Source organism: Streptomyces sp. NPDC093221, assembly GCF_044753885.1.
GTDB lineage: Bacteria > Actinomycetota > Actinomycetes > Streptomycetales > Streptomycetaceae > Actinacidiphila.
Window position 1 is genome coordinate 307,714 of sequence record NZ_JBIVOA010000007.1, and the last position, 57,671, is coordinate 365,384.

Genomic DNA, 57,671 nt, shown 5'->3' on the forward strand with positions numbered 1-57,671 from the left:
CCCGGGCCCCGTGCCCCCCCCCCCCCGCCGCCGCGGGGGGGGGGGGGCGCGCGCGGCCCCCCCCCCCCCCCCCCCCCCCCGCGGGGGAGGGGCGGCGGCCCCCGCGAATCTGCACGAAGGCGTGCCGTTCGCGGGCGGCCGGTACGCGCGTGCGGCGCGGCCCCTCCGGGGGCGGAAAGCCCAGCTCACGTCGCGTGTCGGCATCGCTCGACAGCGGTCCCTCGCTCGCCTCTCACCCCCTTTTCCGCCCGTGTCGGAGATTCGGACATCGCGGCAGGTCTTGACAGAAGCCAGTAGGGATTACAGCCTATGGCAACGTTGTCATCCGAGTTGAGAGCCGGGCCGATCGTTCCGTCGGCTCACGTGGGATTGGACTTTTTGGACATGTCGGATCAGCCGCACCTTTCCCGGCGAAGGATCGTCGCCACCGGCTCCACCCTCCTGGCGGGCTTCGGCCTGGGCACCGCCTTTCCCACGGCTGCCTCCGCTTCCACCCCGGCCCCCGCCGCCGGGCCCGCGGCGCCGTCGGGGGCCGCCGCCGCGCGGGCCGAACTCGCCGCCTACCGCCCGATCACCGTGTCGTCCACGGACTACGCGCCCACGCCCGGCGAATTCGCGGTCGACGGAATCGGCACCGTCGGCGTACGCGGCACCGGCTGGCGGGCCGCGGCGGGCGACCCACAGTGGATCTGTGTCGACCTCCAGGCGGACTGCGAGGTCGACTCCGTGAAACTGACCTTCGAGGCCACGGTCAACGACCCGGTCTTCACCCCCTCCGACAGCGGCAATCCGCGCGACAGCACCACAGGGCAGGAGATCCTGTCGAGCTGCGCGGTGGACTTCGTCGTCGAGACCTCGCGCGACCAGCACGCCTGGACCACCGTGTACCGGACCACCTCGGGCACCGGCGGCGTCGTGGACATCGCGCTGGACCGCAAGGTCACCGCGCGCTGGGTGCGGCTGACCGTGCGCAAGCGCTCCAACGCCAACCCGCTGGGCCTCAACGGCTTCGCGGTGTACGGCACTTCGCGCGCCCACCGCCCCGCCGCCACCGGCTGGACCGACTGGGGCACCCATCACCACCACGCCCCCGCGCTGAAGACCGCCGCCGACGGCACCGTGCCGCTGGAGTCCGGCTGGACGCTGACCATGGACGACTGGGCGGGCGGCGAGGGCGCCGACCTGTCCCGCCCGTCGGTGGACACCAGCCGCTGGCTGCCCGCGACCGTGCCCGGCACGGTCCTGGCCTCACTGGTCGAACAGGGCCATCTGCCCGACCCCGTGTCCGGCCTGAACAACCTGCACATCCCCGAGGCGCTGTCCCGCCACTCGTGGTGGTACCGGCGCGGCTTCGAGCTGCCCCGTAACCTGACGACCGGCTCGGGCCGCCACATCTGGCTGGAGTTCGACGGCGTCAACCACACCGCGGACATCTGGCTGAACGGCAAGCGGGTCGGCGGCCTGACCTACCCCTTCGCCCGCTCCGCCCACGACGTGACGGCGCTGCTCACCGCCCGCGGCGAACAGGCCCTCGCCGTGAAGATCACCCCGATGCCGTTCCCCGGCAGCCCCGGCGACAAGGGGGCGGCCGGACTGGCCTTCGTGGACGCGGGCGCCACCATGATGAACCGCAACTCGCCCACCTACCTGGCCTCTTCCGGCTGGGACTGGATGCCCGCCGTACGCGACCGCGTCTCCGGGATCTGGAACCACGTACGGCTGCGCTCCACCGGCCACGCCGTCATCGGCGACCCCCGCGTCGACACCGTTCTGCCCGACCTGCCCGACACCCGCAGCGCGGAGGTGACGATCGTCGTCCCCGTGCGCAACGCCGACACCACCGAGCGGCGCGTCACCGTCACGGCCGCCTTCGACGACGTCAAGGTGACCCAGACGGTCACCGTGCCCGCGGGCGGCGGCAAGGACGTCACCTTCACCCCGTCCGTGTACGGCAAACTGCGGCTGCGCAACCCCAAGCTGTGGTGGCCCAACGGTTACGGCGAGGCCGCCCTGCACGACCTGACGCTGACCGCGACCGTCGACGGCCGCACCAGCGACCGGCGCACCACCCGGTTCGGCATCCGGCAGTTCGGCTACGAATTCGCCGTGCCGCTGCCCTTCACCGCCGGCGGCGACGCGTACACCCAGTCCGTCGACCTCGGGGCGCGGACCGCGCGGTACGTACGGGTGCGCTGCCTGACCCGCGCCACCGCCTGGGGCTCGTCGCTGTGGAGCCTGTCGGTGGTCAACAGCGCCGCGCCCGGCACCGACCTCGCGCTGCGCAAGACGGCCACCGCCTCGTCGGTCGACGAGGACGACCACCAGCCGGGCAATGTCACCGACGGCGACCAGGGCACCCGCTGGTCCTCGTCCTTCGAGGACGACCAGTGGGTCCAGGTCGACCTCGGCGCCCAAGTCGCCTTCGACCGCGTCGACCTGACGTGGGAACAGGCGTACGCGCGCACGTACGTCGTCCAGGTCTCGGCCGACGGCTCGGCCTGGACCGACGCGAAGTCCGTCGACAACTCGGCGGTCCCGCTGCCCTTCAACGGCGGCGACGCCAGCCTCCAGACCGAGGACTTCAGCGCGGTGACCGCCCGCTACGTTCGGATCAACGGCGGTGCCCGCGCGACCAGTTGGGGCAACTCGCTGTGGACGCTCTCCGTGGTCGACAGCGCCAGGCCCGGCACCGACCTCGCGCTCCACAAGACCGCGAGCGCCTCCTCCGAGGACTCCGGCAGCCCGGCGTCCCACGCCACCGACGGCGACCCGAACTCCCGCTGGTCGTCGGAGTATCTGGACAACCAGTGGATCCAGGTCGACCTCGGCTCGGCCCAGAGCTTCGACCGCGTCGTCATCGTGTGGGAAGCGGCATACCCGAAGACGTACACGATCCAGGTGTCCGCCGACGCGAAGACCTGGACGGACGTGAAGTCCGTCGACAACACGCCCGAACCGCTGAAGATCAGCGTCAACGGCGTCCGGGTCTTCTGCCGCGGCGGCAACTGGGGCTGGGACGAACTGCTGCGCCGGATGCCCGCCGCGCGGATGGACGCCGCCGTGCGGATGCACCGCGACATGAACTTCACGATGATCCGCAACTGGGTGGCCAGCAGCAACCGCGAGGAGTTCTTCGCCAGTTGCGACGAGCACGGCCTGCTGGTGTGGAACGACTTCCCCAACGCGTGGGGCATGGACCCGCCGGACCACCAGGCGTACAACGACCTGGCGCGCGACACCGTACGGCGCTACCGCGTCCACCCCAGCGTCGTCGTGTGGTGCGGGGCCAACGAGGGCAATCCGCCCGCCGCGATCGACACCGGCATGCGCGACGCCGTCACCTCCGAGGCGCCCGGCGTGATGTACCAGAACAACTCCGCGGGCGGCATCATCACCGGCGGCGGCCCCTACGGATGGGTGGAGCCCGCCCGTTACTACGCGCCGTCCACGTACGGCAGCGGCAGCTTCGGCTTCCACACCGAGATCGGCATGCCGGTGGTGTCCACGGCCGCCAGCATGCGCAATCTCGTCGGCGACGAGCCGGAGTGGCCGGTCGGCGCGGCCTGGTACTACCACGACTGGAGCACACGCGGGAATCAGGCGCCGCAGAACTACCAGGCCGCCATCGAGGCCCGCCTCGACACCGCCACCGGCCTCGACGACTTCGCGCGCAAGGCGCAGTTCGTCAACTACGAGAACACCCGCGCCATGTTCGAGGCGTGGAACGCCAACCTGTGGAAGGACGCCAGCGGCCTGATGCTGTGGATGTCCCACCCGGCGTGGCACAGCACGGTGTGGCAGACCTACGACTACGACTTCGACGTCAACGGCACCTATTACGGGGCCCGCAAGGCGTGCGAGGCGCTGCACGTCCAGGCCGACCCCGACAAGTGGCAGGTCATCGCCGTCAACCACACCCCGCACACGGTCACCGGCGCCCGGGTGACGGCCAACTACTACGACCTCGACGGCCGCCGGCTCGTCCCGGAACAGCGCAAGTTGGTCAACATCGCCCCGTCGTCGTCGGTCACCGCCTTCACCGCCGACCGGATGGACACCCTGCCGTCCTTCCACCTGCTCCGGCTCCGCCTGGAGGACCCGCTCGGCCGCGTGCTGTCCGAGAACACGTACTGGCGCTACCGCGACACCAAGGACATGCGGGCCCTGAACAAGGCCAAGCAGACCCGCCTGTCCACCGACCTCGGCCGCCTCACCCACTCCGGCGCCCGCCGCAACCTCACCGCCACCGTCCGCAACCGCGGCTCCGCCGTCGCCGCCATGGTCCGGCTGTCGCTCCTCGACGACCACACCGGCGAGCGTGTCCTGCCCACCCTCTACAGCGACAACTACCTCTGGCTGCTGCCCGGCGAGTCCCGCACCCTCACCCTGACCTTCCCCGCCGCCGCCCTCCCCTCCTCCCGCCCCGCCCTGCGCGCCGAGTCCTACACCACCCCCACCACCCTCACCCGCCCCTGACCTCGGGACGTGAGGCGGGCGGCGGCGGGGGAATCCGCAGGTCAGTCCTACCCCCGCCGTCGGCGGACGGCGGGGGACACGGAGAATGGGGGCATGGATTCGGTGGACATACGTTTTTCGCGTGACGAGCTGATCGACCATCTGCGCCGGACCCGCATCGCCGGGGACGTCGCCACCCCGCGGCAGGGGAATCTGCGCCACTACAGCGAGCTGGTGAAGGGGAACCGGCGCTTCTGGCTGGGACTGGAGCTGGGGGAGCGGTGGACCGAGGAGACGGTGCTGGCCGTGATGGCCGAGCGCGTCGGCGTGGTGGCCGACCCCGGGCACCTCCAAGGTCAGGACACCATCGACGCGCGGCTCACCGTGGAAGGGCTCGACCGGATGGCGGCCGTCCTGCGGGAGGCGGCCCGGCAGCGGTGGCGGGTGCTGGTCGCCACCGGGCACCCGGGCGGGCTGCTCGATGTGCACCAGGCCATCGCGCGGGCGCTGCGCGCGGCCGGGGCCACCGTCGTCGCCATTCCCAAGGGCCTGTCCACCACCGAGGGCGACGACGACTCCTACGGCGACGTCCGTCAGTTCGGCAGCGTCGCCGTGCTGGAGGACGGTGCCACCCTGTGGCACACCCACGCGCCGCAGCCGATGTCGGCCATTCTCGACGCGCTGACCGCCGCGGGCGAGCCGCTGCCCGACCTGGTGGTGGCCGACCACGGCTGGGCGGGCCGCGCGGGCCAGCGCGGGATCAGGACCGTCGCCTTCGCCGACTGCAACGATCCGGCGCTCTTCCTCGGCGAGGCGGAGGGCACCATCGCGGTGACCGTCCCGCTCGACGACCACGTGGTGGACCCGCAGGCGTACGAGCCGATGACCGCCTATCTGCTGTCGGAGGCCGGGCTCACCGCCTGAGACCCGCGCGAGCCCGTACGACGCGCCGGTACGACCGCGCCCCGTCCCGTACGACCCCGCGGGACGCAGCCGCGTCGCCCCGGCGGGACCCACCGGCCGCCCACGGCCAGTAGGCTTCCCGTGGGTGCCCGAAGCACCGCAGAGACCGCCGCGGACGCCCCGGAACACGGGGCGTCCGCCGTGTGTTACCGCCATGGAACACGAGGAGGACTGAGATGACCGCTCAGACACAGAAGGCCGTCCTCGCCGGCGGATGCTTCTGGGGCATGCAGGACCTGATCCGACGCCTGCCCGGCGTGACGGACACCCGGGTCGGATACGCGGGCGGCGACGTGCCGAACCCCACGTACCGCAACCACGGCACCCACGCCGAGTCGATCGAGATCACCTACGACCCGGAGCGGACCGACTACCGGGCGCTGCTGGAGTTCTTCTTCCAGATCCACGACCCGAGCACGAAGAACCGCCAGGGCAACGACATGGGCCTCAGCTACCGGTCGGCCATCTTCTACGAGGACGACGAGCAAAAGCGCGTCGCCGAGGACACGATCGCCGACGTCGACGCCTCCGGCCTGTGGCCCGGCAAGGTCGTCACCGAGGTGTCGCCCGCCGGTACCTTCTGGGAGGCCGAGCCCGAGCACCAGGACTACCTGGAGCGCTACCCCGACGGCTACACCTGCCACTACGTACGCCCCGGCTGGCGCCTGCCCGCCCGTACCAAGGACTGACGCCCGGCACGCCCAGCAAACTCAGCACGCCCGGCACGCCCGGCACCGCTGGTTACGGCATCCGGCCTTTCCCCGCCGGCCGTCCGACGCCCCATTGATAGCGTCGGACCGTGGCGCATACAGTGCGCGCGGCGACTGATATCCGGGGAGGCCAGATGTCGGGTTCACCGTCGGGCGGGACGCCGAGGCGCGCCGTGGGGCGAAGGGCTCTGCTGCTCGCGGGCGCCGCCTCCGCGGCGGCGGCCGGCGCCGGATCCCTGGCCTCCGCGGAGCCCGCACACGCGCGCCCCGGTGGCCCGGAGGCCGAGTGGGTCGGCAGTTGGGCCGGGTCCCCGAACGCCGCGCCGACGGCCGCCGTCGTCCACCTGGAGAACCAGACGGTCCGCCATGTGCTGCGTCTGAGCCTCGGCGGCTCCGCGCTCCGGTTACGGCTGACGAACGAATTCGGTGAGAGCGCCGCGTCCATCGGCGAGGTACGGGTCGCCCGCCGCGCGGGAACGCAGGGCACGGCGATCGTCCCGGCCACCGACCGCCGGGTGACGTTCGGCGGCAGCGGTTCCGTCCTGATCCCGGCCGGGGCCCCGGCCGTCAGCGATCCCGTCGACCTGGCCCTGCCCGGCGGCGCCGACCTGGTCGTGAGCCTCTACCTGCCGGAGCGTACGGCCGCCACCAGCCTGCACGCGTACGCCCTCCAGAAGAACGCCGTGGCCGCAGGCAACGTCACCGGCGCGACGGCGGTCACGCCGACCGCCGAGCCGCAGGCGGTGTATCTCGTCTCCGGTGTCAGCGTCCGGGCCGGACGGCAGACGTCCGCGATCGTCGCGCTCGGGGACTCGATCACCGACGGCGGCAAGAGCACCGTCGGCGCCGATCTGCGCTGGCCTGACCAGCTCGCCGCGCGGCTGCGGTCGTCCCGCCCGGCCGCCGACCGCGCGGTGGTGAACGCGGGCATCTCCGGCAACCGCCTGCTGCACGACCCCAATCCGCCCGCGGGCGACCCGGCCGAGGCGTACGCGCTCAACTTCGGACCGAGCGCCCTGCGCCGCTTCGACCGCGACGTGCTCGCCCAGCCCGCGGCGGCGTACGTCATCACCCTGATCGGCGTGAACGACCTCGGCCACCCGGGCACCGTGGCGCCGCTGTCCGAGACGGTGGCGGCCGAGCAACTGATCGCCGGGCACGGGCAGTTGGCGGCGCGCGCGCACGCCGCGGGCCTGATCGCCATCGGCGGCACGATCATGCCCTTCAAGGACGACACCTTCGGCTTCTGGAGCCAGGCCAACGGCGAGAAGCGGAACGCCGTCAACGACTGGATCCGCACCAGCGGTGTGTACGACGCCGTGATCGACTTCGCCCGCGTCACCGCCGACCCGGCCGACCCGGACAAGCTGGCCGCCGCGTACAGCAGCGGCGACGGCCTGCACCCGAACGACGCGGGCCACACCGCGATGGCCGCCGCCGTTCCGCTCGACCTGTTCCGCTGAGCCGTCCCCGTACGGCTCGGCGGCCACGGCGCGCGGCGGCAGGACGTCCCCGGCCTCGGCCCTGAGCGACCCGTGCCCGGCACTCCGGCACGGCCGCCCCGGGCACGCCACCAAGCCCTCCTGGACGGGTCGCTGACCGGCCGTCGGACGCGCGGCGGTCGGCGTGGAGCCCCGTACTAATACGTATTATCCCTTGACTTCCAGGAATCCGGAAGCCACGATCCCTCACGGCGCCGAGCGTCTCCCGATCGGCCGCGCCGCTCCCGTGGCCGATGTCCTCCCCCCCAACCGTGAGGGTGCTCCATGTCCGTTGACCACTCGTCCCGCGGCCTCACCCGTCGCTCCGCCCTGCTGGCCGGCGCCGCGCTGGCCCCCGCGTGGTTCCTCGGCACCGCAGGCGCCGCGCCCAGCCGCGCCGCCGCGGCGACGGCCTCGGACTTCGCGACGGTCCGCACCCAGTGGGGCACCACGCTGATCGGCAGCTACGACGCCTCCGACCAGGTGATCTCCGCCTACGCGCAGGCGATGGCCGACACGGCGAACGGCCTGTGGTCGACGCTGAACACCGCCAACTCCCGCACCTACCTGTGGGCGGACCTGAACAGCTCCACCGTCTCGGCCGTCCAGCGCGACGTGATCGGACGGCTGCGCCAACTCGCCCTCGCCTACGCCTCGCCGGGCTCGTCGCTGGCGGGCAACGCGACGCTCCTGGCGGACCTCACCTCCGCGCTCGACTGGTTCCTCGCCCACAAGTACGGCGTCACCGCGCGGTACGACAACTGGTGGGACTTCGAGATCGGCATACCGCTGGCCCTCAACGACACCTGCGTCGCCCTGTACGACCACCTCTCGGCGAGCCAGATCTCCACCGCGATGGCCGCGATCACCCGCTACGCGCCCGACCCGACCAAGGTCAACGGCGGGACGGCCACCGGCGCCAACCTCAACTGGAACTGCGCCATCGCGACCGTGCGCGGCGCGCTGAGCCAGGACGCGGCCGTCATCGACAGCGCCATGGCGGCGATCGCGCACCTCTTCCCGTACAGCACCAGCGGCGACGGCTTCTACCCCGACGGCGGCTTCATCCAGCACGCGGTCTACGCCTACAACGGCTCCTACGGGGTGTCGCTGCTCCAGTACCTGACCTACCTGCTGGTCACCGTGCAGGGCACCCCGTGGGCGGCGACAACGGACCAGGTGCAGCGCGTCTACACCTGGACGCAGGCGAACTACCGGCCGTGGATCTACCGCGGGGCGTTCATGGACATGGTGCGCGGACGCGCGCTCTCCCGCTTCTACGAGACCGACCACCGTATCGGCCGCCTCACCACCGCCACCCTGCTCCAACTCGCCCGCGTCTTCCCGGCCGACCAGGCGCTCACCGTCCGGTCGCAGGCCAAGGGCTGGATCGGCGCGGACACCTACCAGGACTTCTTCGCCTTCGACGCGGCGCCCCTCGAACAGGTGCGGATCTCGTCCATCGCGCTCGGCCGCGCCGTCGTCGCCGACAGCGCCATCCCGGCGGCGGCGGAGTCCACCACCTCCGTCGTGTCGACCTCGATGGCGCGGATCGTGCACCGGCGGCCCACGTTCGCCTTCGGCATCGCGATGGACAGCACGCGGATCAAGCCGTACGAGTCCGCGAACAACGAGAACCTCCAGGGCTGGTACACCGGCGAGGGCGCCACGTACCTGTATCTGCCCACGCAGCCCGGTCACTGGGTGAACGGGTACTGGCCGGCCGCGGACAAGTACCGGCTGCCCGGGGTCACGCTCGACACCAAGACCCTCGCGCTCGGCGCGAACCGCGGCTCGACCAACACCTGGGCGGGCGGCGCGCTGCTGGACGGGAACGTGGCGGCCGGTATGGGGCTGTCGTTCGCCGTCCAGACCCTCAAGGGCCACAAGTCGTGGTTCTGCGTCGACGACGTCGTCATCTGCCTGGGCGCCGGGATCACCAGCGACGACGGCCATACGATCGAGTCGGTCATCGAGAACCGCAACACCGGCCCCAACGGGCAGGCGAACATCCACGTCGATGGCAACGTTGTCCTGTCCACGCCGAGCAACACGCCGACGGTGGTCCAGCCGCGGTCGATCTTCGTGGACAACCTCGGCGGCTATGTCTTCCCGGTCGGCGGCCACGTCACCCTCCTGCGCCAGGACCGCACCGGCAAGTGGACCGACATGGACCACCGCGGCGTCTACGACGACACCGCCGCGTACACCCGCAGGTTCGTCACCATGTGGGTCGACCACGGCGTGAGCCCGACCGCGGGCAGCTACCGCTACATCCAACTGCCCGCCGCCACCTCGGCCCAGACCTCGGCGTTCGCCGCGTCGAACGACGTGACCGTCGCCTCGAACACCGCCGCGGTGCAGGCCGTCAGCCGCTCCGGCTCCGGCGTGGCCATGGCCAACGTCTGGCAGGCCGGAGCGCCCAAGGCCGCCGGAATCCAGGTCGACAGGACCGCCTCGGTCGTCACGCACCGCACGAACGGAACGCTCAGCGTGGCCGTGAGCGACCCGACCCAGCAGCTCACCGGGTCGGTCGTCGTCACCGTCGACGGCGCCGTCTCGGCCGCCAGCTCCGTCGACCCCGGGGTGACGGTCCTCGCCACAGCGCCCGACCTCCGCCTCTCGGTAGCGGTCGCGGGAGCGGCCGGAAAGACCTTCGTCGCACGCTTCACCGTCTGACAGCCGTCGGCCCGGCACCCCGTCGGCCCGCGAGATAAGGAAGTCGCACATGCGCATGAGGGCTTTAGCAGTGGTGATCGGCATGCTCGTCGCGAGCTACGGCGTGACGTCGGGCTCGGCGCACGCGGCGTCATCGCTCTACGAGGCGGAGAACGCCACCGTCTTCCACGGGACGGTGGACCGCGACCACCTGGGATACACCGGGACCGGCTTCGTCAACACCGCCAACGAGGCAGGCGCGTACGTCGAGTTCAGCGTGAGCGCACCGGCCGCGGGCGGCTTCGCGCTGGCCCTGCGCCACGCGAACGGGACGGGGGAGGGACGCGCCGGCACCGTCAGCGTCAACGGCGCGGTGATCTCCGCACCGGCCTTCGCCGCGACCGCGGACTGGAACACCTGGGCCGTCACCCGGATACCGGTGACGCTGCGGGCGGGAACCAACGCGATCCGCGTGACCGGCGCCACGGCGGGCGGCCTGCCCAACCTCGACTCGCTGACCGTCTCCGACCCGGGAGGCACGGACTGGGCCGACGCACTGGTCGACTCCACCATGCGGCGCTACACCCCCGCGACCGTCGGCGGCTGGAGCTACCCGGTCGCGCTCTACCTGATGGGGCAGTACCAGGTCGCCCGGCACACCGCGGACCCCGCGCGCCGGGCGGCCCTGATCGCGTACATCAAGGCATGGGCCGACCGCTTCGTGGACGCCTCGGGGCACATCGGCATCACCTTCAACAGCCTGGACAGCATGATGCCGGGTCAGGTGATGATCGCCCTGTACCGCGAGACCGGTGAGGCCAAGTACGGCCTGGCCGCCAAGCAGATCCACGACCGGCTGCTGCCCGGCGCCGGGTACCCGACCACGAGCGACGGCGGCTTCTGGCACGCCAACAGCGCCGACCGGGCCAACCAGCTCTGGTCCGACGGCACCTTCATGGCCGACCCCTTCATGGCGCAGTACGGCAGGTACATCGGCGACAGCGCGCAGTCCTACGACATCGCGGCCAAGCAACTCGTGGTCTACGCCGGCCATCTGCAACAGGCGAACGGGCTGCTGAAGCACGCCTATGACGCGTCCAAGGCGGCGACCTGGTCCGACCCGACCAGCGGCCTGTCCTCCGAATACTGGTGCCGCGCCGTCGGCTGGTACGGCGTCGCCGCCACCGAGATCCTCGACCTGATCCCGGCCGACCACCCGCTGCGCGCCCAGTTGACCGCGACCGTACGCGACCTGGTGCGCGGCATCGCCGCCTACCAGGACCCGGCCAGCGGGCGGTGGTTCCAGGTCGTGGACAAGGGGAGCAGCGCGGGGAACTGGACCGAGACGTCGTGCTCGGCGATGTTCACCCTGACCGCCGACGCGGCGATCAAGCGCGGATACGTCCCCGCCGCCGCGTACCAGGCCACGGTGGACGCCGGAAAGCGCGGCGCATTGGACCGGATCTCCCTGCACAGCGACGGTCTGACGTATCTGACCTCGATCTCGGTCGGCACCAATGTCGGGGACTACGCGTATTACACCGCCCGGTCCCGGGCCACGAACGACTTCCACGGGCTGGGCGCCTTCCTCTACTTCTTCGAGCAGGTCAACGGCTGAACCCGGCTCCTGCGAGCAGATCCGCGGCGGGGGAGTGGCGGTGGAGCGCCGTTCCCGGTTCTGGAACGCTACGACCGTCGGCCCGACAGGCCGACGGCACAGCTTTCCTCGACCCGGTGAAGGAACGACGCCATGACCACCGCGCACCCCATCGCGCTGGAGCCCACCGCGATCCATGTGGCCGACCGCGTCCTCGACGACCTGCGCACCCGTCTCGAACTGACCCGTCCGCCGCTGGACGAGGGGAACGAGGACTGGTCGTACGGCGTCCCGGCCAGCTATCTGCGGGAGTTGGTCGCCTACTGGAAGGACGGCTATGACTGGCGGGCGGCCGAGCGCGCCATCAACGCCTACGAGCACTACCAGGTGGAGGTCGCCGGTGTCCCCGTGCACTTCCTTCGCAAGCCGGGGCGCGGCCCCCGCCCGATCCCGCTGATCCTCACCCACGGCTGGCCGTGGACGTTCTGGCACTGGTCGAAGGTGATCGACCCGCTCGCCGACCCGGCCGCCTTCGGCGGCGACCCCGCCGACGCCTTCGACGTGATCGTGCCGTCCCTGCCCGGCTTCGGTTTCCCCGGTCCGCTCACCGGCTTCCCCGACGTCAACTTCTGGAAGGTCTCCGACCTCTGGCACACCCTGATGACCCGGACCCTGGGATACGAGAAGTACGCCGCCGGGGGCTGCGACATCGGCGGGATCGTCACCAGCCAGCTCGGCCACAAGTACGCCGACGAGTTGTACGGCATCCACATCGGCTCGGGGCTGCCCCTCGACTTCTTCACCGGCCCCCGCGCCTGGGACTTCGCCCGGAACCGGCCCCTCACCGACGACCAGCCCGCCGACATCCGCGCCCGCATCATCGAACAGGACCGCCGCTCGGCGACCCACCTGGTGGCGCACATGCTCGACGGCGCCACCCTGGCCCACGGGCTGAGCGACTCACCCGCGGGACTGCTCGCCTGGCTGCTCGAACGCTGGAACGCCTGGAGCGACAACGGCGGCGACCTCGAATCCGTCTTCACCAAGGACGACCTGCTCACCCACGCCACGATCTACTGGGTCAACAACTCCATCGCCACGTCGATGCGGTACTACGCCAACGCCAACCGCTACCCCTGGACCCCCGCCCACGACCGCACCCCGGCCGTCGAGGCCCCGGTCGGCCTCACCTTCGTCACGTACGAGAACCCGCCCGGCGTTCACTCCGCCGCCGACCGCGTCCAGGCGTTCAAGACGGGGCCGCAGTCCCGCTGGTTCCACCACGTCAACGTGAACGCCCACGACCACGGCGGCCACTTCATTCCCTGGGAGAACCCCGACGCCTGGGTCACCGACCTCCGCGGCACCTTCCGCACGCGCAGGCCCTGAGCGCCGGAAGGTCGCTCCCTCCCCGGACGGCAGAATTGACACAGCGGTGATAAAAATCGACATGGTGTAGACTTTTCGATGTGGGAGGACGTCGACTCCCCGCGTGACCGCCGAGGAGGAGCACATGGAGACGCGGAACTGGCTCATCACGGGCGTCAGCACGGGCCTCGGGCGCGCTTTCGCCCGGGCCGCGCTGACAGCCGGGCACACCGTCGTCGGCACCGTCCGCTCGGAGAAGGACCTGCGGGCCTTCGAGGAGCTGGAATCCGGGCGCGCGCACGGCCGCGTCCTGGACGTGACCGACGGCGACGCCGTCACGGCCGTGGTCGCCGAGGTCGAGCGGAGCGTCGGCCCGCTGGACGTCGTCGTCGCGAACGCCGGCTACGGCCTGGAGGGCACCTTCGAGGAGACGCCGCTGGCCGAGGTGCGGCGGCAGTTCGAGGTCAACGTGTTCGGAGCCGTGGCCACCTTGCGGGCCGCGCTGCCCCCCATGCGGCGCCGTCGCCGCGGACACCTGATGGCCGTCACCTCCATGGGCGGGCTCATGGCCGTGCCCGGCATGTCCGCCTACTGCGGCAGCAAATTCGCCCTGGAAGGCATCCTCGAAGCGCTGGGCAAGGAGGTCGCACAGTTCGGGATCCATGTGACGGCGATCGAGCCCGGCTCCTTCCGCACCGACTGGGCCGGACGGTCCATGACGCGCGCCGAGCAGTCCGTCGACGACTACGACGAGCTGTTCACCCCCATCCGCGAAGCGCGGCGGAAGGCCAGCGGGAACCAACTAGGCAACCCGGCCAAGGCCGGAGAGGCGGTCGTGCACATCACGTCGGTCGACCGGCCGCCCGCCCACCTCGTCCTGGGCTCGGACGCGCTGCGCCTGGTCGCCGCCGCGCGCACGGCCGTCGACGAGGACATCCGCGCATGGGAGACGCTGTCGCGTACGACCGACTTCGCCGAGGGCGCTCAGCTCTGATGCCAGGCCACGAACCCGCCCGAGGCCGCCGGACCGCCGAACGCAAGGGCGATGTCCGGGAGCGCGCCATCCTCGACACCTGCGAGGCACTGCTGGCGACCAAGGGCCACGAGGCCATGACGGTCGCCGACATCGCCCAGGGCGCGGGCATCACCCGCGCCGCGCTGTACTTCTATTTCGGCTCCAAGCAGGAGGTGGTCACCGCGCTCGTGGCCAGAACGGTCGAGCACCTTTGGGAGCGGTCCAGGACCACCGCCCAGGCCGACGAACCGCGCCAGGCCGTCGCGGCGGCCATGCGGCGCACGGTCGAGCTGTGGAACGCGCACGGCCTGGTCATGCGCACCGCGATCGACCTGTCCCTGACCGTGCCCGAGATCGGCGAGCTGTGGAACCACACGGCCGACCTCTTCATCACGGCCATCACCGCCGTCCTGGAACGCGCCGGAATCGCACCGGGCACCGCGCCCCACCAGTCCTCCGCCCTGGCCCGCGCCCTGTGCTGGATGATCGAGCGGACCTTCTACCACGCCTCGCGGGAGTCCCCGGAAAAGCTGCGCGAGGCGTCCGCGACCTGCGAACACATCTGGCTGATCACCGCCGGCCTGACCGCGTGAGCCGTCCGCGGCGACCTCCCGACGATCGAACGGCATGTGCGCACCGGACACTTCGACGTCCTGCTCACCCCCAACCGCTGGACCCTGGTCAACCGTTCCGCCGGTCCGCTCATCGACCTGGCGGTGTCGATGAACGCCGGGGTCGTCAACGCCCCCGTGTCCGGCGGCCAGATCCTGCCGACCGGCATCGGCGGCTCGCGGTGGTGCCCCTACCGTGAGAGGCCGAACTGCTCGCCGCCATCGGCGCGATCGAAGAGGCGTGCCGCGACCACGGCGTGCCGCTCGCCGCGGCGGCGGTGCGTTTCTCCACGCGCGACCCGCGGATCGCCAGCACCGTCATCGGCACCTCGCGGCCCGAACGGATCGAGCAGACCCTCGCGCTCGACGCGACCGAGGTGCCCGACGCGCTCTGGGACGACGTGGACGCCATCGCCGCGCGCGTCGATCCCGCACACCTGCCCGCCTGGGGCCGACGCGCCGTCATCTCGAAGCCCTCGAAGCCCTCGAAGTCCTCGGAGTCCGATGAGGAGCCCCATGTCCGACCCCCTGCGCGTCCTGCTGTTCGGCTACGGCCTGGCGGGCCGCGTGTTCCACGGCCCTTTGCTCGCCACGAATCCGCACTACACGGTCCGGGCGATCGTCACCTCTGATCCGGCCCGCGCCGCCGCCGCGGCCCGACCACCCGGACGCCCGCGTGGTGGCCGACGCCGACACGGCGTTCGCGGCGGCCGACGGCTACGACCTCGCGGTCGTGGCCACGCCCCACCAGACGCACGTCGAACTGGCCGGGCGCGCTCTGAAGGCGGGTCTGCACGTGGTCGTGGACAAGCCGCTCGCGCTCACCGCCCGTGACGCGCAGGAGCTGGCCGCCGCCGACGCCGCGAACCGCGCCCGGTCGGTCTTCCAGAACCGGCGCCGGGACGGCGACTTCCTCGCCCCCGCTTCGGCGCCTCCGCGCTCGTGGTGGGCGGTTCGATGACCGGCTCCTGGGACCTGATCGGTCCGGCACTTGCGGGGGGCTGTCCGCCGGCCTCCCGCCGCGGCTGCCCGCGGCCCGGCCGGCCGAAGCCGGGCTGATCGGCGCGGCGCGATACGCGGCCGAGGTTCCGGAAGACAACGATGCCTCTATTCTCTAGTCAACGAGCCGAGAGGGAGACCACCGTGGCCGGCGCGCCGCTCACCACCGCACCACCGACCATGAAACAGGTCGCCACCCTCGCCGAGGCCAGCGCGATGACCGTGTCCCGCGTCCTGCGCGGCGACACCGGGGTGTCGGCGGACAGACGCGCACGCGTCGAGGCCGCGGTACGGCAACTCGGTCACCGGCCCAACGCTCTGGCCCGCAACTTCCGGCACGGACAGGGCACCGGCACCATCGGCCTGATCGTCACGTACCTCGCCAACCCCTTCTGCGCCCGGCTCGCGCTCGGCATCGAGGCCGCGGTCGCCGAGGAGGGACTGCGGGTGATGATCACCAACACGGCCGGTGACGCGGGCCGCGAGCGCGACGCCGTCCGGGACTTCTCCGCGCGCCGGGTCGACGGCGTGATCCTCGTCCCGGCGGGGGCCGACCAGGCGTATCTGGCCGAGGAGTTGCCCACCTCCCCGCCCGTGGTCACCGTCGCCCGGCCCCCGGCCGGATTCGAGGCGGACAGCGTCCTGGTCGACGACTTCGGCGGCGCGTACGCGGCGACCAGCCGACTGCTGGCGGCAGGACACCGCAGGATCGGCTTCCTCGGCAACCCGCCGTCGGTGTACACCGGTTCCGAGCGCTACCGCGGCTACAGCGCGGCCCTCCACAAGGCGGGCATCGACCCCGACGACGCCCTGGTCAAGCGCGGCCGGGAGGATCTCGCCTCCGCCGAGGCGGCTGCCGCCGAATTGCTCGCGCTGCCCGAGCCGCCCACCGCGCTGTTCTGCGCCAACAACCACAACACCCAGGGCGCCTACCGGGCGTTGCGGCACCACGGCGTCGGCGCGACGCTCGCGGGGTTCGACGGCTTCGACTTCGCCGACGTGCTCAGCGTGCCGGTCCTGGTGGTGGACTACGACCCCGACGAGATCGGGCGCCGCGCCGCCCAGTTGCTCGGCGAGCGCCTGGCCCGCCAGGGCGCCGGAGCGCTGCCGCCGCGCCGGGTCGTGGTGCGCACCACGATCATCGCCCACGGGGAGGACCGCGGCCCGGCGCGGGACGTGTCCTAGCCGCGGGCCACGGGCAACGCGCCCCGGAAGCAGGCGCGTTGCCCGTCCGGAGCCTCGCGGTCCCCGAGCCCCGCCTCCACCGCGCTACGCCCGTCAGCCACTCGACCCGGCCGCCCACCACACCCCGGAGCCCGTACATGCACGACGACCGCAGCCTCATCGAGTCCCGCCTGGAACGCGTCCTCAACGAGCGCGTCCGCCCCGCGGTGTACGGGGAGCGGGTGCCGCTGACCGTCGGCATCTGGGACGCGCCCGACGAGCCGGTCCCGGTGGCCGAAGGCATCGCCGCGGCCCGCAGGCCGATCGCGCCCGGCGAGCCGTGGGGTCCGCCGTGGGGAACGAGCTGGCTCACCGTCAGCGGTACCGTGCCCGAGGAGTGGGCGGGCCGCACCGTCGAGGCGCTGCTGGACCTCGGCTTCGAGCGGGACACCCCCGGCTTCCAGTGCGAGGGCCTCGTCTACCGGCCGGACGGCACCCCGGTGAAGGGCCTCAACCCGCGCAATCAGTGGGTGCGCGTCGGCGACCCCGTCACCGGCGGCGAGCGGATCCTGCTGCACGTCGAGGCCGCCTCCAACCCGATCGTGCTGGACAACCCGCCCTTCCGCCCGACCGCCTTGGGCGACAAGGCGACGGCGGGCCGCGCGCCGCAGTACGTCCTGGGCCCGATGGACCTGGCCGTGCTGGACCGCACGGTCTGGGAGCTCGTGCAGGACCTCGAAGTGCTGGGCGAGCTGATGCCGGAGCTGCCCGCCGGCTCGGCCCGCCGCTGGGACATCCTGCGCGCGGTGGAACGGGCGCTCGACGCGATCGACCTCCAGGACGTCGGCGGCACCGCCGAGGCGGCCCGAGCCCTGCTGGCCGACGTGCTGGCCGCGCCCGCGCACGCGTCGGCCCACCGGATCAGCGCGGTGGGCCACGCGCACATCGACTCCGCGTGGCTGTGGCCGCTGCGCGAGACCGTCCGCAAGGTGGCCCGGACCACCGCGAACATGACGGCCCTGATCGAGGACGAGCCCGACTTCGTCTACACCATGTCCCAGGCGCAGCAGTACGCCTGGATCAAGGAGCACCGCCCCGAGGTCTACGCCCGGGTCCGACAGGCCGTCGCCGACGGGCGGTTCGTGCCCACCGGCGGAATGTGGGTCGAGTCGGACACGAACATGCCCGGCTCCGAGGCGATGGCCCGTCAGTTCGTGCACGGCAAGAGGTTCTTCCTGGACGAGTTCGGCATCGAGAGCGACGAGGTGTGGCTGCCGGACACCTTCGGCTTCGCGGCCGGGCTGCCGCAGATCATCCGGGCGTCCGGGTCGAGTTCGCTGCTGACCCAGAAGATCTCCTGGAGCCGCACCAACTCCTTCCCGCACCACACCTTCGCCTGGGAGGGCATCGACGGCAGCCGGGTCTTCACGCACTTCCCGCCGATGGACACCTACAACGCGGGCCTGGAAGGCCGCGAAGTCGCCCACGCCGCACGCAACTTCAGGGAGAAGGGCATGGCCGGGCGGTCGCTGGCGCCGACCGGGCTGGGCGACGGCGGCGGTGGCACGACCCGCGAGATGATCGCCAAGGCCGCCCGGCTGCGCGACCTGGAGGGTTCGGCCCGGGTGGAGTGGGAGTCCCCGGCGGAGTTCTTCGCCAAGGCCCGCGCCGAGTACCCCGAACCGCCCGTCTGGGTCGGGGAGTTGTACCTCGAACTGCACCGCGGCACGCTGACCAGCCAGGCGGGCACCAAGCAGGGCAACCGCCGCAGCGAGCACTTGCTGCGCGAGGCGGAGCTGTGGTCCGCGACCGCCGCCGTACGGGCCGGACTGCCCTACCCGTACGAGGAGTTGGACCGGATCTGGAAGACGGTGCTGCTGCACCAGTTCCACGACATCCTGCCCGGCTCGTCCATCGCGTGGGTGCACCGCGAGGCCGAGGCGACGTACGCCGCCCTCGCGGTGGAGCTGCGGTCGATCATCGACGCCGCCCAACTCGCCCTGGCCGGTGCGCCGTCGCGGGAGGGGGGCGAGGAGGGGGAGGGGGCCCTGGTCTTCAACGCGGCCCCGCACGCCCGCGGCGGTGTCCCGGCAGGGGGCGCCGCGCCCGTCGCCGACACCGGCGTCGACGGGACGGTCACTACTTCGGCCCGCCCCGGCGGCGGCCACGTACTGGACAACGGCCTGCTGCGGGTCGAGATCGACGACCGCGGCCTGGTGGTGTCGGTCCACGACCTCGCCGCGGACCGCGAGACCCTCGCCGAGGGACGCCCGGCCAACCTGCTCCAACTCCACCCCGACTTCCCCACCATGTGGGACGCCTGGGATGTGGACGCGTACTACCGCAACACCGTCACCGACCTGACCGCCGCCGACCGCGTCGAGGTGACCGCCGCGACGGCCCACGCCGTCACCGTCCGGGTCGAGCGCTCGTTCGGCCACTCGCGCTCCGTGCAGGACCTCACCCTGACCGCCGGGCACAAGCGCCTGGACGTCTCCACCGAGGTCGACTGGCGCGAGACGGAGAAGTTCCTGAAGGTGGCCTTCCCGCTGGACGTCCACGCCGACCGCTACGCGGCCGAGACCCAGTTCGGCCACGTCTACCGGCCCACCCACACCAACACCAGTTGGGACGCCGCCCGTTTCGAGGCGTGCAACCACCGATTCCTGCACCTCGCGGAGCCCGGCTGGGGCGTGGCCCTGGTCACCGACTCCACCTACGGCCACGACGTCACCCGCTCCACAAGCGGCAGCGCCCCCGGCGCCGCCGTCACCGTGCGCCTGTCCCTGCTGCGCGCGCCCCGCTTCCCCGACCCGCGGACGGACCAGGGCGTGCACCGCTTCCGCTACGCCCTGCTTCCCGGCGCGTCCATCGGCGACGCCGTCCGCGAGGGGTACGCCATCCACCTGCCCGAGCGCCGCGTGCCGGGCGTCGCCGCGGTCGAACCGCTGGCGACGGTCGGCCACGAGGGCGTCGTCGTCAGCGCTGTGAAGCTCGCCGACGACGCGAGCGGCGACATCGTCGTACGTCTCTACGAAGCCAACGGCGCCCGGACCCGCACCACCCTCACCCCCGGCTTCGCCCTCCACACCGCCACCCCCTGCGACCTGCTGGAACGCCCCCGGACCGACCAGCCGCCCGCCGAGATCCGCGACGGCGCCGTGGACCTGCGCCTGCGACCGTTCGAGATCGTCACGCTGCGCCTGACCCCCTCGACGGACACCGCGCCGCCCCTGGCCGAGCACTGAGCCCGGCGTCGGCACCGCCCGCTGTCGGCTTGCGCTTTACGCGGCGTCAACTTCTACGGTCGTCCATGTGGCCGGAACGACCGGCCGGCGAGGGGGGGCAGGGCGATGGCCTGGTCGATCGCGGACGTGGCCCGGCTGTCCGGAGTGACGTCCCGGACGCTGCGGTACTACGACGAGATCGGTCTGCTGCCCCCTGCGGGGACCGGCCGCAACGGGCACCGCTCCTACGAGCAGCGGGATCTGCTGCGGCTGCAACAGATCCTGCTGATGCGGGAGTTGGGCCTGGGCCTGCGGGACATCGCGGCGGTCCTCGACAGGCAGGCGGACCGGGTGGCCGTGCTCCGGGAGCACCACCGGCGTCTGCTGGCGGAGCGGAACCGGCTCGACACCCTGGTCCGCACGGTCGGCCGCACCATCGCGGAGTTGGAGGAAGGAAAGGACGGGGACGACATGGCGGAGATCAACAGGCCGGAGAATCTTTTCGAGGGCTTCGACGCCTCGCGCTACGAGGACGAGGCGCGCGAGCGGTGGCCGCGCGAGTACGAGCGGTCCCGGCGGATCGCCGGCCCGCTCACGGCCGAGGACCAGGAGCGGACGCAGCGCGAGATCACGGCGCGGATGGTCCGCATGGCCGATTTCATGGCGGCCGGCACGCCAGTGACCGACCCGGCGGTGCAGGCCGAGACGGATGCCCACTACCAATGGCTGTGCGGATTCTGGACCCCCAGCGCGACCGCGTACAAGGGACTGGGGCAGATGTTCACCGACGACCCGCGCTTCCGTTCGGCGTACGACAAGATCGCGGCCGGGCTGGCGGAGTACCAGCGCGACGCGATGGCGGTCTACGCCGACGCCCGGCTGAGCTGACCCACCGCTGACGCCCGTCGGGCACGCGGTCGTCGCCGCTGTCACCCGCTCAGCGCGCGCCGGGCTTCAGACGGCTCGCGCGGGACTCCAGAAAGCGGCGCTCGGTGAGGCTGGCCGTGCCGCGCGCGGCCAGAAGATAGTGCTCGCGGGCGGCCGGGAGGTCGCCGGAGCGCTCCAGGAGATGGGCGCGGACGACGTGGAGCCGGTGGTGGCCCTCGACGCGGGCGTCGTCGTCCAAGGTGGCCAGCAGGTCGAGCCCGGCCCGCGGCCCCTGGATCTCGGCGAGGGCGACGGCGCGGTTGAGGGTGACCATCGGGTTGGGCGCGATCCGCTCCAGGATCTTGTACAGGGTGTGCACCTGGTGCCAGTCGGTGTCCTCGGTGCGCTCCGCGGCGGCGTGCGTCGCGGCGATGGCGGCCTGGAGCTGATACGGCCCGAGCGCCGAGCGGGCCATGGCCGTACTGATCAAGGCGGTGCCCTCGGCGATCAGGTCGGCGTCCCAGAGCGTACGGTCCTGCTCGTCCAGCGGGATCAGGTCGCCGCCGGGCCCGGTCCTGGCGGCGCGGCGCGCGTCGGTGAGGAGCATGAGGGCGAGCAGGCCGGCGACCTCGCCGTCGTCGGGCAGCAGCCGACCGACCATACGGGTCAGCCGGATCGCCTCGCGGGCGAGGTCGGCGCGGTGCAGCGCGGCCCCGGAAGTCGCGGTGTAGCCCTCGTTGAAGATCAGGTACAGCACGTGCAGGACGACCCGCAGCCGTTCCACGCGCTCGCGTGCCTCGGGCAGGGTGAAGCGGCTGCCCGCCGCCTTGATCCGCTGCTTGGCCCGGCTGATCCGTACGGCCATGGTGGCCTCGGGCACCAGGAACGCGTGGGCGATCTCCGCCGTGGTCAGACCGCCGACCGCGCGCAGGGTCAGGGCGGTCTGCGAGCCGGGCGTCAGCGCCGGGTGGCAGCACAGGAACAGCAGTATCAGGGTGTCGTCACCCTCCGGCGCGCCGTCCTCGCCGGGACCCGGGCTGACGCCCGCCTCCCGCTCGGGGGACTGGGCCGCCGCGGCCGTCTCCCGCGCCTTGCGGGCGTGGTCGCTGCGGATCTGGTCGATCAGCCGACGGGAGGCAGCGGTGATCAGCCAGCCGCGCGGATGGTCCGGCACACCGTCGGCCGGCCACTTCACGGCCGCGGCGAGCACCGCCTCCTGCACGGCGTCCTCGCACTCCTCGAACTGGCCGTGCCTGCGGACCAGCACACCGAGGACCTGCGGCGTCAGCTCGCGCAGCAGGTCCTCGGTCACGGTGTCGGTGCTCACATCTCCAATTGTCCACCGGAGAACATCACCTGGCGCACCTCGATGCCCAGCCCCTCCACCTTCGCGTCGGGGATCATCGCGGCGAGCTCCAGAGCGCGCTCGCGGTTCTCGCAGTCGATCAGGTAGAAGCCGCCGAGGTACTCCTTGGTCTCCAGGTACGGCCCGTCGGTGACCACCCGCTGCCCGTCGCGGACCCGCACGACGGCGCTCTGCGAGATGTCGGCCAGGCCCTGGGTGAGGATCATCTCGCCCGACTCGGTGACCGTGTTGATGAAGGCGTCGTGGCCGCCCATGACCTCGTTGCGCTCCTCCTCGGTCAGCGCGTTCCACACCGCCGGGTTCATGTGCATGATCAGCAGAAACTTCATCGCTACTCCTCTGTCCCGCGTGGACGCCGTCCGCGGATGCCCTGCTCGGACGTCCCGCGCGTATGTCGTACGTGTGTGCCGTACGCCGAACCCCTTCCGGGTCCGTGCACCACAAAGTCGGAGCCGCGGACGGCTTCTTGACATCGGCGGCGCATCGAATTCCGGCCCGTTTCGATCCGTGCCGATCCGCTCCAATACGGCCCGCTCCGAAAAATTCTTCCAGCCGGACCTCAAGAAGCCTGTCGCCGCTCCGACCGGTGCGTGAAAGAGACCCGACACGGCGGAGGAGCGGACATGCCGGACAATGGGGATACGGTCGCGCCGGGCGGACCGGCGGGCGGCACGAGTGGCTGGGCCTGACCCTGCTCGCCCTGCCGACGCCGCTGGTGGCGATGGACATGACCTCGCTGTTCCTCGCGCTGCCCCGAGTGACCGCCGACCTCGGCGCGAGCGTCTTGCAGCACCGGATGTCGGGCGCGCCCGCCGCCGTCGGCCGTACGCTCGCCGGTGCCACCGCCGCCAGTGACCGGTTCCCGCCCGGTCCGGACGCCGAGCTGGTGCGCACGGCCAGGTCGGCCTTCACCGCCGGGGTGAACCTCACCGGAGTCAGCGCGACCGGGGTTGACGTACGGCGGGCGCGGTCATCTAAGCTCCATCGAGTTCACAAGGACACTCATCGTTCATGTCCTTGAATTCGCCGGTGAGTGGGTGTCCCGTACGCGCCACCCGCGCGTCACCCGCATCGAGAGCCGAGAGCCGAGCCGTACCGACGCCACCACCGGCCGTCCATGCCCGCAGCGCACCTAGCACGCACGGCACTTGGAGACTCCGATGGACCGACGCCACTTCCTGATCGGCGGTGCGGCACTCGCCGCGACCGCCACCGCGACCGCGATCCCCGCCACCGCGCACGCCACCGCCCGCGCCGCGGCCTCTGCCGCCGCCCCGCCCTCCCCGGTGCTGCCCTCCAGGGCGGCCGTCGTCACCGCACTGCGCCGCGTCGCCGACCACTGGATCGGCGCCCACGCCGACCCCGGCAACAACCAGTGGGCCAACGCCACTTTCTTCAGCGGCCTGACCGCCCTGTACCGGCTGACGTCCGACACCCGCTATCTGGCCTACGCGCGCTCCTGGGCCGAGCGGAACAACTACGGCCTCAACGGCGGCACGGCCACCCGCAACGCGGACAACCAGTGCGCGGGCCAGGTGTATCTGGACCTGTACGAGATCGAACCCGACCCGGCGAAGCTGACCGCGATCGAGACCTGCCTGCACCGCATGGTCTACACCGACCAGGTCGGCAAGGACGACGACTGGTGGTGGGACGACGCGCTGCACATGGCGATGTCGCCCTTCGCCCGCCTGGGCGTGCTGCACGGTGACGCGAACTACCACCGCAAGCTGCACGACCTGTATCGGCACACCAAGTCGGCCGAGGGCGGCCCCGGTCTCCACGACCCGGCCACCGGGCTGTGGTACCGCGACAAGAACTTCCTGCCCGGCGGCATCCTCTCGCCCTCGGGCAAGCCCGTGCTGTGGTCGCGCGGCAACGGCTGGGTCGCCGCCGCGCACACCAAGACCCTCAAGGCGCTGCCCGCCGATCAGGCCGACACCGCCGAATACCGCGCCACGCTCAAGGAGTTGGTACGGGCGGTCGCCGCGGTGCAGCGCACCGACGGCTTCTGGAACGTCAACCTCGCCGACCCCGCGCACTTCCCCGGCCCCGAAACGAGTGGAACCGTTTTCTTCGCCTACGGCACCGCGTACGCGGTACGCGCGGGACTCGTCGACCGGGCCACGTATCTACCGGTCGCCGCGCGCGCCTGGAACGGCCTGCTGGCCACGGCGGTTCACCCCGACGGCACCCTCGGCTACGTCCAGAAGGTCGGCGACCGGCCGGACTCCAGCCAGCCCGTGACGTACGACAGCACGGCCGACTTCGGCGTCGGCGGATTCCTGCTCGCCGGGACCGAACTCGCGGCGCTCGCCACCTGATCGCGAGCCGGGTTCGGCCAACTCCCGCACCGCGCAGGGGCTTGACGGGGGCATTAGTCCGTACCTATGGTCTGCGGTCAGTCAAGTGTTCAGAAATGCAAGCTCGGTTCACACTCAGGAACGCCGCGGTGCAGACCGGGGAACACGCGCTCACCAACGCGCTCACCCGGGAACGCGCCCGCTCACGAACAGCCCCCCACTCAAGATCGGATGGTCACCGCATGGCAGGCACCCCCACGCCCTCGCCCGCGCGCCACCGCCGCCGCGTACGGCGCCCCGTTCTGCTGGTCACCGCCGCCTGTGCGGCCGCGGCCCTTGTAACCGGTTTCTCCGCCTGGCCCGGAGGCGCCCAGCGCGCCAGCGCGGCACCGGCCGCCTTCGTCCACCCCGGAGTGACCGTCTCCGCCGCCCAACTCGACTTCGCCCGCGCCAAGGTGCAGGCCAACGCCGAGCCGTGGAAGAGCGCGTACAACCAGATGATGGCCAGCTCGTACGCCTCGCTGACCCGTACGCCCAAGCCGCGCGCGAACGTCGAGTGCGGCTCCTACTCCAACCCCAACAACGGCTGCACGGACGAGCGCGAGGACGCGATCGCGGCCTACACCGACGCCCTGGCCTGGTACTTCACCCGTGACGCGCGCTACGCGCAGGAGTCCATCAAGCTGATGGACGCGTGGTCGGCGACGATCACCCAGCACACCAACAGCAACGCCCCGTTGCAGACCGGCTGGGCGGGCTCGTCGTGGCCCAAGGCCGCCGACATCATCAAGTCGACCTACACCGGCGGCTGGCCGAACGCCGGGCGCTTCGGCACCATGCTCCGCAACGTCTACCTGCCCGAGATCATCAACGGCTCGAACAGCAACGGCAACTGGGAGCTGTCGATGATGGAGGCCGCCGTCGGCATCTCCGTCTTCCTCGACGACAAGACCGACTACGACAAGGCGATGGCCAAGTTCCGCACCCGCGCCGCGGCCTATGTCTACATCGCCGCGGACGGGGCGCTCCCCAAGACGGTGCCGAGCCAGAACCTCGACACCAAGGCCAAGATCGTCAGCTACTGGCAGGGGCAGTCCACCTTCGTCGACGGGCTGACCCAGGAGACCTGCCGCGACTTCACGCACACCGGATACGGCATCTCCGCGATCTCGCACATCGCCGAGACCAGCCGCATCCAGGGCGACGACCTGTACGGCACGGACATCGGCGAGCGGCTGCGGCAGGCGCTCGGCTTCCAGTCCAAGTACGAACTTGGCACGGCGCCGCCGAGCTGGCTGTGCAACGGCAGTGTCAACCGCGGCCTCGGCCCGATCACCGAGACCGGCTACAACGCGCTGCACACCCGGCGCGGGGTCGCGATGACCAACACGCAGACCCTCACGCAGAACAACCGGCCCGCCGGTTCCAACAACCTCTTCGTGGCCTGGGAGACCCTCACGAACGCCGAGAACCCCAACTGACCCACGCGGACGGCGAATCATCCGAGGGCCGCGCACCCCACCGGGCTGCGCGGCCCTCGTCGCGCGCTCTGCGCGGAGCCCCGCGGCCACGGCGTCCGGCAAGCGCCTGACGGACACCGGATGTTCGGCCCCGGCAGCGGCGGCCTACAGTGTCGCCGAGAGCGAAAACCGGAGGGAATCACGCGGCGCGGTGCGTACCGTCTGCCGGATGACTCTCTCTTACGACACGGCGGGCGCCGGCCCCGCACTGGTATTCCTGCACGCCGGGGTCTGCGACCGGCGGATGTGGGACCCGCAATGGCAGCCGCTGGCCGACGCCGGTTACCGCGTGGTCCGCTGCGACCTGCGCGGCTTCGGCCGGACCCCGGCGCCGGACGCGCCGTACAACAACGCCGACGACGTGATCGGACTCCTCGACACGCTCGGCATCGGTCAGGCGGCGCTCGTCGGCGCCTCCTACGGCGGCAAGACCTCGCTGGAGATCGCCGCGCGCCACCCCGAGCGGGTCGGCGCGATGGTGCTGCTGTGCCCGGGAATGGCCGGGCACGAAGCCTCCGCCGAACTCGACGCGCTGGACGAACGCGAGGAGGCGCTGCTGGAGGCGGGCGACCTCGCGGGCGCCGTCGAGCTGATGGTCGAGACCTGGATCGGCCCCGAGGGCGACGAGGCCGCCCGGCGGGCCGTACGCGTCCAGCAGCGGAACGCCTACGAAGTACAGCTCGCCGCCGAGGAGTTCGACCAGCTCCGCCCGCCGTACGACCTCGCGGCGGTACGGGCGCCGTCCCTCGTCGTCTCCGGCGCCCACGACCTGGCGGACTTCCGGCAGATCGCCGCCCGGCTGCCCGGACTGCTCGCCGACGCCGACCACCTCGAACTGCCCTGGGCCGGACACCTGCCCAGCATGGAACGGCCCGCCGCCGTCACCCACCTGCTGAAGGACTTCCTGGGGGAGCGGTGGAGCGAGACCCCGCGCACGCCTCAGGTGACGCCGAAGGTCACCCGGTAGTCGCACCGCCCCTTGCACGACATCGTCGCCGCGTCGTCGAAGGCGTACGAATAGGCGTACGGCGCGGCCTTCTTGAAGACCTGCGTGTAGTCCACCGGCCACTTCGACGGCACGCAGTTCTCCCGCCCGGCCCAGGCGCCTTGGCAGCAGTAGGTGTCCCCGCCGAAGGCCGCGCACGGCGGCTTGCAGCCGACGACCCGGCCGCCGGACATGGCCCGCATGGCGCTGGGGCAGTCCACCGGCTTGGTGCACGCGCCCTTGTAGCAGCCCGTCGCACTCACCGGATCGGCGGTCACGGTGTGCGAGATGTTGATGTACATCGGCAGATTCGCGCCGTCGACCATGCTCACGTCGTAGAAGTCGAGCCCGGCGTACGCGTCGAAGGTGAACTCACCCAGCGTGGTGGGCGGGTTGGCGCCCGAGCACTGCGACGTGCAGTCCCCGGTCAGGCACGCGCCCTGGCCGCCGGACGTGCAGCCGGTACGGCCCCAGATCCGGCCGCCCCATTTGTTGCCCACGGTGAGGGACGTGCTCTGCCCCGGCCGCAGCTCCCGGCCGTTCGGATACGCGGCGGTGCCGGTGACGATCGCCCACACCGTCTCCTGCGTGCGGTTGACGAGGGTGATCGTCCGCCCGCCGCCCGAACCGGCCCCGGCCGCCGCTGACTTCGGCGCGGACGGCTTCGGCGACGACGGCTTGGGACTCGGCCGCTGCGACGGGCGCGCGGTCGCCGACGGTGAGGCGGACGCGCGGGTCGCGGTCGCGGACGCCGTCGGCGACCCGGACACGGTCGGGGTCGCCGGAGCCGGAGCCGCGGCCTGGCGGGTCACCGCCTCCGTACTCGCGGACCCGTCACCGCCCGGCGAGGACGGCCAGTAGTAGACCACCCCGCTCGCGACCACGGCGGCCACGACCAGCCCCCACCAGCCCCGTACGGATCTCGTCCGCCGCCTGCGTCCCATCGTGCCGCCTCCAGCCGTGCCACGTGCATCGGTACACGTCGGAGACCCCGTGGGACGCGGCCGGATAACACAAACCGTCCGGCGACGGCATGGCGAAGGGCGGGAACACCCCCGTGGCTCCCGCCCCTGTCATTCGGACCGCAACCGCCGTCGCGCCCCGGCCGTCCGGCCGAGGCGCGGAGGAAGGACCGGCGCCTGCCGTCCGGGATTCCGCTAGGTCTCGTCGTCGTGGAACGGGAGCCAGTTGGCGCGGCGGCGGGCCGCCTTCGGCGTGTCGATCTGCATGATCGGTTCCTGTCTGTCGGCGAACCGTCCGTGGACCGCCCTCATGGGCGACGGACGGGCCGCCCCGTGGCCGGGGTCCGCGGGTGGCGGGTCCGACCTGGGGCATGCACGGGCAAGCCTGCCGGTCACGGCACCTGCCTGTCGTTAGCAGCCGGTCGCCTGACGACTTGGCAATGCGTCCACAACGGCCGGAGCCACCCTAGGAACCCGCACCCGGACGTACGGACCGCTGGCGGTGGTCGGTGGGCGCCGCCCCGTGGACGGCGCGGTAGGCGCGGCTGAAGTCCGCCGCCCGCGGAAAGCCCCAGCGGGCCGCGATGAGATGGATCGGCGTCTCCAGCAGCGCCGGATCGGCCAGGTCGCGGCGTGCGCCCTCCAGCCGCAGGCGGCGTATGTACGAGGCGACCGTCTCGTCCTCCGCCTGGAAGAGCCGGTGCAGGTAACTGCGCGAAATGTGGTGCACCGCGGCGATATGACGGGGCGTCAGCTCCGAGTCGTGGAGATTCTGCCGGATGAAGGACTTCACCCGCAAGGTGAGCGCCCGGGTCCGCGTCTCCGGTGTCAGCGCCGCCTCGGCGTCCAGGGCGTTCGCGAGGAGCGCCGCCACCAGGTCGACCAGCACGGCGCCCAGCCGAGGACCGTCGGAGGGCGCGTACGGCACGGTGTCCGCGGCGAGCTGGGTGAGGAACTGCGCGAGCAGCGCGCCCACGCCCTCGCGTCCGGTGATGTGCCGCCCGATCACCTTGTCCAGCCGGTGCTGCGGAAGCGGCAGCAGCACCTTGGGGATCTCGACGCCCACCGAGGAGATCGACCCGTGCCCGGTCCAGATCTCGTACGGCCGCGAGGAGTCGTTGGTGTGGATGTCGAACGCGCCGTAGGAGTTCTCCTCCCGGCCCCACGACACCCCGGCCTCACCGCTCAGCAGGAGCGAGAGGTGGTAGACCTCCGGGTCCGACTGCCGGATCAGCTTCGGCGTGCGCAGGAAGACCAGCTGCTCGAAGGTCGCGGGCCAGATCGACACCGCGCCCAGCCCGATCAGCCGCTGATGCGCCTTGAAGTCGGCCGCGCACTCGCTCTCCAGCCGCATCGGGGCGTGCGTACGGTTCATGCACTCGCGCCAGGCGTCGAATCGGTCCTCGACCGCCAGGTCCTCGCTGCGGAAGACCGTCTCCGCCAGCATCGCCACACCCACTTCCGCACCGCGACATCGCGCCGCCGACGTCGTGCCCGCCCCGGCCGTCCCGGAAAGCGGAACGTACGGCGCCGCGTCGGCGACCCCGGTGAGTTTGCCATGCGCCCCGGCGAGCCCCGTACGGCACCCGGCCGGGCCGCCGCCCCGGCACACCCTCCGGTCAGGTCCTTCGCGCGTCACCGCGCAGGACGCGGTGCCCGTACTCGGCGATCAGCGGGTCGAGGTCCGGCTCACCGAATTCGGCGATCAGCGCGCGGAACGCGACCACCTTGTCCGGGCCGAACCGCGCCACCTTCCCGGCGTACGCGGCGGCGTCCAGGAACTTCGGCGGGCTCGACTTCGAATGGAACTTGTCCGCGTACATCACCAGCCGCTCCTCGACGGACTCGGCGACATACTCACCGGGCGGGATGGGCAGCCGCTGTCGCTCGATGTCGGCGCGCGTCAGCCCGACGCCGGTGTGGTGGGAGGCGAAACGGCACAGCTCCTCCGGCAGGCCCTCCGCGCGCAGCAGCTCGTGGCCGAGCACACCGTGCCGGACGTACGCGTCGTCGCCCAGCCGGTAGACACCGATGTCGTGCAGGAGCGCACCGGTCTCGACGAGCCCGGTGTTGACCGGCTCGGGCGAACGCGCGGCCAGGTCGAGGGCGATCCGCGCCACGATCTCGCAGTGGGTGCGGACGAGGGACAGGGACTCACGGGTCGGAGCGTACTTCTCGTGCAGCGCGCGCACGCTCTCGGCGGTGGGAAGAATCACTTCCGCAGCGTATGACCCGACACCCCGCGCCGGGGGCCCGCGGGCGGCCGTACGGAGTGCGATGCTCTGCTGATGACCACAGAACCGGACGCGGCGCGGCGGGCACGACGACACGGGGCACCGCCGTGCTGAACGTCCTGAACTGGCTCCGCACCCGCGACGCGGACCTGTCCGCGCTGCGCCGCGCCGGACGCGCCGCGATCGTCATGCCCGCCCTGTTCGCCCTGTGCGACAAGGTCGTCGGCAACCCGGCCATGGCCACCTTCGCTTCGTTCGGCGCGCTGTCCGGGCTGCTCTTCGTCGACTTCAGCGGCGCGATGGGCCAACGGCTCGCCGTGCAGACCGGTCTGGTGGCGGCGGGCGCGGTCCTGGTCACCGTCGGGACGCTCGCCTCGCGGACGGCGTGGCTGGCCGTCCTGGTCACCCTCGTCGTCGGCTTCCTCGTGCTGTTCGCCGGGGTCGTCAGCTCGGTGCTGGCCAGCGCCTCGACCGCGCTGCTGGTCGCCTTCGTGCTGCCGGTGACGCTGCCCGCCCCGGTGAGCGCGCTGCCCGACCGGCTCGCGGGCTGGCTGCTGGCCGGCGCGGCGTCGGTGATCGCCGTCGGCTTGCTGTGGCCCGCGCCCCGGCGCGAACCGCTGCGGCTGGCCACCGCCACGGCGTGCGCGCTGCTGGCCCGGCGGCTGCGCTCCGAGGTCGACTGCGTCCGCGGCGGCTTCGGACCGGTCGGCGCGGCCGAGTACCGGGCGCTGTCCGACGAGGCGGGCGCCGCCGTCGCCGCGCTGCGCACCTCGTTCTTCGGGACGCCGTACCGCCCCACGGGGCTGTCCACGTCGGCGCGCACGCTGGTCCGGCTGGTCGACCAGGTGGTGTGGCTCGACGCGATCCTGGAGCGCATGCCACTCGACGAGGAGCCCGGGCCGACGGACGCGGTCGTCTGCGACGTGAAGGTGGCCGCCGCGACCCTGCTCGAACACGGCGCGGCCAGCCTGGAGTCGGTCGCCGACAGCTCCGCGGAGCTGGAGCGCGACCTGCGGCGGCTGGAGGCCGCCCGCGAGGCGATGGAGACGGCCGTCACCGGCGATCTGCCGCTGCACCGGCCCCGGACGGCGAAGTCAGGCTCCGCCGACGCGCCGGGCCCGTCCGGCGCGCCCGACACCCCTGCCGCCGACGACGCCGTGGCCGGAATCCTCGGCGCCCTCGAACCGAGCTTCCGCGCCCAGGAGATGAGCTTCGCGATCTCCGCCATGGCCACCAACATCGGCCTCACCGTCGCCGCCCTGCGCCGCGGTTGGTGGGACCACGTCCTGGGCCGCGGGCCCTCGGGCGTGCCGTCCTTCCTGTCGTCCGCGCAGGAACGCGCCGGGGCCCACGTCGAGCGCCACTCCGTCTGGCTGCACAACAGCGTCCGCGGCGCCATCGCGCTCGCCCTGGCCGTCCTGCTCGCCGAGTCGACCGGAGTCCAGCACTCGTTCTGGGTCGTCCTCGGCACCCTCGCGGTGCTGCGCTCCAACGCCCTGAGCACCGGCCAGAACGCGCTGCGCGGCCTGCTCGGCACGGGCGTCGGCTTCGTCATCGGCGGCGGCATCGTCTACGGCGTCGGCACCCACACCACCGCCCTGTGGCTGCTGCTGCCCTTCGCCGTGGCCTTCGCGGGACTCGCGCCCGCCGCCATCTCCTTCGCCGCCGGACAGGCCGGATTCACCACCGTCCTGCTCATCCTCTACAACATCATCGAGCCCGCGGGCTGGCAGATCGGGCTCGTCCGCGTCGAGGACGTCGCCCTCGGCTGCGGGGTCTCCCTGGTGGCCGGGGCGCTGTTCTGGCCACGCGGGGCAGGACGCGCCCTCGGCCAGGCACTGGCCGACGCCTACGAGGAAGGCGCCCACTATCTGCGCGGCGCCATCCAGTACGGCGTCGCCCGCTGCGACGCCGCCGCCCCCGCGCCCGCCACCCCGCAGGACGAGCGGCGCCGGGCCGCCGCCGCCTCGCGCCGCCTCGACGACGCCTTCCGCGGCTTCCTCGCCGAGCGCGGCACCAAGCACATCCCGCTGGCCGACGTGACGACCCTCATCACCGGCGTCGCCGCGCTGCGGCTCACCTCCGACGCGATCCTCGACCTGTGGGAGCGCGAGACCGTCACCTCGCAGGAGGACAGGACGGCGGCCCGCGGCGAGATCCTCTACGCGGGCACCTTGCTGGTCGGCTGGTACGAGGCCGCCGCGCGGGCCCTCGCGGGCTCCGGCGCCGTCCCCGACCGTGCCGCCCGCGACGAGGCCGCGGACGGGCGGCTGCTCGACGCCGTACGCCGCGACCTCACCGCCGACGACGGGCGCGGCACCTCCACCGCCGTCAAGATGATCTGGACCTTCGACCACATCGACGCGGCCCGCCGCCTCCAGGCGGGCATCCTGCGCCCGGCGCGGGCAGCCGCGACCCTGCGACAGGGCCGCGGCCCGTTCGGCCCGCGTCCGGCGCTGCGGGTCAGGTCGTCGCGGGCGTGAGGCTCAGGTCGAGGCGCTGCGGACCGCGGACGAACACCCCGCTGTCCGGGGCCGGCGTCCCGTCGGCGAAGCCCATCTCGGCGAAGGCGTCCAGGAGTTGGTTGGCGCCGACCTCCACCTCGGCCTTCGCCAGCAGCGCGCCCACGCAGAAGTGCCGCCCGAGCGCGAACGCCAGGTGGTCGGCGGCGGCGCTGAAGGCGTTCGCGGTGGTCAGGTCCGTGCGGTGGATGTCGAAGGTGTCGGGCCTGTCGTAATGCCGCTCGTCACGGTTGGCCGCGCCGATCAGACAGGTGACCGTCGCGCCCGCCGGGATGGTGACGCCGTGGAGCGTGACGTCCTGGGCCGGCTGCCGCATGATCATCTGGAGCGGGGGAGTGAACCGCAGGGACTCCGCGAAGGCCGCCGCCACCAAGTCGCGGTCGGCCCGCACGGCCTCCAACTGCTCGGGGTTGGCCAGCAGATTGCGGAACATCCCGGAGATCGCCTTGTCGGTGGTCTCGCCGCCCGCGGACAGCAGCAGGCTCACGAACGAGGTGATGTCCTGGTCGGTCATCACCGTGCCGTCGATCTCCGCCGTGCACAGCGACGACAGCAGGTCCTCGCCCGGCTCGGCCCGCCGCCGGTGGACGATCGGCACCAGATACGCGGCCAGCTCCCGGCTCGCGCGCATCCCGGCCTCGGCTACCTCGGGGTCCTGCGCGAGATTGGCGAAGAAGCCGACCACGGCGGCGTACCACGCGTGGAAGCGGTCGTGGTCGTCGCGGTCGAGCCCGAGCATGTCGACGATCACATTGACCGGGAAGCGGGTCGCGAACTGATCGACCAGGTCCGCCTGTTCGGCGTCACGGAAGGCGTCGATCAGATCGCGCGCGTTGCGCTCGATCACCGGCAGGAACCGCTCCCGTAACTCCCGGCCGCGGAAGGCCGGTGCCACCAGCGCCCGGTGGACGGAGTGCTCCCGCCCGCTCATCTGCACGATGGTCCGCCCGCCGTGCACCGGTTCGAGCTGCCAGGCGTAGTTGTCGGTGGTGAACACCGGGTCGCGAAAGGCCCGTTCGACGTCCTCGTACCGCGACAGCAGCCAACTGCCGGTGCCCTCGTGGAAGACGACGGGGTAGTGCTCCCGCAGGACGCGGTAGGCCGGATACGGGTCGGCGGCGAACTGCGGCGAGAGGATGTCGGGCGGTTGCGGTATGACGGTCACGATACGTCCTCTGCTTCCCTGCTCACGGGCGCGTACGGCATGCGGGCGGTCACGACGCTAGGGCACGGCGGGCAGCCGCACCTAGGCGCTTTCGCGCCCTGTGCGGACCCCTACACTCCTGGCCATGCTGCCTCTGGACGACCCCCGCTGGACCACGCTCGACCACCGCGACCGGTCGAACGGCAAGAGCGGTTCCGACGCCCCCTGCGTGCCCGACGAACTGCGCCACCTGCTCGACCACCCCGCCGACCGCGAACGCTTCGACGACCTGTGGCCGTACCTCTGCTCCGAGGGCACCGCCTGGCCCGCCGCGTACGCCGCCGTGCCGCACATCGTCGCCATCGCGCGCGGCCTTCCGGCGGCCGAGAGGGACGACTACCTGTACGTGATCGGGCTCGTCGCCATGTGCTCGGGCGAGTACGGACAGGTCTGGGACGGCCTGCCCGACGACCTCGCGCAGGCGTACCGGCAGGCGCTCCCCGAGGCACTGGCCCTGCTCGGGGAGACGCTGGTGGCGGGCGAGCACGACCAGGTCACCACGGGTTATCTGCTCGCGGCCACGGCCGCGCTCAAGGGACACGGCGAATACGCCGAAATCCTCAACGACCTCGATGTGTACGCCGAATGCCAGTCCTGCGGCGAGCCGATGCTCGAACTGCCCTGATCCGCGCCGACCGTATACGGCGCCGAACCGGTCAGACCGATTCGCCGAAGCCGGGAAGAATGGCGAGGCGCCGTACGGTCGCCTTCTTGGCGATCTCGATGCCGGGCGCGTAGGTGTCCGAGTCGTACCAGGCCCGCGCCTGCTCCACACTGCTGAACGACAGCAGCGTCAGGCCCTTGGTGCCGTCCCACGTGCCCTCGACCGCCTCGGGCCTGGCGTTGATCATCAGGTACTCGCCGCCGAATTCGGACACCGCCTTCTGGGCGATCTCCCGGTAGTCCGCCATGGCGGCCATGTCGGTCACTTGGATTTCCAGCAGGACGTACGCGGTCATCTGCGGTCTCCCCGAATTCGGCTGCGAAATACGTCACAGGACGTGGAACGCTGTGGATCACATGTGATCCGGCGCTCAGCATGCCGAATTCGGGACGGCCGCGCAATGGTCCCAAAGTCCCCGTGCCGTGCGGGAATTGGCGTGACTGTCACGCTCCGGTCCGCGATTGGCTCACCGACCCGCCGCGGTGAACCGCCAGTGGCCGGAACCGATCGCGTAGACCGCCTCCTCGCCGTCGCTGTGCAGCAGTCGAGCGCCGTGCGTGGCCTTGACCCGCGGATGCCGTGCGTCGGGCAGCGGCAGATGGACGGTCGCGGTCGAGCCGACCGGCACCGTGACGTCGAGCGTGGTCCGGCCGTTCGCGACGGTCCAGGAACTGGCGACCGTGCCGCGCGGGGTGGCGATCGAGGCCGCGGCGTGCCGCATCCCCGCAGGGATCCGCGGCGCGACCGTCACCGTACGGTAGGCCGGCCCGGTCGGCTCGATGCCCGCCAACCGCGTGTAGAGCGAGGCGTTGACACCGGCGAACATCGCGTGGTCGTGGGTCTCCATGTTGGAGTAGTACGTCCACTGCTCCCACGAACTCGTCGCGCCCTGGCCGATCTCGTACCCGAAGCCGGGGTAGGTGCGCTGGTCCAGCACCGTCATCGCCACATCGATCCGGTCGATCGCGGCGAGCGCGTCCATCAGGTAGCGGGTGCCGAAGATGCCGGTGTCGAGGTGTCCGCCGTCCTTCTCGGTGATGGTGGCGACCAGTTGCCGTCCGACGGCCGCCACATGCGCCGCGGGCACCATGCCGAAGGCCAGCGGCAGCACGCTCGTGGTCTGCCGCCCGTCCCCGTAGGTGTCGCCCGCCGCGTTGAGGAACGCGGCGTTGAACGCGTCCTTGATGTCCCGCGCCAGCGTCCCGTAGCGGGCGGCGTCCGCGCTGTGGCCCAGCGCCGTCGCCGACTTGGCGACATCCACCGCCTGGAGGTAGGACAGCGCGGTGTTCACCACCGACACCTCGCTGGTGCAGGCGCCCGCGTTCGGCCCGCCGCGACCGCCGTTGGCGTTGGCGCCGCGGTCCGGCGGACACCAGTCGCCGAAGCCCCGGTCGCTCGGCCAGATGTGCCCCGGCACATCGGCGGCGTTCTTGTCGACGAACGCCTTCATCGCCGGATACGTGGCCGCCAGCGTCGCCAGGTCGCCGTACTGCTCGTACAGCGTCCACGCCAGCGTGATCTGGTTGCCGCCCATGTCGGGCTGCTGCGCGTTGCCCGCGTCGTTCGGCAGGGCCGTGCCGGGCGGCATGTCCTGGAGGTACTTGGCGTAGTAGCGGTCCATGCCGAACTCACGGGTGGACGCGTCGTGATACGCCTGCACGTCCATGCCGGGAGGAGTCCGCTCGTCGCGGACCGGATTGTCGGTCGGGACGCTCATCGAGTTGTTGAGGACGCTCCACCGGTTGTTCCGCCAGATCTGGTTCAGCAGCGCGTCGGAGGAGGAGAAGGTGCCCGTCGAGGCCACGTCGGCGTGCACCACGCGCGCGTCCAGGCTGCTCAGGGCCGGTTCGCCGGGGAAGCCGGTGACCTCGACATAGCGGAAGCCGTGGTAGGTGAAGCGCGGCTCGTACGTCTCCGCCGTACGGGCGCCCGCCAGAGTGTAGGAATCGGTGGACGCCGCCGACCTGTTGGTGGCCGTGTCCAGCGTCCCGTCCGCGCCGACCTCTTCCGCCGTCCGCATCCTCACGGTCGTCCCGGCGGGACCCGTCACCCGCAGCCGCTCCCACCCCGCGATGTTCTGCCCGAAGTCGTAGACGTAGACGCCGGGCTGAGGCTGCGTCAGCTTCACCGCGCGGAGCGTGTCCGTCACCCTGACCGGCGGCATGGTGTCCGCGACGAGCTTGTCGGAGGGCGCCGCCACCGTCCGCACCGGCTGCCAGCCGGAGTCGTCGAACCCGGCGCGGTCCCAACCCGGCTTGTCCAGAAGGGCGTTGTAGCTCTCACCCGCGTAGAGGTCATTGGCGGTGACGGCGCCGGTCGACCACTTCCAGGAGTCGTCGCTGACGACGCTCTGCCGGGTGCCGTCGGAGTAGCGGACATCGAGCAGCACGACGGCCTGCTTGGGCCCGGTCCAGCGGAAGCCGTACGGGCTGAACCGTGGCCCGTATCCGTTGCCCAGCCAGAGGCCGACCGTGTTGGCGCCCTGCTTGAGGGAGCCGGTGATGTCGTACGTGGCGTACAGATCGCGCTGGTCGTACGGCGTGCTCGCCGGTGCGAGCACCCGGTCGCCGACCTTCGCGCCGTTCAGGTGCATCTCGTAGAAGCCGAGCCCGTAGACGTACGCCCGCGCCCTGGTGACCTTCTTCCGGCCGTCGAGGGTGAAGCCCTTGCGGAGCAGGGGCGCCGCGGGGTTCGGGTCGAGCAGAGTCGGGTCGCCCTTGGGTTCGAGCTGCCCGTCGGTGACCGCCGAGTCGGGGAAGGACGGGTCGGGTGAGGCGGAGAAGTCGTCGGAGAACAGCGTGGCCCCGTCCAGGCCGCGCACCACGAGGTTGTCGTACAGGGCGTGCTCGGCGACGTTGCCGGTGGTCGAGGTGCGGAAGCCCAGGGTGCCGGCGGTGAAGGTGGTGTCGGTCCGGGTGTCCACCCGCGTGCCGTCGACCGAGGTGGTGATCGTGGCGCCGTCCGCCCGGACGGTCAGGTGGTGGGGCGCTCCGGCGTTCGCCGTGGTGACCACCGGGCTGAGGTCGACCTCACCGAGGGTGGCGAAGGAGCCGTCCTTCTGGACGTGCGGGCGCAGCAGCACCTTGCCGGGCGTCGAGGCCGCGTTGATCTGCCACATGTAGTAGTCGCGGCTGTCCTTGACGCGGAACAGGACGCTCGCCGCGCCCGCCTTGATGGTGAAGTCCGTGTCCAGGGTGAAGTCCGACCAGGAGTCGGCGCCGCCGGTGTCCGGGGTGATCCACCGCGCGCCCTTCCAGTCCGCCGAGTTCAGCAGGCCCATCTCCCAGCGCCCGACCGGACTCCAGGCCGACGCCCGGCCGTAGGCGTCCCAGACCTGCACCTTCCAGTAGTAGGTGCGCGAGGACTCCAGCGCGGGACCGCCGTAGGGCACGCCGGTCGAGTCGTCCGTCGCCACCCGGCCGCTGTCCCAGACGTCCGCCTTCGGGGAGTTCAGCCGGGCCGGGTCGCTCGCCACCAGCACCCGATAGGCGCTCTGCCGCTGGCCGTTGGCCGCGGCGCGCAGTTTCCAGCCGAGCGCGGGACGCGGATCGTCGATGCCCAGCGGATCCGTCGTGGCGTCAGCGGTCAGCTCACCCACGGAGATTCCGCCGGACGCGGCCTGCGCGGCCGGGGGGCGAGCGAAGGGCGCGCCGCCCAGGGACAGCGACGTCACCAGCACCGCGACGGCGATCCCGTACGACAGTTTTTCCCGCGCAAAACCGGACATCGGACTCCTTGCGGTGAGTGAAACGATTCACTCCATTGGGGCGTGAGAAACGTATGAGAACGCCCGGCGGGGCGTCAATACTTCTGACGCGGCCCGGTTGCGTGCAGCCGCCATCCGGGGGTGTGTACCCGATCCATCGGATCAGACATCGTTGTCGACATTGAAAGACGTTTCAATTTCCTTGTCGTGGGCTTTCGGGTAATTCCGGGCGCATGCCTATTGACCGGCCGCTGAGATGGACTTAGGTTCTCCACGGCTCCTGTTGAATCGTTATATGGTCTGCCCCGCTTCGGATACGGCGCGTCCCCCGTGGCCCGCGCCCGGCGACCGGCCCCGCACCGCCCCTGTGAGGCGGGCCCGTTCGGCGCGACGACGGAATGAATCGATTGACCGGGCAGGCGGCGCCGCACCACGGCCGCGCACCGCGCGACGTACTCCAGAGGGGACACCGATGACCGCACACCCCGCAGCGCAGCCCGACGGCGGACGGCCCGCACGGGCCCGACCGGCCAGGCTCGTACGGGCCCGACCCGCCAGGCTCGTACGGGCGTTGACCGCCGCCCTGCTGCTCACCTCGGCCACCGGACTGCTGCCCGCCGTCACCGGACAGGCCGCGGCCGACAGCGGCACGGCCGCCTGTCCCTGGCTGCACTCCAAGGCCGCCCCGGAACAGCGGGCCGCGCAGGTGCTCGCGCGGATGACCACCGACGAGAAGCTGTCGATGACCCACGGCAGCCAACTCCCCGGCTACGCGGGCGTGGTGGCCCCCCTGCCCCGGCTCTGCATACCCGCGCTGAACCTCAACGACGGGGGAGCGGGCGTGGTGATGGGCGGCACGACGGCCATGCCCGCTCCGGTCGCCGCCGCCGCCACCTGGGACCCGGCCGTGGAGACCGCCTACGGACAGGTCGTCGGCGCCGAGGCGAAGACCAAGGGCGTCAGCGTCAACCTCGGACCCGATGTGAACCTGGAGCGCGACCCGCGCGGCGGACGCGTCTTCGAGATGGCCGGTGAAGACCCCTACCTGTCCGGCGCGATGGCCACCAAGTACGTCCAAGGCGTCCAGTCCCAGGGCGTGATGGCCGACCTCAAGCACCTCGCGGCCAACGACACCGAGCAGAACCGCAACAACGGCAACGCCATCGTCGACGAACGTACCCTCAATGAGATCTACTACCCGGCGTTCAAGCAGGCCGTCCAGCAGGGCGACGCCGCCTCCATCATGGCCGCCACCAGCCTGGTCAACGGCGTCCACTCCAACGAGGACGCGTATCTGCTGAACCGGACCGCCAAGCAGGACTGGGGCTTCGACGGATTCGTCGTCACCGACTGGGACGGCGCCCGCAGCACCGTCCGGGCCGCCAACGCCGGTCTCGACCTCACCATGCCCGCCCCCGGCAACTTCGGACAGCCGCTCGCCGACGCCGTCCGCTCCGGGCAGGTCGGCATGGCCGTGCTCAACGACAAGGTCGCCCGGCTGCTCACCGAGGAATTCGCCTACGGCCTCTTCGACACCGCACCGGGCTCGCCCTCCGCGACCGCGACCACCCCCGCGCACGTCGCCACCGCGCGCGACATCGCGGCGCAGGGCACCGTCCTGATGAAGAACGTGGGCCGGCTGCTCCCGCTCGACCCCGCCAGGACGCCCACGGTCGCCGTGATCGGCGCCGCCGCCAAGGACGCGCCGATCACCGGAGGCGGCGGCAGCTCGCACGTACCCGTGGACGCCTCGTCCGTCGTCACCGTCGCCGACGGCATCGCCCAACGGCTCGGGACGAAGGGCCGCGTCGACTACCTCGGCTCCTGGGCCGCCCGGGCGTCCTCCTCCGCCGGCCCCTCCGACCAGCCGCACAACATGGTCGACGGCAACGCGGGCACCCGCTGGTCCAGCGGCACCCCGATGGCCGACGGCCAGTGGGTCAGCGTCGACATGGGCGCCTCGCACAGCGTCGACCGGGTCACCCTGGACGCGGGCAACAGCACCGACTACGCCCGCGGTTACCGCGTCCTGCTCTCCGCGGACGGCGCCACATGGGGCGACCCGGTCGCCGAGGGCGCCGGCACCGGACAGGTCGTCACCGCGACCTTCGCCGCCCGGCAGGCCCGCTACATCAGGATCGAACAGACCGGCACCGCCGACAGTTGGTGGTCGATCGCCGAACTGACCGCCTTCGGCGCGGACGGCACCGGCGCCCAGGTCTCCATCGGCAGAACCGGAGTCGACGTCCCCGGCGTGACCGACAAGCTGCCGACCGTACCGGCCGCGACCTTCACCACCGCCGACGGCCGACCCGGCCTGACCACGCAGTACTTCAACAACCTCGACCTGTCCGGCGCCCCCGCGCTCACCCGCGTCGAGCCGACCGTCGACGACCACTACACGGCCGCGCCCGGCCCCGGTGTCAACCCGGCCGGATTCTCCGTGCGGTGGAAGGGCTACCTGACGGCACCCGTCACCGGCACGTACACCTTCTCGATGGCCAACACCGGCGGCATCCGGATGACCCTCGACGGGCAGCCGGTCTTCCAGGACTGGGCGCAGTACGGCCCCGGCGTGTCCGCCATCCGCCTCAAGGGCGGCGTGCGGACCCCGATCACGGTCGAGAACTACCAGCCGGTCAACGGCCCCACGGGACCGGTCGCCGGGACGCCGACCAGCCCGCCGGGCAACGGCTCGGTCACCCTGGGCTGGCAGGTGCCCGACACCGCGGCCATCGCCGCCGCGGCGGCCGCCGCACGACAGGACAGCGTCGCCGTGGTCGTCGTCAACGACGACGAGAGCGAGGACGGCGACCGGCAGAATCTCACCCTGCCCGGCGCGCAGGACGACCTCGTCGCCGCCGTCGCCGCGGCCAACCCGCACACGATCGTCGTCCTCAACACCGGCGCGCCCGTGCTCATGCCGTGGCTCGACAAGGTCGACGGCGTCCTCGAGTCCTGGTACGGCGGCCAGCAGAACGGCGCCGCACTGGCCTCCGTCCTGTTCGGCGACGTCAATCCCTCGGGCAAGCTGCCCCAGACCTGGCCCGCGAGCATGGCGCAACTGCCGACCGCCGACCCGTCCCGCTACCCGGGCACCGTCGATGTGGCCACCAACACCACCGACTACCACTACAGCGAGGGACTCGAGGTCGGCTACCGCTGGTACGACGCCCACCACCTCACCCCGCTCTTCCCGTTCGGCTACGGCCTGACCTACTCGTCCTTCTCCTTCAGCGGGCTCACCGTCTCACCGGGCGTCACCGGCACGACCGGGCCGGTGAAGGTCTCCGCGACGGTGAAGAACACCGGCACCCGTACCGCCTCCGAGGTCGCTCAGCTCTACGTCGGCGACCCGGCGGGCGCGGGCGAACCCCCCAAGCAGCTCAAGGGATTCCAGCGCGTCACCCTCCGGGCCGGACAGTCGCGGCGCGTCACCTTCACCCTCGCGCCCGACGACCTGCGCACCTGGGACTCCAAGGCCCACGCCTGGACGACGATTCCGGGCACGTACCGGATCTACGTCGGTAACTCCTCCCGCGATCTGCCGCTGACCGGCGCCCACACCCTCACCACGACCACCGGTGCCCGTACCGTCACCGCGCAGGTCCCCGCCGCGCTCGACCCCGTCCACGGCAACGTGGTCACCACCACCCTCACCGCGGGCGGCACGCGCACGCTCCAGCACGTCCGGCTCGGCCTCGACGTACCCGCCGGATGGACCGTACGGGCCCTGACGCCCGCCACCTTCAACCGTGTCGACCCCCGCACCCGCCCGCGCACCTCATGGCTGGTGACCCCGCCCGCCGACGCGCAGAACCGCCTGTGGCGGCTCACCGCGACGGCCACGGCGAGCGGCGGATTCAGCGTCTCCGGCGGCCAACAGGTCACCACCGCGCCGCTGGTGGCCGCGCGACTGACCTCCGCCACCAAGCTGGCACGCACCGGCACCGCGTTCCCCGCGACCCTCACCCTGCGCAACGCGACCGACCAGACCGTCACCGTCGCCGCCGACATCAAGGCGCCGACCGGCGTCACCGTCACACCTTCCCGGGCCGCGGTGACCCTGCGTCCACGCGCCACCGCCACCACCAAGCTGACCGTCACCGTCGGCGCGAACGCCACCTCCGCGGCGCTCGACCTCACCGGCACCGTCACCGTGGCCCGCCACGACCACCCGCTCGACGGCGGATCGCTCGCACTGCCCCTGCTGTACGGATCACTCGCCGCCGCCTACGACAACACCGGGGTCGGCGACGAGACCGCCCCCGGCGGGGCCGACTTCGACGGCGCGGGATTCAGCTACTCCGCCCAGGCCCTCGCCGACGTCGGCGTCAAGCCGGGCCAGCCCGTCGCACACGGCCCGGCCACCTTCACCTGGCCGGACCCGGCACCGGGCGGCGCGGACAACGTGGTCGCGGCCGGACAGCACATCGCGGTGGACACGAGCGGATCTGCCCTGTGGTTCCTCGGCGCCGCGAACAACGGCAGCGGATCGGGCACCGGCACCCTCACGTACACCGACGGCAGCACCGCCCCGTTCACCCTCGCCCTCACCAACTGGACCCCGAGCACCCCGCTCCCCGAGGACGAACCCGTCGCCACCGCACCCCGCTGGAACCGTCCGCCGAACAGCGGCTATCCGGCCGACACCGCCGTCAGCCTGTACGCCACCAGGATCCCGCTGGCCGCGGGCAGGACGCTGGCGTACGTCACCCTGCCGACCACGGTCACCGGCGATCAGGCGGGCACCCGGCTGCACGTCTTCGGCCTGACCGTCACCTAGGGCGTGTCCGTGAAGTCTCGTCTGGCTGGCGGCGCCTGGCACGCACGCTCGCTGCGTTGTCGGGCTCATCCGAATAGGCCCACTATGAGGACGACCCTCCGCCTTGCGATCGCACGCACCAGACACCGCCAGCCCCGCCCTCCGGGCGGACGACGCGACTTCACGGACACGCCCTAGGCCCGACAGGACCCGCCGGACCATGACCGCCGTTCCCCGTCCACCCCTCCCGGGCGGGGAACGGTACCGCCGAGTGCCGTACACGCCGGGCCGGGCACGACTAAGGTGTGCCCGGCCCGCACCCGCCCGGCGGGCCGGATGTTCCTTGGGGGGACCGTCATGCGTATCTCACTGCGCGCCTCACTGCGCGCCACCTTATTGACCACCGCCGTCGCGCTCGGACTTGTGGCCGGGGGAGTCGCCCCCGCGCAAGCCGCGACCGGCTACGACCGGTGCCCGCAGGGCGCCCTGTGCCTGTTCGACCAGCCCGGCGGCCAGGGGACCATGACGTCCTACACCGCCGCGCAGCCGACCCTCGGCGCGTGGGACGACAAGGCGTCCTCGGTCTACAACCGCACCGGCTACCACGCCCTGTGCATGTACAGCCTGGCCGACTACCAGTACCTCGACGCCGTCCACGACGTCGAGGCCGACACCACCGGCACCGGCGACGACCGCTGGGAGCTGTCGCGGTTCACCAGCCCGGGCGCCACCCTCGACCACAACCTCAGCTCCTTCCGCTGGGCGCACACCCTGCGGGAGTGCCAGGGGGGCCCCGAGTACCTGCCGTGGTTCGCGCCGTACGGAGTCTTCAAACGCCCCGCCCAGCCGTTCGGCGATCTCAATGGCGACGGCCGCCAGGACCTGCTGCTGCGGACGTACTCCGGAAAGCTGTGGCGGCTGCCCGGCGACGGCACCGCCGGTCTTGAGGGGTCCGGCTGGAACTCCATGTCGGCGCTGACCCGGCACGGCGATCTCAACGGCGACGGCACGGAGGACCTGCTAGCCCGCGACACCACCGGCCGGCTGTGGATGTATCCGGGCACCGGCCGCGGCACCTTCGGCGCCCGGCTCCTGGTGGGCCCCGGCTGGAACACGATGACCGCCGCGACCGCCGCCGGAGACCTCGACGGCGACGGCAAGGGCGATCTGCTGGCCCGCGACACCACCGGCCAGTTGTGGATGTACCCCGGCCGGGGCGACGGCACCTTCGGCACCCGCCTGCTCGTCGGCCCCGGCTGGAACGTGATGGGCGCCTTCGCCGCCCCCGGCGACCTGACCGGCGACGGCCGCCCCGACCTCGTCGTGACCGAGCTGTCCACGGGCAAGCTGTGGCTCTATCCGGGCGACGGACACGGCCGCCTCGGCGCCCGCGTCCTGGCGGGCACCGGCGGCTGGACGCCCTTCACCACGCTCCTCGGCATCGGCGACCTGACCGGTGACCTGCTGCCCGATCTCGTGGCCGCCACCACCGGGCAGATGCGCGTGTACTCGGCGGGGACGTCGGAGGGCGTCTTCGACACCGGGGCGCGCGTGAGCCTGTCCGAGGGCGACGCGCTGTTCTGATCCCGCCGGGAGTCACCGGACGGGTGCGTCCGGCGGACGGCCCGCCAGGGAGTCGAGGAGGCTGCGCGTGGCGGTCGGTGCGCCGATCGCCGCGCTGGTCTGGTGACTCCCGGCGCGGACCGCTCAGGCGGAGGCGCGGACCCTGATCAGCGGCGCGTCCCGCGAGAACTCCCGGAATCCGACGCCGTAGTACAGGGTGCGCGCCGCCGGATAGCCCGGCGCGCCCAGGCAGGCGACGGTCGCGTGCGTGGCCCCGGCGGCCCGCGCGCGACGCATGCCGTGCAGGAGCATCGCCCTGGCCAGCCCCAGACGCCGGTAGTCCGGATGGGTGCCGACCGGCTCGAACTCGACGGTCGCGTTCGCCTCGTCGAACCACATGATGGTCGAGGACGCCATCGTCGCGTCCGGCGCCTCCACCAGAAGGTGCAGATCCGCGCGGTAGCCCGTCGCCCGCCGGACACCCTCATAGCTCTCGGCCGTGTACGTCGAGGGCGCCCACGCGTCCACATGGGCCCGGACCGCGGCCTGCGGTCCCGCCTCCTCGGCGGTGCGGAACCGGAATCCGTCCGGCAGCAGCGGCTCCTCGACGTCGGTCAGCTCCCGCTCGTTGAGCTGCGTCCAGGACCCCTTCTCGCCGAGCGAGGCCGGATCGGGCTCGTAGCCGTGCGCCGCCCACCGCGCCAGGCCGAACGTGTCGGCGCCGCTCGGCACCACCGTCCGCTCGACGTCCGGCGTCGTGGCGTGGAACCAGTCGATCACCTCGTCGACCAGTCCCGCGTGGTCGGGGTGGACCTGATACGCCAGATAGGCGCCGGTCGCATCCCGCACAGAACCGTCGCTGCGCCGCAGCCGGTGCGGAAGCTGGGCCCAGCCCCACGCGACCGGCTCCCCGCCGGAGAACCACAGCCGCCGCGGCCAGTTCGCGCCGCCGGCGGCATGCCCCTTGCCCCAGTTCCACGCCAGCTCGCCGTACGACGCGTCGGTGTTCACCAGGTCAGGGCGCACGGCGGTGACGCGCTGCGCCATGTCCTGCATGAGCTGTACGTCCGCGGCGGTCAGCAGCTCGAAGTCGGTCATGGTCCGCCACAGTGTCAGGACTCGGCGGAGCCGTCGAACGGTTTTCCGGGCCCACCGGTCGCGGCGGCCGAGAACACGGGCGGGCGTGTCGTCACCGAATTCGGGGGCGGCAGAGCCGGATCGGGCTCAGCCCTCACCGGGGCGCGGGGCGTCCGATTCGGCGGGGAAGCAGTCCAGCCGGGCGGCGGCCAGTTCCTGGAGTGTGCCGCCCGCCGTCAGCCAGCCGAGCAGGCACGACGGCAGTAACCAGGGTCGCAGCGAGGTCGTCACCGGTACGAAGGTGATCTGCCGGTCCGTGGTGTCGAGCACCGCCCAACCGCCGTCCCTGACCAAGGGAACGGCCGCTATCCGGCAGGTGTCGTGCGCCGCGGTGACGGCCAGCAGCCAGCGGCTCGCGTCGCCTGCCGAGCGCGACCTGCTCCCGTAGAGCACATCGGCGAGCTGCCGCCACTTCGGCGCCTCGTGGGTGTCCGCGTCGACCACGAAGTGCTCGTCCAGGACGCGGTGTTCACCCGGCAGGGCCGCGCCGGGCGCGGCCGACAGGACGGCCTGCCGCCCCGGTGTCCGTACGGCCAGCGAGAGCGCGGGCGCCGGTCGGTCGGCCACCGAGGCCGTGGGCATGTCCCTTTGCGTGACGGCGAGTTCGACGCCGAGGTCCATACCGAGTTCGACACTGACCAGACATCGGCCGCTCGGCGGTTGAGGTCCGTCCGCCCATGCCGCCGACCCGCTGTCCATCGCCATCCGGGCCGTCCTCCCCCCGCTCACCCGCTGGACCCGTCGGAACCGCTGGGTCCGCCGAGCCCCCGAGCCCCCGAGCCCTGAGCGCCTCCGGTACGGCTCTCACGAAGAGGCCGGGGACCGGGCCGTTCTGTGACTCGACAGGACATCAAACCGGCATTTCGCCCGCGTTACGATCAGCGAACAAGCGATGACGGATTCCCGTACCGGTCTGGCGCGTTGGGGATCGCCGCAGGCGCGCGCTCAGCGCTCCGCGCGGTCGAAGCGCCGGATGAAGCGGCGCTGCCACGGCGTCTCCACGGCGCGGTGGTGATAGTGCCGGCGGATGAAGGCGACGGCCTCGTCCGCCGGGACCCCGTCCAGAACGGCCATGCAGGCGAGGGCCGTTCCGGTGCGCCCGATGCCGCCGCCGCACGCGACCTCCACCCGCTCGTCCGCCGCCCGGGCCAGCGCTTCCTCGAAGGCCGCCCGCGCCTGCCGTCGATCGGCGGGCAGCCGGAAATCCGGCCAGCGCACCCACCGCGCCTCCCAGCGCGTCAACGGCGGCTCGCCGCCCAGCAGATAGACGCCGAAGGACGGCGTCGGGCCCGCCGGAAGCGGTCGGCGCAGACCGCGCCCGCGCACCAGCGCACCGGACGGAAACCGTACGATCCCGTCGCCCGACGGGTCCCAGCTCTCGGTCATCCCGGCACCCTACCGAGACCCGCCGGTCGCGACCCGTGCGCGGACCCGCCGCCACACCGGGCACGGCGAGCGCGCGCGGACAGGCGATCATGGCCGGTCTGTCCGGCCGCTCGGTCGACGCCCTGCTGATAGCGGGCGACCGCGACCTCATCGACCACCTCCCGCTGCTGGTGGACGTGCTTCCCCGTCGTGCTCTGCGCCTGGGAGAACGCGGCCCCGAGCTGTTCCCCGTCGTCACCATCGACTACGAGGGCGCCGGTCACCTCGCGGGACGGCACCCGCGCGGCCTCGGCCACGAGCGGGTCGCCGCCGTCGCCAGCCCCGCGCACACCGTCCGGATCGCGGGCTTCCGCCGCGCCTTCGCCGCCGCCGGCCTCGCCGTACCCGACACCGCCGTCCTCCTCGCCCCGGAACCGACCCCCGAGGGCGGCTTCGCCGCCGCGACCGCCGCCCTCACCGCCGACCCGCGCGTGACCGGCGTCTTCGCCACCCACGACGTTCTCGGACTCGGCGTGCTGGAGGCCCCCGGGGCCCTCGGCCGCTCCGCCCCGGACGACCTCTCGGTCGACGGCCACGACGACAACGCCGAGGTCCGGCTCTCCCGACCGGCCCTCACCACGGTCGCCATCCCCGAACGCCAGATGGCCCGACAGGCCGTCGAACTCCTCCTGCGCGCCATCCCCCGCACCGGTCCGCGGACCGACACCCTCCACCTCCTGCGCCCCGACCTGATCGTGCGCCACGGCACCGGACCCGCCCGGAAGCGTTCCGACAGCTGACGCCCGGTCACGACGGGGCCGGGAGAGGCGGGTACGGCGGCGGCACCGCGACCCGCCTGACGTACCCGCCGCGCCCACGGCTCAGGAGTCGTCGCCGCCCCGGCCCCTGTGCTGACCGCCGTCGTCCGCGCCGTGCCCGCTCCCATGACCGTCGCCCGACCGGTCACCTCCGTGGTCGTCACCTCCGTGGTCGTCACCTCCGTGGTCGTCGGCTCCGGGGGAGCGGGTCGGGCTCGGGGTGCCCGCGCCGTGGTCGTCGGCTCCGGGGGAGCGGGTCGGGCTCGGGGTGCCCGCGCCGTGGTCGTCGGCTCCGGGGGAGCGGGTCGGGCTCGGGGTGCCCGCGCCGTGGTCGTCACCTCCGGGCGAACGCGTCGGGCGGGGAGTCGCCCCGCCCCGGCCGCCGCCACGGTGACCGTCCAGGCTGACGGTGCCGGAGGTCGCGTTCACCCTCAACTCGCGTAGCACGCCGTCCTTTCCGAGCGCCCTGACCTCCCAGAAGTCCGCGCGGGAACGCTCGACGGAGACGACCGTCCCCGGATACAGCGTGAGCGCGGCGGTCACGGCCTCGGCCGCCGTGAGGCCGGTGCTGCTGGGAGTCGGGGCGCCGGTGCGCGGGACGCCCGTCGGGGCACCCGTCGACGGCGTACGGCGGTCGCCGCCGTGGTCGTCGCCCGCGTCGTGCGGGGACGTGGCGCTCGGGACTGCCGTCGCACGGCCGTTGTGGTCGTCACCCGCGGCGATGGCGGTGTAGCCGCCACCGGCGAGCAGGGCCGCCGCGGCGACGGCGGCGACGGTGATGTTGCGCTTCATGAGGAGCCTCCCCGGCCGGGCTGTACCCGGCCTGTGTCGTTGCTGTGTCCGTGCCAACACGATGGCCGGAGCAAGCTGAAGGCAGCCTGAAGCGACCTGAAGATCGCTTCAGGTTCGATTTGGGAGGGTGGGCCCATGCGCTTGCTGATCGTGGAGGACGAGAAGAGACTCGCCGTCTCCCTGGCCAAGGGACTGACGGCCGAGGGCTTCGCCGTGGACGTCGTCCACGACGGGCTCTCGGGACTGCACCTGGCCGGAGACCGCGCCTACGACCTCGTCGTCCTCGACATCATGCTGCCCGGCATGAACGGCTACCGCGTGTGCGCCGCGCTGCGCGCCGCGGGCAACGACGTACCGATCCTGATGCTCACGGCCAAGGACGGCGAGTACGACGAGGCCGAGGGCCTGGACACCGGCGCGGACGACTATCTGACCAAGCCGTTCTCCTACGTCGTGCTCGTCGCACGGGTGAAGGCACTGCTGCGCCGCCGGGCCTCTCCCGGTGCCTCGCCGGTCCTGCGGGTCGGCGGCCTCGCCGTCGACACCTCCGCCCGGCGGGTGTTCCGCGGCGAGGACGAAGTGGCGCTCACCGCCAAGGAGTTCGCGGTCCTCGAACAACTCGCCGTCCGGGCGGGCCAGGTGGTCGGCAAGCCGGAGATCCTGGAGCACGTCTGGGACTTCGCCTACGACGGCGACCCCAACATCATCGAGGTCTACATCAGCGCGCTGCGCCGCAAGCTGGGCGCAACCACCATCCAGACGGTACGCGGCGCGGGTTACCGCCTGGTCACGTCATGAGGCGCCGCCCGCTCGGCTCCGTGCAGGCCAAGACGGTGCTGGGCGCGACCGCCGTCGTGACCGTGGCGATGGTGGCCGCCGGGATCGCGGTCCTCCTCTCGCTCGGCGCCAACCTCACCGAGCAGGCCCAGAGCCAGGCCAACGACACCGCACGCCGCGTCGCCGTGACCGTCGCGACCCGCAAGGCGGACGCCGCGCTCTACTCAGGGCTCGCCCTCCCCGACGACGCGCCCGTCCAAGTGACCACCACCGACGGGCGGTTGCTCGCCGCGAGCAGGACCCTGGAGAAGATCAGCGGCACGGGAGTGCCGGACGTCAGGCCGCGTGGGTCTGCGCCCGAGCCGACACCCACCGTCAGTCCGACCTCGGCACCGACGCCGCCACCGACCGTGTCGCCGAGCGGGACCGCCGACGACCACGGCGGCGCAGGCGGCGGCCGTGGCCGGGGCAAGGGCGGGCGCGACGGCGACGCGCAGGAGACGACCCCCAGCGGCCGGGGGAGCGACGACCACGCCACGCCCACCGGCACCGCCGACCCCGTCGTCGGCGAGATCAGCGGCACCGTCCAAGAGGGCGCGGGACACGCCACGTTGGACGGCCGCGGCGCCGCCTACCGCTTCGCGACGGTCAAGGCCACCGACCTCGCGGGGCAGACGGTCCTGGTCCACGCGGGCGCCTCGCTCGCGGCGCGCGAGAGCGCCGTGCGCACCACCACCGTGGTCATGCTGGCGGGACTGCCCGTCCTGCTGACGGTCGTCGGCGGCGTGACCTGGCTGGTCACCCGCCGCGCACTGGCGCCGGTCGCGGGCATCCGCCGCGAGATGGCCGCCATCACGGCCTCGGAGGACCTCTCCCGGCGCGTGCCGGAGCCCGCGGCGCACGACGAGGTGGCCCGGCTGGCCCGGACCACCAACGAAACGCTCACCGCCCTCGAAGCGTCCGTCGAGCGGCAGCGCCGCTTCGTCGCCGACGCCTCGCACGAACTGCGCAGCCCGATCGCCTCCCTGCGCACGCAGCTCGAAGTGGGCTCCGCGCACCCGCAGTTGCTCGACGTCCCCGGCGCCGTCAAGGACACCGTGCGACTCCAGCAGCTCGCGGCCGACCTGCTGCTGCTCGCCCGCCTCGACGCGGGGGAGACCCCGACGCAACGGCCGGTCGATCTGGCCGCGTTGGTGCGCGAGGAGGCCGAGGGGCGAGCCGCCGACCGTACGCCGGTCGCCGTCGACATCGGTCAGGACGCCGCCTTGGGAGCGGAAGTCAACGGGTCACGGGGCCAGTTGGCCCGGCTCGTGCGCAATCTGCTCGACAACGCCCAACGGCACGCGCGCACCGAGGTCACCGTGTCCGTACGCCGCGGGGACGGCCGGATCGTGCTCGCGGTCGCCGACGACGGCGCAGGCGTACCGGAGGCCGAGCGCGAGCGGATATTCGAGCGGTTCGTACGGCTCGACGAGGCCCGCAGCCGGGACGACGGCGGGGCCGGACTCGGCCTGGCCATCGCCCGTGACGTGGCGCACCGGCACGGCGGCACGCTCACTGTCGGCGCCGCGCCGAGCGGCGGCGCCCGTTTCGAACTCCGGCTGCCGGCCGCCGATGTGTGACCCCGTCAGTTCCGGGTCAGTTCCACGGCATGCGCGAGCGGTGATCCCAGTACGCGGCCGGTGTCTGCGCCAACTCGGTGACGAGACGGCCGAGTTGCGCGTCGTCGAGACGGACGTCGGTCGCGCGCAGATTCGAGGCCAGTTGGTCCTCGGTCGCCGCTCCCGACAGCACCACGTCGACCCACGGCTGACGCAGGGCGGCGGCCAGCGCCAGAGCGTCGTAGGAGGCTCCCGTCGCCTCGGCGACCGGAGCCAGCACCGCGTCCAGTCGCGGGTCGCGTTCGGCGAGACGCCCGTTGGCGAGACCTTCCTTGATGATGACCGTACGACCCGCCTCGTGCGCCTCCGCCAAGGCGAGGCCCGCCGACGGCTCCAGGACATTCCAGGTGGACTGGACGCTGCCGAACACCGGACGCCCGTCGACGCCGACATCGAGGGCGGCGCGGATCGCGTCACCCTGCCGGGGCCCGCTGGTCGAGATGCCCACGGCCACCCCCTGATCGGCGAGCGCGACCAGCCGCCGGTGCAGGACGGGATCGGTGAGAGCCGGGCTGTCCGGTGTCACCGAATGCACCTGGTAGAGGTCGAGCCGGTCGCCGAACAGCCCGCGCGTCTCGGCGAGTTGACGGTCGTAGACCCCGACGCTGTGGTCCTTGACCTCATGGGTCTCCGCGTCGACCCGCCAGTCCGCCGTATAGGTGTAACCCCACTTGCTGCCGACCATCACCCCCGGCCGGTCACCGCCCGCGTCCAGCCACTCGGCCAGGAACTCCTCGGCCCGGCCGTACGAGCGCGCCGCGTCGAAGTAGCGCACGCCGCGCGCGTACGCGAAGTCCAGCACCTCGTGCGTCCGCCGTCGCATCGCCGCCACGTCCCGGCCCGGCGGCAGATCCCGCTCCCGGCCGAGATTGATGTATCCGGGCCGCCCGAGAGCGGCCAGGCCGAGGCCGATGCGGTGGGGTACGTCGGCGAGCGACGGCGGCTGCGTGACCATGCGACGGCTCCTGACCGTGGGGCGACTGCGACTGCGACTGCGACTGCGACGACGAGGACGGCTGCGGCCGTGCGGCGCGGGCGTACACCCGCGACATCCCGCCCACCCGCATGATCACCGTACGTCGCCCGCCGCCGCGCCCGTCACCCGCCGCACCGACCGGGCCCGCACCGGCCGTGGCCGCTCCGGCCCGCACCGTCCTTGTCCGGCCCGGACCGTACCGCCCCGGCGTACCGCCCTACGGCTTCGCCCCGTCCGACCAGCGGTAACACAGCTCCGGGCGGCCGACCTGCCCGTACTGCGGGCTGCGGACCGCGAGCCCGGTGTCGACCAGGTGCTCCAGATAGCGGCGGGCCGTGATGCGCGAGACCCCCGCCGCCTGGGCCGCCGAAGCCGCCGACAAGCCGCCGTCCGCCGCCGCCCGCAAGGCCGAGGTCACCGCTTCGAGGGTCGGACCGCTCAGCCCCTTCGGCAGCACGGTGGCCTGCGGACTGCGCAGCGCCCCCAGCACCCGGTCCACCTCGTCCTGCCCGGACGCCTCACCGCCCGCCGCGTCACTGCGGTAGCGCGCCCAGCGCTCCAGCCGGTCCCGCAGCGAGGGGAAGGTGAACGGCTTGAGCAGGTACTGCACGACCCCGAGTGAGACGGCCTGCCGTACGACCGCGAGATCCCGCGCCGAGGTCACCGCCACCACATCGGCGCTCTGCCCCGCGCTGCGCATCCGTCGTACCAGGTCGAGACCGTGGCCGTCGGGCAGATGGAGGTCGAGCAGCACCAGGTCCACCGGCTGCCGGTCCAGCAGGCGCAGCGCGGCGCCGCCGGTGTGGACGACGGCCGCCACCGCGAAGCCGGGCAGCCGCTCGACGTACATCCGGTGCGCGTCGGCCGCCACGGGATCGTCCTCGACGACCAGGACCCTGATCACGCGCGTGCCTCCTGCCCCAGCGGCAGCCGTACGGTGAACTCCGCGCCGCCGCCCTCGGCGCGGTCGAGGCCGACCGTGCCGCCCGCGCGCCGCGCGGCCTGCTCGACCAGGGCGAGGCCGAGGCCGTGGCCCTCGCTCTTGGTGGTCCAGCCGCGCCGGAACACCTCGCGGATGGTGGCGGGGTCGACGCCGCGCCCGGAGTCGGTGACCTTCAGCAGCAGCTCGTCCTCCTCCACCTTGGCCCGTACGGTGACCGACGGCCGGCAGCCGCCGCGGGCGGCGCCCTCGACGGCCGCGTCGATCGCGTTGTCTATCAGGTTTCCCAGCACGGTGACCAGGTCGCGGGCGGTGAGCGCGGGCGGCAGGACCCCGTCGTCGATCCGGCTGTCCTCGGTGACGGTCAGCTCCACTCCGCGCTCGTGGCTCTCGGCGGCCTTGCCGAGCAGCAGCGCCGCGAGCACCGGTTCGCCGACCGCCGCCACCACCCGGTCGGTGAGCGCCTGGGCGAGTTCCAGCTCGGAGGTGGCGAAGTCCACCGCCTCCTGCGCGCGGCCCAGTTCGATCAGCGACACGACGGTGTGCAGCCGGTTGGACGACTCGTGGGCCTGGGAGCGCAGCGCCTCGGCGAAGCCGCGCACCGAGTCCAACTCCCCGGTCAGCGCCTGGAGATCGGTGTGGTCGCGCAGGGTGACCACGGTGCCGCGGCGCTCGCCGCCGCGTACCGGCGAGGTGTTCACGACCACGACCCGCTCGGACGTCAGGTGCACCTCGTCGACCCGCGACTCGGCGGCCAGCAACGCGCCGGTCAGCGACACCGGCAGGCCGAGCGTGTCCACGTACCGGCCGACGACCTCCTGCTCGCCGAGGCTCAGCAGCTCGCGCGCCGCGTCGTTGCACAGCGCGACCCTGCGGTCGGCGTCGAGCAGGATCAGGCCCTCGCGCAGCGCGTGCAGCGTCGCCTGGTGATAGTCGTACATCCGGCTCAGCTCCGTCGCGGCCATCCCGTGGGTGTGCGTGCGCAGCCGTCGGTTGGCCGCATACGTGCCGAGGCCGCCGACGACGAGCGCGGCCAGCGCCACCGCGACCAGGGCGGTGAGCTGCTTGCGGACCTGCTGGCTGATGGTGTCGACCTTGATGCCGACGCTCACCAGCGCGACGATCCGGTCGCCGGAGCGTACCGGCGTCACGACGCGCACCGAGGCGCCGAGCGAACCGGTGTACGTCTCGGTGAACGTCTGCCCACGCAGGGCGGGGCCGATGTGGCCGAGGAAGTGTTTTCCGATCAGCGACCTGTCGGGATGGGTCCAGCGGATGCCGTGGGTGTCCATGATCGTCACGAAGTCCACGCCCGCGTCCGCGGCGACGCGGTCGGCGTACGGCTGGAGGGCCGCGGTGGGATCGGCGGAGCGCGCCGCCCGCACGACGGTGTCGGAGTCCGCGACGGCGGTGGCCGCGGCGGAGACCCGGTCACGGGCCGCGTCCTCGGCCCGGCTGCCCGCGTTGACGTACGCCAGCACGGCGCAGCCGCCGACCACCAGGGCCACGATCACCACCTGCACGGCGAAGAGCTGACCGGCCAGGCTGCGCGGCCGGGTCCGAGTGCGGCGGAAGCGGCTCAGTCCGGGCACGGTGAACCGCGCGGCCGGGCTCGCCGCGCCGGACTGGTGCGTCGGTCCGGCCGCCGCGCTCGACGTGGGGGGTATGGCGGGCATGCACAACAGTGTGCACGCCAACCCGCGAACTCAATGAACGCAAACGTGACCTGGCTCACGCCCCGAGCGCATAGTCACCGGGACCTGTCCGATCGCGGGCGCTCGGGACGGCGCCCGCGGACCGAGGGAGACGAAGGTGTCAGCCCAGGCCCCCAGCGACGTCACGAGCCGTCGAGACCATACCCACTACCTCTACACCGCCGTCATCCTGGCGACGATAGCGGGCGCCGTGCTGGGCCTCCTCGCGCCCGGTGTGGCCGTCGAGCTGAAGCCGATCGGCACCGGCTTCGTCAATCTCATCAAGATGATGATCTCGCCCGTCATCTTCTGCACACTCGTGCTCGGCATCGGATCCGTCCGCAACGCCGCCAAGGTCGGCAAGGTCGGCGGCCTCGCGCTCGGCTACTTCGTCACCATGTCGTTCGCCGCGCTCGCCGTCGGCCTGCTGGTCGGCAACATCCTGCACCCCGGCAGCGGGCTGCACCTGACCGAGGCGCTGAAGAACGCGGGCCAGGCCCAGGCCACCGACGCCCCCACCGAAGGCGTGGACTTCGTCCTCGGCATCATCCCGACCACCCTGGTCTCCGCCTTCACACAAGGCCAGGTGCTGCAAACGCTGCTGGTGGCGCTGCTCGTCGGCTTCGCCCTCCAGGCCATGGGGCCGGTCGGGGCGCCCGTGCTGCGCGGCGTCGGGCACATCCAGAAACTGGTCTTCCGCGTCCTGTCGATGATCATGTGGGCGGCCCCCGTCGGCGCGTTCGGCGCGATCGCCGCCGTCGTCGGCTCTGCGGGTGTGGACGCGCTCAAGGCGCTGGCCACGATCATGATCGGCTTCTACGTGACCTGCCTGATCTTCGTCGTGGCCGTCCTCGGCGCGGTGCTGTGGCTGTTCGCCAAGGTCAACCTCTTCCACCTGCTGCGCTACCTCGCCAGGGAGTTCCTGCTGATCGTCTCCACGTCGTCGTCGGAGTCGGCGCTGCCGCGGCTGATCGCCAAGATGGAACACCTCGGGGTGAGCCGGCCCGTCGTCGGCATCACGGTCCCGACCGGCTACTCCTTCAACCTCGACGGCACGATGATCTATCTGACGATGGCGTCGCTGTTCATCGCCGACGCGATGGACCAGCCGCTCTCCCTCGGCCAGCAGATCTCGCTGCTGCTGTTCATGATGATCGCCTCCAAGGGCGCCGCCGGGGTCTCGGGCTCCGGCATGGCCGTGCTCGCCAGCGGACTCCAGTCGCACCGTCCCGCGCTGGTCGACGGCATCGGTCTGATCGTCGGCATCGACCGCTTCATGAGCGAGGCCCGCGCCGTGACCAACTTCGCGGGCAACGCCGTCGCCACCGTCCTGATCGGCACCTGGACGAAGGAGTTCGACCGCGACCGCGCGCGGCGGGTCTTCGCGGGAGAGCTGCCCTTCGACGAGTCGACCCTGTCCGACGAGGACGAAGCCTCCGCGCCGTCGGCCACGCCCGGCCAGCCCGTACCCGGCCGGCCCGCGCCTGATCAGTCCGCGCCCGAGGGAGCCCTGGTCAAGAAGGAGACCGCCGCCCTCTGACCTCCCGCGCCCTCCCGAACGGCCCCGTCGGAACTCCCCCTTCCGGCGGGGCCCGCGTGTGTGCCCGGCACCGCGATGGAGACGCTGATCCAGTCCAAGCCCGACGTCATCGTGGTGCTGCCCTTCGACGGCGCCCAGCTCACGGCCACCGGACGCAAGGCCATGCAGGCCGGTATCCCGGTGGTCAACCTCGACCGGCAGTTCTCCGACGAACAGGCGTTCCGGGTCCTGATCAAGGGCGACAACTACGGCATGGGCGTGGCCGCGGGTCACTTCATCGGCAGCCGCCTCAAGGCGGACGGGAAGACCAACGCGACGATCGCCGAGATCGCCGGGATCGACAATCTGCCGCTGACCCAGGACCGCAGCCGCGGCTTCAAGGAGGCCCTGGCCACGTACGGCATGAGCGTCAAGCACCGCGTCTCGGCGCAGTTCACCATCGACTCGGGCCACCAGGTCACCTCCGACCTGCTCCAGGCGGCACCGAAGCTGGACGCGGTGTGGAACCACGACGACGACCAGGGCGTCGGCGTGCTCGCCGCGGTCAAGCAGGCCGGGCGGGACGAGTTCTTCATGGTCGGCGGGGCGGGCTCGCGCAAGGTCATGGAGCAGATCCGCGACGACAACACGGTGCTCAAGGCCACCGTCACCTACAGCCCGACGATGGCGGGCTCAGCCGTCTCGCTCGCCCGGCTGCTGGCCAACAACCGCGGCATGGCCGACCTGACGGAGCTGGGCGTGCCCAAGGAACTGCGGCTCGCCTCGGAGACCATCACGCAGTCCAACGTGGCGGACTACCTGCCGCTGGGCTTCTGACCCCGGCGGCTCCCCTTCCTTTCACCGCGCGCTTGCGCGCGCCGAACCCCGATGAGCAGGGAGACCACATGACCACTCAGCGGCTACGCGTCGGCATGGTCGGGCACGCCTTCATGGGCGCCGCGCACTCACAGGCCTGGCGTACCGTCGACCATGTCTTCGACCTGCCCGCCCGCGTCCATATGGCGGCGCTGTGCGGTCGCGACCCCAAGCGGGCCGCGACCGCAGCCGAGCGGCTCGGCTGGG

The 57,671-nt window shown here is 72.2% G+C and carries 44 protein-coding genes (1 of these 44 running past the window's edge); 29 read left to right on the forward strand and 15 right to left on the reverse strand.

The window, feature by feature from the left end:
• Positions 1 to 384 precede the first annotated feature (384 nt).
• The 14 genes from ACIQCJ_RS26145 to ACIQCJ_RS26210 all read left to right on the forward strand — a co-directional run bounded on the left by ACIQCJ_RS26145 (position 385) and on the right by ACIQCJ_RS26210 (position 21,136).
• Positions 385 to 4,476 (forward strand): discoidin domain-containing protein, encoded by a 4,092-nt coding sequence (locus tag ACIQCJ_RS26145; RefSeq protein WP_402712682.1) that lies wholly within the window; start codon positions 385 to 387, stop codon positions 4,474 to 4,476.
• Between the two features lie 93 nt (positions 4,477 to 4,569).
• Positions 4,570 to 5,379, forward strand: coding sequence for a phosphatase (locus ACIQCJ_RS26150; RefSeq protein ID WP_402712683.1), 810 nt, complete (start codon positions 4,570 to 4,572; stop codon positions 5,377 to 5,379).
• Positions 5,380 to 5,594: 215 nt separating this feature from the next.
• Complete coding sequence (gene msrA, locus ACIQCJ_RS26155; RefSeq protein ID WP_355343668.1) at positions 5,595 to 6,107, forward strand: peptide-methionine (S)-S-oxide reductase MsrA; 513 nt, start codon at positions 5,595 to 5,597, stop codon at positions 6,105 to 6,107.
• 194 nt (positions 6,108 to 6,301) lie between these two features.
• Complete coding sequence (locus ACIQCJ_RS26160; protein ID WP_402712684.1) at positions 6,302 to 7,591, forward strand: SGNH/GDSL hydrolase family protein; 1,290 nt, start codon at positions 6,302 to 6,304, stop codon at positions 7,589 to 7,591.
• Positions 7,592 to 7,894: 303 nt separating this feature from the next.
• Positions 7,895 to 10,288: a polysaccharide lyase 8 family protein gene (locus ACIQCJ_RS26165; RefSeq protein ID WP_402712685.1), complete on the forward strand. Its 2,394-nt coding sequence runs from the start codon at positions 7,895 to 7,897 to the stop codon at positions 10,286 to 10,288.
• 55 nt (positions 10,289 to 10,343) lie between these two features.
• Complete coding sequence (locus ACIQCJ_RS26170) at positions 10,344 to 11,885, forward strand: glycoside hydrolase family 88 protein (RefSeq protein ID WP_402712686.1); 1,542 nt, start codon at positions 10,344 to 10,346, stop codon at positions 11,883 to 11,885.
• Between the two features lie 132 nt (positions 11,886 to 12,017).
• A complete protein-coding gene (locus ACIQCJ_RS26175) occupies positions 12,018 to 13,253 on the forward strand; it encodes an alpha/beta fold hydrolase (protein WP_391051894.1) in 1,236 nt (411 codons plus the stop codon).
• A gap of 124 nt (positions 13,254 to 13,377) precedes the next feature.
• The gene (locus tag ACIQCJ_RS26180; RefSeq protein WP_402712741.1) at positions 13,378 to 14,226 is read left to right on the forward strand and encodes an oxidoreductase; all 849 of its coding nucleotides are present in this window, start codon (positions 13,378 to 13,380) and stop codon (positions 14,224 to 14,226) included.
• Positions 14,226 to 14,840, forward strand: a complete 615-nt coding sequence (locus ACIQCJ_RS26185; RefSeq protein WP_391051891.1) for a TetR family transcriptional regulator — start codon at positions 14,226 to 14,228, stop codon at positions 14,838 to 14,840. The genes ACIQCJ_RS26180 and ACIQCJ_RS26185 overlap by 1 nt, the downstream gene beginning before the upstream one ends.
• Positions 14,841 to 15,079: 239 nt before the next feature.
• Positions 15,080 to 15,490, forward strand: a complete 411-nt coding sequence (locus ACIQCJ_RS26190) for an aldo/keto reductase (RefSeq protein WP_402712742.1) — start codon at positions 15,080 to 15,082, stop codon at positions 15,488 to 15,490.
• A 47-nt stretch (positions 15,491 to 15,537) separates the two neighbouring features.
• Positions 15,538 to 15,819: a Gfo/Idh/MocA family oxidoreductase gene (locus tag ACIQCJ_RS26195; protein ID WP_402712687.1), complete on the forward strand. Its 282-nt coding sequence runs from the start codon at positions 15,538 to 15,540 to the stop codon at positions 15,817 to 15,819.
• A 218-nt stretch (positions 15,820 to 16,037) separates the two neighbouring features.
• Positions 16,038 to 17,042, forward strand: coding sequence for a LacI family DNA-binding transcriptional regulator (locus ACIQCJ_RS26200; RefSeq protein WP_402712743.1), 1,005 nt, complete (start codon positions 16,038 to 16,040; stop codon positions 17,040 to 17,042).
• 137 nt (positions 17,043 to 17,179) lie between these two features.
• Positions 17,180 to 20,269 (forward strand): alpha-mannosidase, encoded by a 3,090-nt coding sequence (locus ACIQCJ_RS26205; RefSeq protein WP_402712688.1) that lies wholly within the window; start codon positions 17,180 to 17,182, stop codon positions 20,267 to 20,269.
• A 105-nt stretch (positions 20,270 to 20,374) separates the two neighbouring features.
• On the forward strand, positions 20,375 to 21,136 hold the full coding sequence (locus ACIQCJ_RS26210) for a MerR family transcriptional regulator (RefSeq protein ID WP_402712689.1): 762 nt from the start codon (positions 20,375 to 20,377) through the stop codon (positions 21,134 to 21,136).
• 49 nt (positions 21,137 to 21,185) lie between these two features.
• Here ACIQCJ_RS26210 and ACIQCJ_RS26215 read toward each other — a convergent pair whose 3' ends face one another.
• Both ACIQCJ_RS26215 and ACIQCJ_RS26220 read right to left on the reverse strand, forming a co-directional pair.
• Positions 21,186 to 22,442: an RNA polymerase sigma factor gene (locus ACIQCJ_RS26215; RefSeq protein WP_402712690.1), complete on the reverse strand. Its 1,257-nt coding sequence runs from the start codon at positions 22,440 to 22,442 to the stop codon at positions 21,186 to 21,188.
• Complete coding sequence (locus ACIQCJ_RS26220) at positions 22,439 to 22,810, reverse strand: YciI family protein (protein WP_391051873.1); 372 nt, start codon at positions 22,808 to 22,810, stop codon at positions 22,439 to 22,441. The genes ACIQCJ_RS26215 and ACIQCJ_RS26220 overlap by 4 nt, the downstream gene beginning before the upstream one ends.
• A gap of 392 nt (positions 22,811 to 23,202) precedes the next feature.
• Between ACIQCJ_RS26220 and ACIQCJ_RS26225 the strand changes: the two genes are divergently transcribed.
• From ACIQCJ_RS26225 to ACIQCJ_RS26240, 4 genes are all read left to right on the forward strand, one after another.
• Positions 23,203 to 23,502, forward strand: a complete 300-nt coding sequence (locus tag ACIQCJ_RS26225) for a hypothetical protein (RefSeq protein WP_402712691.1) — start codon at positions 23,203 to 23,205, stop codon at positions 23,500 to 23,502.
• A 139-nt stretch (positions 23,503 to 23,641) separates the two neighbouring features.
• On the forward strand, positions 23,642 to 24,805 hold the full coding sequence (locus ACIQCJ_RS26230; protein WP_402712692.1) for a glycoside hydrolase family 88 protein: 1,164 nt from the start codon (positions 23,642 to 23,644) through the stop codon (positions 24,803 to 24,805).
• 221 nt (positions 24,806 to 25,026) lie between these two features.
• A complete protein-coding gene (locus ACIQCJ_RS26235; RefSeq protein WP_391051866.1) occupies positions 25,027 to 26,265 on the forward strand; it encodes an alginate lyase family protein in 1,239 nt (412 codons plus the stop codon).
• A 208-nt stretch (positions 26,266 to 26,473) separates the two neighbouring features.
• Positions 26,474 to 27,271 (forward strand): alpha/beta fold hydrolase, encoded by a 798-nt coding sequence (locus ACIQCJ_RS26240; protein WP_402712693.1) that lies wholly within the window; start codon positions 26,474 to 26,476, stop codon positions 27,269 to 27,271.
• Here the strand turns inward: ACIQCJ_RS26240 and ACIQCJ_RS26245 are convergent.
• Positions 27,244 to 27,867: a thaumatin family protein gene (locus tag ACIQCJ_RS26245; RefSeq protein WP_355343620.1), complete on the reverse strand. Its 624-nt coding sequence runs from the start codon at positions 27,865 to 27,867 to the stop codon at positions 27,244 to 27,246. The two genes, ACIQCJ_RS26240 and ACIQCJ_RS26245, sit on opposite strands and share 28 nt — an antisense overlap.
• A 10-nt stretch (positions 27,868 to 27,877) precedes the next feature.
• Here ACIQCJ_RS26245 and ACIQCJ_RS26250 point away from each other — a divergent pair, with 10 nt between their 5' ends.
• Positions 27,878 to 28,150, forward strand: a complete 273-nt coding sequence (locus ACIQCJ_RS26250; RefSeq protein ID WP_402712694.1) for a hypothetical protein — start codon at positions 27,878 to 27,880, stop codon at positions 28,148 to 28,150.
• 567 nt (positions 28,151 to 28,717) lie between these two features.
• Here ACIQCJ_RS26250 and ACIQCJ_RS26255 read toward each other — a convergent pair.
• Together ACIQCJ_RS26255 and ACIQCJ_RS26260 are read right to left on the reverse strand one after the other, a co-directional pair.
• On the reverse strand, positions 28,718 to 29,698 hold the full coding sequence (locus ACIQCJ_RS26255; protein WP_355343684.1) for a helix-turn-helix domain-containing protein: 981 nt from the start codon (positions 29,696 to 29,698) through the stop codon (positions 28,718 to 28,720).
• A 172-nt stretch (positions 29,699 to 29,870) separates the two neighbouring features.
• On the reverse strand, positions 29,871 to 30,467 hold the full coding sequence (locus tag ACIQCJ_RS26260; protein WP_402712695.1) for an HD domain-containing protein: 597 nt from the start codon (positions 30,465 to 30,467) through the stop codon (positions 29,871 to 29,873).
• Between the two features lie 125 nt (positions 30,468 to 30,592).
• Here ACIQCJ_RS26260 and ACIQCJ_RS26265 point away from each other — a divergent pair, with 125 nt between their 5' ends.
• Entirely contained in the window at positions 30,593 to 32,968 is a 2,376-nt protein-coding gene (locus ACIQCJ_RS26265; protein ID WP_402712696.1) for an FUSC family protein, read from the forward strand.
• Here ACIQCJ_RS26265 and ACIQCJ_RS26270 read toward each other — a convergent pair.
• Positions 32,949 to 34,172, reverse strand: coding sequence for a cytochrome P450 (locus ACIQCJ_RS26270; protein WP_355343608.1), 1,224 nt, complete (start codon positions 34,170 to 34,172; stop codon positions 32,949 to 32,951). The genes ACIQCJ_RS26265 and ACIQCJ_RS26270 overlap by 20 nt on opposite strands.
• 124 nt (positions 34,173 to 34,296) lie before the next feature.
• Between ACIQCJ_RS26270 and ACIQCJ_RS26275 the strand changes: the two genes are divergently transcribed.
• Positions 34,297 to 34,836, forward strand: coding sequence for a hypothetical protein (locus tag ACIQCJ_RS26275; RefSeq protein ID WP_401720791.1), 540 nt, complete (start codon positions 34,297 to 34,299; stop codon positions 34,834 to 34,836).
• A gap of 31 nt (positions 34,837 to 34,867) precedes the next feature.
• Here ACIQCJ_RS26275 and ACIQCJ_RS26280 read toward each other — a convergent pair whose 3' ends face one another.
• Together ACIQCJ_RS26280 and ACIQCJ_RS26285 are read right to left on the reverse strand one after the other, a co-directional pair.
• Positions 34,868 to 35,170 (reverse strand): DUF1330 domain-containing protein, encoded by a 303-nt coding sequence (locus ACIQCJ_RS26280; protein ID WP_402712697.1) that lies wholly within the window; start codon positions 35,168 to 35,170, stop codon positions 34,868 to 34,870.
• A gap of 171 nt (positions 35,171 to 35,341) precedes the next feature.
• Positions 35,342 to 38,602, reverse strand: a complete 3,261-nt coding sequence (locus ACIQCJ_RS26285) for a family 78 glycoside hydrolase catalytic domain (RefSeq protein ID WP_402712698.1) — start codon at positions 38,600 to 38,602, stop codon at positions 35,342 to 35,344.
• A 451-nt stretch (positions 38,603 to 39,053) separates the two neighbouring features.
• On the opposite strand from ACIQCJ_RS26285, the gene ACIQCJ_RS26290 reads away from it, so the two are divergent.
• A complete protein-coding gene (locus ACIQCJ_RS26290) occupies positions 39,054 to 43,367 on the forward strand; it encodes a glycoside hydrolase family 3 C-terminal domain-containing protein (protein ID WP_402712699.1) in 4,314 nt (1,437 codons plus the stop codon).
• A gap of 336 nt (positions 43,368 to 43,703) precedes the next feature.
• Positions 43,704 to 44,930 carry an FG-GAP-like repeat-containing protein gene (locus tag ACIQCJ_RS26295; RefSeq protein ID WP_402712700.1) on the forward strand — a complete coding sequence of 409 codons (1,227 nt, stop codon included), beginning with the start codon at positions 43,704 to 43,706 and terminating at the stop codon, positions 44,928 to 44,930.
• Between the two features lie 123 nt (positions 44,931 to 45,053).
• Here the strand turns inward: ACIQCJ_RS26295 and ACIQCJ_RS26300 are convergent, their stop codons facing one another.
• The 3 genes from ACIQCJ_RS26300 to ACIQCJ_RS26310 form a co-directional block, all read right to left on the reverse strand.
• Positions 45,054 to 46,007: a GNAT family N-acetyltransferase gene (locus ACIQCJ_RS26300; protein ID WP_402712701.1), complete on the reverse strand. Its 954-nt coding sequence runs from the start codon at positions 46,005 to 46,007 to the stop codon at positions 45,054 to 45,056.
• A 126-nt stretch (positions 46,008 to 46,133) separates the two neighbouring features.
• On the reverse strand, positions 46,134 to 46,751 hold the full coding sequence (locus tag ACIQCJ_RS26305) for a hypothetical protein (protein ID WP_401720802.1): 618 nt from the start codon (positions 46,749 to 46,751) through the stop codon (positions 46,134 to 46,136).
• 240 nt (positions 46,752 to 46,991) lie between these two features.
• Complete coding sequence (locus ACIQCJ_RS26310; protein ID WP_355343584.1) at positions 46,992 to 47,432, reverse strand: protein-tyrosine phosphatase family protein; 441 nt, start codon at positions 47,430 to 47,432, stop codon at positions 46,992 to 46,994.
• A 35-nt stretch (positions 47,433 to 47,467) separates the two neighbouring features.
• Here ACIQCJ_RS26310 and ACIQCJ_RS26315 point away from each other — a divergent pair, with 35 nt between their 5' ends.
• The gene (locus ACIQCJ_RS26315; RefSeq protein WP_402712702.1) at positions 47,468 to 48,211 is read left to right on the forward strand and encodes a substrate-binding domain-containing protein; all 744 of its coding nucleotides are present in this window, start codon (positions 47,468 to 47,470) and stop codon (positions 48,209 to 48,211) included.
• Between the two features lie 81 nt (positions 48,212 to 48,292).
• Here the strand turns inward: ACIQCJ_RS26315 and ACIQCJ_RS26320 are convergent, their stop codons facing one another.
• Positions 48,293 to 49,021, reverse strand: coding sequence for a PepSY domain-containing protein (locus ACIQCJ_RS26320; protein ID WP_402712703.1), 729 nt, complete (start codon positions 49,019 to 49,021; stop codon positions 48,293 to 48,295).
• Between the two features lie 135 nt (positions 49,022 to 49,156).
• Here ACIQCJ_RS26320 and ACIQCJ_RS26325 point away from each other — a divergent pair, with 135 nt between their 5' ends.
• Entirely contained in the window at positions 49,157 to 49,819 is a 663-nt protein-coding gene (locus ACIQCJ_RS26325; RefSeq protein WP_391051825.1) for a response regulator, read from the forward strand.
• The gene (locus ACIQCJ_RS26330; RefSeq protein WP_402712704.1) at positions 49,816 to 51,420 is read left to right on the forward strand and encodes a sensor histidine kinase; all 1,605 of its coding nucleotides are present in this window, start codon (positions 49,816 to 49,818) and stop codon (positions 51,418 to 51,420) included. Before ACIQCJ_RS26325 ends, ACIQCJ_RS26330 begins: the two co-directional genes overlap by 4 nt.
• Before the next feature lie 16 nt (positions 51,421 to 51,436).
• Here the strand turns inward: ACIQCJ_RS26330 and ACIQCJ_RS26335 are convergent, their stop codons facing one another.
• From ACIQCJ_RS26335 to ACIQCJ_RS26345, 3 genes are all read right to left on the reverse strand, one after another.
• Positions 51,437 to 52,414 carry an aldo/keto reductase gene (locus ACIQCJ_RS26335; protein WP_402712705.1) on the reverse strand — a complete coding sequence of 326 codons (978 nt, stop codon included), beginning with the start codon at positions 52,412 to 52,414 and terminating at the stop codon, positions 51,437 to 51,439.
• A 238-nt stretch (positions 52,415 to 52,652) separates the two neighbouring features.
• A complete protein-coding gene (locus ACIQCJ_RS26340; protein ID WP_391051816.1) occupies positions 52,653 to 53,339 on the reverse strand; it encodes a response regulator in 687 nt (228 codons plus the stop codon).
• Positions 53,336 to 55,051, reverse strand: coding sequence for an ATP-binding protein (locus ACIQCJ_RS26345; protein WP_402712706.1), 1,716 nt, complete (start codon positions 55,049 to 55,051; stop codon positions 53,336 to 53,338). The genes ACIQCJ_RS26340 and ACIQCJ_RS26345 overlap by 4 nt, the downstream gene beginning before the upstream one ends.
• A 136-nt stretch (positions 55,052 to 55,187) precedes the next feature.
• Between ACIQCJ_RS26345 and ACIQCJ_RS26350 the strand changes: the two genes are divergently transcribed.
• The 3 genes from ACIQCJ_RS26350 to ACIQCJ_RS26360 form a co-directional block, all read left to right on the forward strand.
• Positions 55,188 to 56,609, forward strand: coding sequence for a cation:dicarboxylate symporter family transporter (locus ACIQCJ_RS26350; RefSeq protein WP_402712707.1), 1,422 nt, complete (start codon positions 55,188 to 55,190; stop codon positions 56,607 to 56,609).
• A 60-nt stretch (positions 56,610 to 56,669) separates the two neighbouring features.
• Positions 56,670 to 57,425 carry a substrate-binding domain-containing protein gene (locus ACIQCJ_RS26355; protein WP_401857895.1) on the forward strand — a complete coding sequence of 252 codons (756 nt, stop codon included), beginning with the start codon at positions 56,670 to 56,672 and terminating at the stop codon, positions 57,423 to 57,425.
• 68 nt (positions 57,426 to 57,493) lie between these two features.
• Positions 57,494 to 57,671, forward strand: the beginning of a protein-coding gene (locus tag ACIQCJ_RS26360) for a Gfo/Idh/MocA family protein (protein ID WP_402712708.1). It continues 1,031 nt past the right edge of the window; 178 of the gene's 1,209 nt are visible here — the first part of the coding sequence; its start codon is at positions 57,494 to 57,496; its stop codon lies off the right edge, out of view.

Coding starts and splice junctions, on each gene's coding strand:
- ACIQCJ_RS26145 (WP_402712682.1), top strand. CDS start 385: ATGTCGGATCAGCCGCACCTTTCCCGGCGAAGGATCGTCGCCACCGGC.
- ACIQCJ_RS26150 (WP_402712683.1), top strand. CDS start 4,570: ATGGATTCGGTGGACATACGTTTTTCGCGTGACGAGCTGATCGACCAT.
- msrA (WP_355343668.1), top strand. CDS start 5,595: ATGACCGCTCAGACACAGAAGGCCGTCCTCGCCGGCGGATGCTTCTGG.
- ACIQCJ_RS26165 (WP_402712685.1), top strand. CDS start 7,895: ATGTCCGTTGACCACTCGTCCCGCGGCCTCACCCGTCGCTCCGCCCTG.
- ACIQCJ_RS26170 (WP_402712686.1), top strand. CDS start 10,344: ATGAGGGCTTTAGCAGTGGTGATCGGCATGCTCGTCGCGAGCTACGGC.
- ACIQCJ_RS26175 (WP_391051894.1), top strand. CDS start 12,018: ATGACCACCGCGCACCCCATCGCGCTGGAGCCCACCGCGATCCATGTG.
- ACIQCJ_RS26180 (WP_402712741.1), top strand. CDS start 13,378: ATGGAGACGCGGAACTGGCTCATCACGGGCGTCAGCACGGGCCTCGGG.
- ACIQCJ_RS26185 (WP_391051891.1), top strand. CDS start 14,226: ATGCCAGGCCACGAACCCGCCCGAGGCCGCCGGACCGCCGAACGCAAG.
- ACIQCJ_RS26200 (WP_402712743.1), top strand. CDS start 16,038: ATGAAACAGGTCGCCACCCTCGCCGAGGCCAGCGCGATGACCGTGTCC.
- ACIQCJ_RS26205 (WP_402712688.1), top strand. CDS start 17,180: ATGCACGACGACCGCAGCCTCATCGAGTCCCGCCTGGAACGCGTCCTC.
- ACIQCJ_RS26210 (WP_402712689.1), top strand. CDS start 20,375: ATGGCCTGGTCGATCGCGGACGTGGCCCGGCTGTCCGGAGTGACGTCC.
- ACIQCJ_RS26220 (WP_391051873.1), bottom strand. CDS start 22,810: ATGAAGTTTCTGCTGATCATGCACATGAACCCGGCGGTGTGGAACGCG.
- ACIQCJ_RS26225 (WP_402712691.1), top strand. CDS start 23,203: ATGGACATGACCTCGCTGTTCCTCGCGCTGCCCCGAGTGACCGCCGAC.
- ACIQCJ_RS26230 (WP_402712692.1), top strand. CDS start 23,642: ATGGACCGACGCCACTTCCTGATCGGCGGTGCGGCACTCGCCGCGACC.
- ACIQCJ_RS26235 (WP_391051866.1), top strand. CDS start 25,027: ATGGCAGGCACCCCCACGCCCTCGCCCGCGCGCCACCGCCGCCGCGTA.
- ACIQCJ_RS26240 (WP_402712693.1), top strand. CDS start 26,474: ATGACTCTCTCTTACGACACGGCGGGCGCCGGCCCCGCACTGGTATTC.
- ACIQCJ_RS26255 (WP_355343684.1), bottom strand. CDS start 29,698: ATGCTGGCGGAGACGGTCTTCCGCAGCGAGGACCTGGCGGTCGAGGAC.
- ACIQCJ_RS26275 (WP_401720791.1), top strand. CDS start 34,297: ATGCTGCCTCTGGACGACCCCCGCTGGACCACGCTCGACCACCGCGAC.
- ACIQCJ_RS26280 (WP_402712697.1), bottom strand. CDS start 35,170: ATGACCGCGTACGTCCTGCTGGAAATCCAAGTGACCGACATGGCCGCC.
- ACIQCJ_RS26285 (WP_402712698.1), bottom strand. CDS start 38,602: ATGTCCGGTTTTGCGCGGGAAAAACTGTCGTACGGGATCGCCGTCGCG.
- ACIQCJ_RS26290 (WP_402712699.1), top strand. CDS start 39,054: ATGACCGCACACCCCGCAGCGCAGCCCGACGGCGGACGGCCCGCACGG.
- ACIQCJ_RS26295 (WP_402712700.1), top strand. CDS start 43,704: ATGCGTATCTCACTGCGCGCCTCACTGCGCGCCACCTTATTGACCACC.
- ACIQCJ_RS26300 (WP_402712701.1), bottom strand. CDS start 46,007: ATGACCGACTTCGAGCTGCTGACCGCCGCGGACGTACAGCTCATGCAG.
- ACIQCJ_RS26305 (WP_401720802.1), bottom strand. CDS start 46,751: ATGGCGATGGACAGCGGGTCGGCGGCATGGGCGGACGGACCTCAACCG.
- ACIQCJ_RS26310 (WP_355343584.1), bottom strand. CDS start 47,432: ATGACCGAGAGCTGGGACCCGTCGGGCGACGGGATCGTACGGTTTCCG.
- ACIQCJ_RS26320 (WP_402712703.1), bottom strand. CDS start 49,021: ATGAAGCGCAACATCACCGTCGCCGCCGTCGCCGCGGCGGCCCTGCTC.
- ACIQCJ_RS26325 (WP_391051825.1), top strand. CDS start 49,157: ATGCGCTTGCTGATCGTGGAGGACGAGAAGAGACTCGCCGTCTCCCTG.
- ACIQCJ_RS26330 (WP_402712704.1), top strand. CDS start 49,816: ATGAGGCGCCGCCCGCTCGGCTCCGTGCAGGCCAAGACGGTGCTGGGC.
- ACIQCJ_RS26335 (WP_402712705.1), bottom strand. CDS start 52,414: ATGGTCACGCAGCCGCCGTCGCTCGCCGACGTACCCCACCGCATCGGC.
- ACIQCJ_RS26345 (WP_402712706.1), bottom strand. CDS start 55,051: ATGCCCGCCATACCCCCCACGTCGAGCGCGGCGGCCGGACCGACGCAC.